This is a genomic window from Nocardioides abyssi (assembly GCF_030412915.1).
Lineage (GTDB): Bacteria > Actinomycetota > Actinomycetes > Propionibacteriales > Nocardioidaceae > Nocardioides > Nocardioides abyssi.
In genome coordinates, this window is sequence record NZ_JAUHJR010000001.1 from 340,468 (window position 1) to 397,833 (window position 57,366).

The window sequence follows — 57,366 nt, forward strand, 5'->3', positions numbered from 1 at the left end:
TGAGGACCCGCTTGCAGCCGAGCGCGAAGTGCGGCGTCACCCGCTCGCGCAGGTCCGGGTCGCTGATGCCCCGGGCGATGTTGGCCTCGGCCAGCTTGCGCGCCGGGAACGCGATGCCCGGCGCGAAGGTGAACGCCGGCACGTAGGTCTCGCGGGCCCAGTAGACCCCCGTGCGGTAGGCGCGCTGCAGGCCCGGCAGGTGACGCAGGGCCGCGCGCTCGAGGGCGGAGTAGCGGCGGTCGCTGCGCGGGATGACCCACGGCGCGGTGCGCTGGTGCACGTCGAGCCGTGCGGCGACCTTCTGCACCTCCGGGACGATCTGGATCGCCGAGGCGCCGGTGCCGATGACCGCGACCCGCTTGCCGGTCAGGTCGACGTCGTGGTCCCACCGGGCGGAGTGGAACAGGTGGCCCGCGAACGAGCCGATCCCCTCGATGTCGGGCAGCCGCGGCTCCGACAGGCCGCCGGCGCCGACGACGAGCGTGCGGGCGGACCAGGTCTCGCTCGCCCCGTCCCGGGTCGCGCGGACCGTCCAGCGGGCGGCCTCGTCGTCCCAGGTGGCGTCCTCGACGCGTGTCCCGAAGCGGAACCGGTCGAGCGTCCCGGACTCGCGGGCCACCCGGCGCAGGTAGGCCTGGATCTCCGGCTGCGGGGAGAACGACGAGGTCCAGTCGGGGTTGGGCGCGAAGGAGAACGAGTAGAGCTGGCTCGGCACGTCGCAGGCGGCGCCGGGGTAGGTGTTGTCGCGCCAGGTGCCGCCGACGTCGTCGCCCTTCTCCAGGACCACGAAGTCGTGCTCGCCGTCCTCGGCCAGCTTGATCGCGGTGCACAGCCCGGCGAACCCGGCGCCGACGACCAGGTGGTCGATCTCGCGCACGGTCGGCTCGGCGGGGGAGGGGCGGCCGGCGGCGACCTCGTCCAGGGTCTGGCTCATGGGCGGTCACGCTATTGCCACTATTGAACGAGCGTCAATAGAATGGTGCTCGTGACGGCACCCACACGCACCCGCCTCGCGCCCGAGCAGCGTCGCACGCAGCTGCTCGACCTCGGCGTGCGGCTGCTCGCCACGCGCTCGCTCGACGAGCTGTCGATCGACGTGCTCGCCGAGGAGGCCGGGATCAGCCGCGGCCTGCTCTACCACTACTTCGGGGGCAAGCAGGCCTTCCACGAGGCCGTCGTCCGGCACGCCGCCGACGACCTCATCGCCCAGACCGCCCCGCCGGAGGGCGGCGAGCCGGTGGAGCGGCTGCTGACGTCGGTGACGGCGTACGTCGACTACGTGGTCGCCAACCACGCCGGCTACCAGTCGCTGGTCAAGGCGGCCGCGAGCGGCAACGACGTCCTGCGCGAGATCTACGAGGACGCCCGCTCCGCGCTCACCGGCCGGATCTTCACCGAGGACCCCTGGGGCGACCTGATCCCCGACACCCCGGTCAACCGGCTGCTCGTCCGCGGCTGGTCGGCGATGGTCGAGGAGCTGGTCCTCGCCTGGGTCGCCGACCCCGGCGACGTCCCCCGCGAGCGGCTGCTCGAGCTCGCCGCCGCCTCGCTGCCCGCGCTGGTGGAGTCCGCCGGGGCCTGACCCCGGCTCAGCCGGCGAGCGGCCCGGAGGAGACGACGTCGGCGAGCTGGTCGAGGCCCCACTCGAGGTCCTCGCGGCTGACGACGAGCGGCGGGGCGAGGCGGATCGTCGAGCCGTGGGTGTCCTTGGCGAGCACCCCGCGGGCCATCAGCGCCTCGCAGACCTCGCGGCCGGTGCCGACGGTCGGGTCGATGTCGACGCCGGCCCACAGCCCCCGGACGCGTACGCCGACGACGCCCCGCCCGAGGAGCGACTCGAGCCGCTCGCGGAGCACGACGCCGAGCTCGGTGGCACGTGCCTGGTGCTCACCGGTGGCGAGCATCTCGACGACGGCGTGCCCGACGGCGCAGGCCAGCGGGTTGCCGCCGAAGGTGGAGCCGTGCTGGCCGGGGCGGAGCACGCCGAGGACCTCGCGGTCCGCGACGACGGCCGAGACGGGGACGATGCCGCCGCCGAGCGCCTTGCCGAGGACGTAGATGTCCGGCACGACGTCCTCGTGGTCGCAGGCGAAGGTGCGGCCGGTGCGGCCGAGGCCGGCCTGGATCTCGTCGGCGGCCATCAGCACGTTGGTGCGGGTGCACAGCTCGCGCAGCCCGCTGAGGAACCCGTCGGGCGGCAGCACGACGCCGCCCTCGCCCTGGATCGGCTCGACGAGCACCGCGACGGTGTCGTCGTCGATGGCGGCCTCGACGGCCGCGAGGTCGCCGTAGGGGACCGCGACGAAGCCGGGGGTGAACGGTCCGAAGCCGTCGTGGGCCTCGGGGTCGTCGGAGAAGCCGACGATCGTGGTGGTTCGGCCGTGGAAGTTGCCGGTGAAGACGATCATCTTGGCCCGGCCGGGGGTGACGCCCTTGACCTCGTAGCCCCACTTGCGGGCGACCTTGATCGCGGTCTCCACGGCCTCGGCGCCGGTGTTCATCGGCAGCACGAGCTCCTTGCCGCACAGGTCGCCGAGCGCGGCGCAGAAGTCGGCGAACCGGTCGTGCACGAACGCGCGGCTGGTGAGGGTGAGCCGGTCGAGCTGTTCGTGGGCGACCCGGAGCAGGTCGGGGTGGGCGTGCCCGAAGTTCAGCGCGGAGTAGCCGGCCAGCAGGTCGAGGAACCGGTTGCCCTCCACGTCGGTCATCCACGCGCCCTCGGCGTGCTCGACGACCACCGGCAGCGGGTGGTAGTTGTGCGCGGTCCGCTCCTCCGCGCGCTGGAAGGGCGTGCGGGCGGTCTCGGCAGCGGCGCTGTCGGCGAGTGTGGTCATCGTGCCTCCTTCGGGTCGCTCCCAGATTGTCAGACAATCTGACGAACGTCCGCATCGGCGGGAGATTTCGTGTCGCTCGATCGTGCGCGGACGTCAACGAGTGGCCAAACCGGCGCGGGGCGGACTCCTACGGGGATGGCGCCCCGACCGCCCGGGTATCGGGCGCCCATGAGCAAGCCACGTCCCGGGGACGTCGTCGTCATCACCGGAGCCTCCAGCGGGATCGGCCGCGCGACCGCGCTCGCCGCCGCGCCGGAGGGCGTCCACCTCGTCCTCGCCGCCCGGGGGGTCGGCTCGCTGGACCTCGTCGCCGCCGAGTGCGACGACGCCGGGGCCGCCTCGACGATGGTCGTGCCGACCGACGTCGGCGACGACCGGGCGGTCGAGGCGCTGGTCGACGCGGTGCTCGCGCGCCACGGCCGGATCGACGTCTTCGTCAGCGCCGCCGGCGTCGTCGCCTACGGCCGCACCGAGGAGGTGCCCCAGGAGGTTTTCGACGGCGTCCTGCGCACCAACCTGCTCGGCAACGCCAACGTCGCGCGCCACGTCGTACCCGTCCTCCGCGGGCAGGACTCCGGCACGCTCACCATCGTCGGCTCGGTCATCGGCCACATCGCGGTGCCGGGCATGACGGCGTACGCCGTGAGCAAGTGGGGCGTCCGCTCGCTCGCGCGCCAGCTCAAGCTGGAGAACGCCGACAAGAAGGGCGTCACGATCTCCTACGTCGCGCCTGGCGGCGTGGACACCCCGATCTACCAGCAGGCGGCCAACTACGACGGCTTCGAGGGCCGCCCGCCGCCGCCCACCGCGAGCCCCGAGCGGGTCGCCGAGCAGGTCCTGTCCCGGATCGGCCGCGAGGGCGCACGGCCCCAGCTGCTGCTGACCAACGAGGTCATCCGGTTCGGGTTCAGCGCGCTGCCGTTCGTGTACGACGCGATCATCGGCCCGTTCTTCCGGCACGGCGCGATCGACCGGCTCCGGCCCGTCGAGCCGCACCCCGGCAACGTGCTGGCCCCTAAGCAGAGCGGCAACAAGCTGCACGGCGACCAGGGCAACGCGGTCATCGGCATCGCCCGCAACGTCCTGACCCACCTGCGCGGGTGACGCGGGGGTGAGCGAGACCTACGACGCCGTCGTGGTCGGCGCCGGCCCCAACGGGCTGGTCGCCGCCAACCACCTGCTCGACCAGGGCTGGTCGGTCCTCGTGCTCGAGGCCCAGCCCGACGTCGGGGGCGCGGTCCGCAGCGACCGCGAGGTGCACCCGGACTACGTCCACGACACCTTCAGCGCGTTCTACCCGCTGGCGGCCGGCTCGCCGACGATCCGGTCCTTCGGGCTGGAGGACCACGGGCTGCGCTGGTCGCACAGCCCGGCGGTCCTCGGCCACTGCCTGCCGTCGGGGGAGTGGGCGACGCTGCACCGCGACCGCACCGTCACCGCTGCGCTCATGGACGCCCAGCACCCCGGCGACGGCGACGCCTGGCTGCGGCTGTGCGAGACGTGGGACCGGATCGGCGACCAGGTCGTCGCCGCGCTGCTGACGCCCTTCCCGCCGGTGCGACCCGCGCTCGGCGCGCTCGCCCGGCTGCCGCGGGTCGGGGGGCTCGAGTTCGTCCGCGACCTGCTCATGCCGGTCGTCGACCTCGGTCGCCACCGCTTCGGCGGCTTCGCCCCGCGGATCCTCCTCGCCGGCAACGCCGGCCACTCCGACATCCCCCTCGGCGCCCCCGGCTCGGGCCTGATGGGCCTGCTGCTGACCATGCTCGGCCAGACCGTCGGCTACCCAGTGCCGGAGGGCGGCGCCGGGATGCTCACCCAGGCGATGGCCTCCCGCGTCCGGTCGCTCGGCGGCACGATCCGCTGCGACGCCGAGGTGACGCGCGTCGAGGTCGAGCGCGGCCGGGCCGTCGGCGTACGCACCCGCGACGGTGAGCGGTACGCCGTGCGGCACGCCGTCGTCGCCGACGTCGCCGCGCCCCACCTCTACGGCGGGATCGTCGCCGCCGACGACCTGCCCGCCAGCACCATGCGCAAGATGGAGTCCTTCGAGCTGGACCCCGGCACCGTCAAGGTCGACTGGGCGCTCGACGGGCCGGTGCCGTGGAAGGTCGAGCCGCCGCACGCGCCCGGCACCTTCCACGTCGCCGACTCGGTCGAGCAGATGGCCGAGGCGCTGCACCACGTCAACGCGCGGACGGTGCCTGCCAAGCCGTTCATGCTCGCCGGCCAGATGACGACCGCCGACCCGACCCGGTCCCCGGCCGGCACCGAGTCGTTGTGGGCCTACACCCACGTCCCGCAGGACGTCGCCCGCGACCTCGGCGACGACCCGGTCACCGGCCGGTGGGACGAGGGGGAGTGCGAGCGGTTCGCCGACCGGATGCAGGCGCGCCTCGAGGAGCTCGCCCCCGGCTTCGGGTCGAAGGTGGTCTCCCGCCGCGTGCTCGGCCCGCACGAGATGCAGGCCCGCGACGCCAACCTCATCGGCGGCGCGCTCAACGGCGGCACCTCCCAGCTGCACCAGGAGCTCGTCTTCCGACCGGTCCCGGGCCTCGGACGCTCCGAGACGCCGGTCAAGGGGCTCTACCTCGGCTCGGCCTCGGCCCACCCCGGCGGCGGGGTCCACGGCGCCTGCGGCATGAATGCCGCCCGCGCGGCCGTCGCCCACCGGCGCGTCCGCCGGATCGTGCGCGGTCGCTGACGGCGTACGCCGCCCGGCCGCCCTCGCTCCGGGGACCCCCCCGCCCGCGACGCAGCAACGGGGTCGTGTGCCTGAGGACGCGCCATGACGCGTCCTCAGGCACACGACCCCGTCATCGCGCGCGGTCGGGACCCCAGTCGGGACCCCAGTCGAGGCCCCAGCCGGGCTCAGCCCTGGGAGAGGCCGGTCTCCTCGCCGGAGCCGGCCTCGGCGCCGAGGCCGTCCTCGTCGGACCTCGCGTCGAGCTCGTCCTGGACGTCGGCGATCTCCTGCTGCTCCTCGTTGCGCTCGGTCCCGGCCTGGTCGTCGTGCTCGGGCGTCTGCTCGCTCATCGGTCCTCCTGGGACGTGTCGGTCGCTGGGTGGTGCGGACGTACGAAGCGGCGGTACCCCGTGGGGCACCGCCGCTCTCGTGGAGGTGGGTCGGGGGATCAGCCCTGGACGTCGGAGCGGACGTTGTCCGCCGACGACCGGCCCTCCTCCTTGACGCGCTGGGCCGACTCGGTCGCCGACTCCTTGACGTCCTGGGCGACCTGGGTGGCCTGCTCCTTGACGTCCTGGGCGAGCGACTGGCCGGCGTCGCGGGCCTCGTCGAGCAGCGGCTGACCCTTCTCCTTGGCCGTCTCGATCGTCGAGTGCGCGAGGTCGGCCTCGGCCTTCGTCGACGGGATCAGCGAGGAGATCACCAGGCCGGCGCCGAAGGCGACCAGCCCGGCTGCGAGCGGCGAGCCCTGCACCTGGTTCTGGGCGCTGCCGACGGCCGAGGAGGCCGCGCCGCGCACGTCGGGGGTCGACATGTCCGAGGTGCTCGGCACCGCGCCGGAGACGCTGCTGCCGGCGCTGCTCGCCTTGTCCGCGACGGTGTCGCGCACGTCGGAGGCCGTGCCCATGATCTTGTCCCGCACCCCGGCGACGCGGCCGCGCGCGGCCGCCTTGCGCCGCTCGACGATCGCCGAGGGGCTCACCCGGTCCTGCAGGGCGTCGAGGTCGCCGGCCATCCGGGCCCGGGTGTCCTCGATCTGGCTGTTCAGCTCTTCTGCGCTCTGGCCCATTGGGCGTCCTCCTTGAGGGTCTGCTGCGTCTTCGGCAGCTGCGGGTTGCTCTCCTTGAGGGCCTTGCGGCCGGTGAGTGCGAGGACGCCGGCGACGATCGCCCACACCGCGGTCGCGATGAGCGCTGCCACCTCGAGCGGCATCCAGTTGTCGAGCAGGAACATGAGCGTCAGCGTCAGGAAGAGCAGGGTGAAGTAGCCGGCCAGGCCGGCGCCGCCGAGGAGGCCGGCGCCCTTGCCAGCCTTGGCGAACTCCTCCTTCATCTCGACCTTGGCCAGGTCCATCTCCTGCTTGATCAGCGTCGTCAGGTCGTTGGTGACGTCGCCGACGATCTCGCCGAGGCTGCGCTCGTCCGAGGCGCCCGGCGGCACGGGACCGGTCGGCTGCCCCTTCGGCTGGGCGTCGGGGTCGTGCACCGGCTGGTGCGTCGGCTGGGTCACGGCCGGTCCTCCGAGCTCAGGCCGCCACCGCTGTAGCCGGTCTCGTTGCCGGACAGCTCCTCGCGCGACGGCTGGGTCGGCTGGCCCGGGGACGCGCTCGGCATCGGCGGGTTGGTCGTCGGCGCGCCGGTGGGCGGCGTCACGTCGTCGGCGCCGGCGGGGACCACCGGCTGCGCGGTCGTCGTGGTGCCGGTGCCGGTCGAGGTGCCCGTCGAGGTGCTCGTCGAGAGGCCGGGCGTGGTCGGCGTCGTGGGCGGCGTGGGCACGGCCGGCGTGCTGGGCGCGGCGGTCGCGCCGGCGATGCCGTCACCCGCCCCGCGGAGCAGGCGGCCGGCGACCACGCCGGCGGCGAGCGCGCCGAGCAGGAAGGTGCCGGGGCGCTGGCGGGCGAAGCGGCGTACGTCGTCGAGCAGCTCGCCCGGCTCGCGGCCGTCGAGGCGGCTGCTGAGCGAGCGGACCTGCTCGGCCGCCTGGCGGGTGAGGTCGGTGGCCAGGCCGGCGGGCGCCTGCTGGGCCATCCCGTCGAGGTCGTCGCCGAGGCTGCCGAGGGTGCCGACGAGCTTGTCGCGCTGCGTGCGCGCTTGCTCGTGGGCCTGGCCGGTGGCCTGGCCGAGGGCGTCGTTGAGAACGTTCCTGGCCTGCTGGGCCGCCTCGCCGGCGACCTGCTTGGCCTCGTCGGCGGCGGTGCCGGCGACGTGGCGCCCTTCGTCCGCGGCGGTCGACGCGGCCTGCTGCGCGCGGTCGGCCGCGCTGGTGTCGGTCGTCATCTGGTTCCTCCCGGATCGGGTCGATGTACCCGCTCCGGTAGCCCCTGTCCAGACCACTCATCCTCACCCCTGGGAAGGGGGATGAGGCCGGCCGATCGGGGCACCCGACCCGGTCAGGTGCCGGACGGCCCGGTCAGCCCAGCCGCCGCAGCTCCGGCCACCGGGCGGACCACCCGCCGACGGGGTCGCGGCAGACGAACACCGGCCGGCCCTGCTCGTCGTTGTCGAGGTCCACGCCGTTGTCGACCCGGGTCACCTCGACCAGCGAGCCGCACCACGCCTCGAGGTCGGCCTCGGGGTAGCCGAGGACGACCGCCGGGGCGTCGTCGACCGCGGGCGGGCCGAGGTCCCACAGGGAGTTGTGCCCGGAGTGGAGGGGCGTGTCGGGGAGCCAGCGCGCGACGGCGCCGGCCTGCCCGTAGTTGCCCGTCACGACGACCGCGCCCGGCCCGGCCTCGGCCAGGCCGGCCTCGACCGCGTCGACGAGCGCGGGCCACCCGACGGTCTCGCCGGCGTCGTAGTTGACGTCGACGACCGGCGTGGCGTGCAGCTGCGCGGCCGGCACCACCGGCAGGAACAGCACGGCACCGACGACCGCGCCGACGACGAGCCCGGCGCCGAGCACCGAGCGGCGCACCCGGGCCGCCCCGCGGCCGGCCCAGGCGACGACGTCGATCGCGCCGGCGGCGAGCAGCGGCACGTAGGCGGGCGCCAGGTAGTAGGGCTTGCCGCCCGTGGCGGTCACGACGACGGCGAGCACGACCCAGGTGACCAGGAGCCACCGCTGCCCGGGCGAGCGGGCCAGCCGGACCGCGCCGACCACCGCGAGCACCACGCCGACCGGTGGGCCGACCAGCCCCGGCTGGGTCGCCCACAGCTCGACCAGGCCCGTGCTGGTGCCCGAGCCGCCCGCGGCGATCGCCTCGGCGAGCTCGAGCTGGGGCCAGCCGTGCGCCTGCTGCCACAGCAGGTTCGGCGCCCACAGGAGCGCGGCGAGCAGCCCGGCGGCGTACAGGTGGGGCGAGCGGAACGGGTGCCGCGGCCCGGCCACGAGCAGCGCGACCACGACCGCCCCCGCGAGCAGGACCGGCAACGTCTTGACCTGCAGCCCGACGCCGAGGAGCAACCCGGCGGCCCACCACCAGCGCGGGGCCTCCAGCGCGCGCAGCACGAGGAGAAGGAGACCCACCTGGACGAGCAGGTCGTACGTCGAGGTGGAGACCAGGTGCCCGACGGCGAGGGTGACCGGGGCCAGGCCGACGACCACGGCGGCCAGCACCTGCGCGGCCGCACCGGCCCCGAGGCGACGCGCGACGAGACCGGCCAGCCAGGCGGTCGCACCCGCGGCGAGCGCCGACGGCAGCCGGAAGAGCCACAGGTGGCCGCCCGTCACGCCGTCCCACAGGTGGGCCAGCACCGGCACGAGCGGCGGCTGGTCGACGTACCCCCACGCCGGGTGGCCGCCCACCAGCACGAAGTAGAGCTCGTCGCGGTGCGGCCCGTAGCCGCCCGCCGCGACCAGCAGGAGCGCGGCGACGCCGGCCGCGACGAGCGCGAGCCGACGGGTGGCGGGTGCGGGCACGGCGTGACCCTAGAGCGGCTCAGCCGTCGAGCAGGTCCCGCACCGCCAGCGACGCGAACACCATCGCCGAGCCCAGCGGCGCGCCCGGCCCGGGGTAGACGCCGCCGAAGAGCGACGCGGCCGCGTTGCCGGTGGCGTAGAGGCCGACCATCGGGGTGCCGTCGATGCGCAGCACCCGGCCGGCGGCGTCGGTGACCAGCCCGCCCTTGGTGCCCAGGTCGGAGAGGACGAAGCGGGCGGCGTGGTAGGGCGGCTGGTCGCACGGGGTGAGGGCCTTGTTGGGTCCCTGGCCGCCGGCGAAGAACGTGTCGTACTCGTCCTCGCCGCGGCCGAAGTCCTCGTCCACCCCGCTCGCGCAGAAGCCGTTGAACCGCTCGACGCTCGCCGTCAGGGCGTCGGCGGGCAGCCCGGTGGCCTCGGCCAGCTCGGCGAGCGTGTCGGCGCGCACCCATGTGCCGGCCGCGAGGTGGGCGTCGTGGTCGCCTTCGGGGATCGCGATCGCCGGCAGCCGGCCGCCCTCGCGGGAGTCGAAGACGAACCACGACGGGATCCGCTCGGGCGCCTGCGCCATCACCCGCCCGAAGCGGTCGTAGGGCAGGCACTCGTTGCCGTAGCGCCGACCCGTCTGGTCGACCATCAGACCGCTGCGGAAGCCGAGGGTGAACGCGCCCGCGCCGTCGGGCTGCTCGAGCCCGGGGCAGAACCAGCCGAGGCCGGAGTAGTCGCTCGCCGCACCGATCGCCTCGGCCGCCGTGATCGGCTCGCCGAGGTTGGTGCCCTCCGGCGCCATCGTCCACGCCGCCGACCCCGGTACGCCGTGCTCCTCGCGCGCCGCGTCGTTGCGCTCGAAGCCGCCCGACCCCAGGAGCACCCCGCGCCGGGCGCGGACCTGCACCGGCCCCTCGGCGCTCATCCCGACCACGCCGACGACCCGCGTCGACCCGTCGGGGCCCTCCTCGCGGAGCAGGCCGGTGACCGGCAGGCCGGTGCTGACCGTGCCGCCGTCGCGGACCAGCATCGCAGCGAGCCGGGCCACGAGCGCCTGGCCGCCGGTCAGCGTGCGCCGGCCGGGCTCGCCGACCCGGTCGCGCTCCACCGGCGGACGGACCCAGGCGGCCACCTGCTCCGGGAGGTCGTCGCGGCGCACCGCGGACGGCTGGATCGACCGGCCGCCGGGGACGCGGCCGGGGGCGTCGTAGTACTCCGCGAACGGCACCCACTCGAAGTCCATCAGCTCGTCGGACTCCAGCTCGGCGACCAGCTCGGGGGCGTGGGCGAGGAACGCCTCGACCTTCGCGGGGTCCGGGTCCTCCAGGATCGCGCCGAGGTAGCTGCGCGCGCCCTCGGTCGAGTCCGGCAGGCCGGCGCGCTGCTGCACCGCGCTGCCGGGCAGCCAGCAGGCACCGCCGGAGTAGGCGGACGTGCCGCCGAGGAGGCCGGTCCGCTCGAGCACGACGACCGAGAGACCGGCCCGCGCCGCGAGGACCGCCCCGGTCAGGGCGCCACCCCCGGACCCGACCACCACGACGTCGTACTCCTGGCTGTCCTGCCCGGTGCTGTCCCAGCTGTCCTGCCCGGTGCTGTCCTCAGGGGTGCCGATCACCGGGGGATCGTGTCGGGTAGAACGTGTTCTACGCAACCGGTCGTCCCGATCTGGGGTGCGCCGGCGACCAGGCGGCTGGGATGATGGGGCGGTTGTGGAGATCACCTACCCGCCGGAGCTGCCGGTCACCCAGCGCCGCGACGACATCGCGGCCGCGATCCGGGACCACCAAGTCGTCATCGTCGCCGGCGAGACCGGCTCGGGGAAGACGACCCAGCTGCCGAAGATCTGCCTCGAGCTCGGCCGCGGCGCGGGGCGCGCCGGCGGCGGCGGGCTGATCGGGCACACCCAGCCCCGGCGGATCGCGGCGCGCTCGGTCGCGGAGCGGATCGCGAGCGAGCTCGGCACCGAGCTCGGCGGCCCGGAGAGCCCCGTGGGCTACCAGGTGCGCTTCACCGACCGCACGTCGAAGGCGACCCGGGTCAAGCTGATGACCGACGGCATCCTGCTCGCGGAGCTGCAGCGCGACCGGATGCTCAAGAAGTACGACACGATCATCATCGACGAGGCGCACGAGCGCAGCCTCAACATCGACTTCCTGCTCGGCTACCTGCGGCGGCTGCTGCCCAAGCGGCCCGACCTCAAGCTGGTCATCACCTCCGCGACCATCGACCCCGAGCGGTTCGCCGAGCACTTCGCCGACCGCCGCGGGAAGCCGGCGCCGATCATCGAGGTCAGCGGACGCACCTTCCCGGTCGAGGTCCGCTACCGGCCGCTGCTGGAGCTGCCGGAGAACGACGACGAGGGCGAGCCGATCGTCCGCGACCAGACCGAGGCGATCGTCGACGCGGTCAAGGAGCTCTCCGCCGAGGGGCCCGGCGACGTGCTCGTCTTCCTGCCCGGCGAGCGGGAGATCCGCGACACCGCCGACGCCCTCGCCGAGCTCACCACCTCCACCCGCGGCGGCGGACTCGAGGTCGTGCCGCTCTACAGCCGGCTCTCGGCCGCCGAGCAGCACAAGGTCTTCGCGCCGCACACCGGGCGCCGGGTCGTGCTGGCCACCAACGTCGCGGAGACCTCGCTGACCGTGCCGGGCATCCGGTACGTCGTCGACACCGGCGTCGCGCGCATCTCGCGCTACTCCCTGCGCACCAAGGTGCAGCGGCTGCCGATCGAGCCGGTCAGCCAGGCCTCGGCCAACCAGCGCTCGGGCCGGTGCGGCCGCGTGGCGGCCGGCATCGCGATCCGGCTCTACTCCGAGGAGGACTTCGAGGGGCGCCCGGAGTTCACCGACCCCGAGATCCTGCGCACCAACCTGGCCAGCGTCATCCTGCAGATGGCCAGCCTCGGCCTCGGCGACCTCGGGCGGTTCCCGTTCGTCGAGCCGCCGGACCGGCGCAACGTCACGGCCGGCGTGCAGCTGCTCGAGGAGCTCGGCGCGCTGACGCCCGAGCAGCCCGGTGACCAGCAGGGTGGGTCGGACAAGCAGGGCGGGTCGGACAAGCAGGACCCGCGCCGCCGTGGCCCGCGGCTGACGAAGCTGGGCAGTCGGCTGGCCCGGCTGCCGATCGACCCGCGCCTGGGCCGGATGGTGCTGGAGGCCGAGCGGCTCGGCTGCGTCCGCGAGGTCGTCGTCATCGCCGCGGCGCTGTCGCTGCAGGACCCGCGCGAGCGCCCGGGTCCGGACCACCCCGCCGAGCAGGCGCGCGCCGACCAGCTGCACGCGCGCTTCAAGGTCGAGGGCAGCGACTTCCTCACCTGGCTGGAGCTGTGGCGCTACCTCAAGGCCCAGCAGCGGGAGCTCAGCAGCAGCGCGTTCCGCCGGATGTGCCGTGCCGAGCACCTCAACTACCTGCGGGTGCGGGAGTGGCAGGACTTCGAGTCCCAGCTGCGGCAGGTCTGCAAGGAGATGGGCATCGACGTCGGCCACCCCGCCGACACCCCCGACGCCGACGGCATCCACCAGGCGCTGCTCTCGGGCCTGCTCTCCCACATCGGGGCGCTCGAGGAGCGCGACAAGAAGGAGAAGGCCGGCGAGCGACGCCGCGGCCCGCGGGAGTACCTCGGTGCCCGCGGCGCCCGCTTCGCGGTGTTCCCCGGCAGCGTCGTGGCGCGCAAGAACCCGGCGTACCTCATGGCCGGCGAGCTCGTCGAGACCAGCCGCCTGTGGGCCCGGCAGAACGCCGCGATCAAGCCGGAGTGGGCCGAGCGGCTCGGCGGCGACCTGGTCAAGCGCACCTACAGCGAGCCGCACTGGAGCCGCAAGCGCGCCGCGGTGATGGCCTACGAGCGCGCGACGTTGTACGGCGTGCCGCTGGTCGCCGACCGGCTCGTGTCCTACGGCAAGGTCGACCCGGTCGTCTCGCGCGAGCTGTTCATCCGCCACGCGCTGGTCCAGGGCGAGTGGCACACGAGGCACCCGTTCGCCGCCGAGAACAAGCGGCTGCTCGAGGAGGCCGAGGAGCTCGAGCACCGCGCCCGACGCCGCGACATCGTCGTCGACGAGGAGACGCTCTTCGACTTCTACGACGCACGCGTGGGGCCCGACGTCGTCAGCGGTGCGCACTTCGACCAGTGGTGGAAGCAGGAGCGCCGCCGCCGGCCCGACCTGCTGACCTTCGACCCCGCGATGCTCACCCACGGCACCGCCGAGGAGGTCGACGAGGCGGCCTACCCCCAGGAGTGGCAGGCCGAGGGGCTGACGTTCTCGATCAGCTACCACTTCGAGCCCGGCGCGGCCGAGGACGGCCTGACCATCGACGTGCCGGTGGCGACCCTCAACCGGGTCGGCGCCGAGGACTTCTCCTGGAACGTCCCCGGCCTGCGCGAGGAACTGGTCACCGAGCTCATCCGCAGCCTGCCGAAGAACCTGCGCGTCAGCTTCGTGCCGGCCCCCAACAAGGCCCGGGAGTTCCTCGCCGCCGTCCCGCCGGGGGAGGAGCCGCTGCTCGACGCGCTCGAGCGGTGGTGCCGGGCGACCACCGGCGTGGTCGTGCCGCGCGAGGCGTGGGACTGGGCGAAGGTCCCCGAGCACCTGCGGCCCACCTACCGCGTCGTCGACGACGCCGGCCGCGAGCAGGCGCGCGGCAAGGACCTCGAGGCGCTCAAGGCCCCGCTGCGGCCCCGCTTCCGCCAGGCGCTGGAGGAGGTCGCCACCGACAGCGGCCTGACCCGCTCCGGGGAGACCACCTGGGTCTTCGGCACCATCGACCCCTCCTTCACCCAGAAGCGCGCCGGGCACGAGGTCAAGGCCTACCCCGCGCTCGTCGACGAGGGCTCGACGGTCGGGCTGCAGGTCCACGGCTCCGCCGACGAGCAGGAGGCCCGCCACCGGCTCGCCGTCGTCCGGCTGCTCCTGCTCGGCACGCCCTCGCCGGTCAAGGCCGTGCTCGACGGCCTCACCAACCACGAGAAGCTCGCGCTCGCCGGCACGCCGTACCCCTCGGTCGCCGCGCTCCTGGAGGACTGCCGCCGCGCGGTCGTGCTCGACGTCGTCGACGCCCGGCCCGCCGCGCGCGACCAGGCGGCGTACGACGCCCTGCGCGCGGTCGCCGCGCACGACCAGGAGGCGCGCGTGCGCGCGGTGGTGCACGACGTGATCCGGGTGCTCGACCTGTGGCGGCAGGCCGACAAGGCGCTGTCGGGTCGGGCCGAGATGACGATGCTGCCGGCGCTCTCGGACCTCAAGGCCCAGCTCGCGCGCCTGGTGCACCCCGGATTCGTCGGCGAGGCCGGCGTGGCGCAGCTGCGGTCCTACCCGCGCTACCTGCAGGCGATGCTGCAGCGCCGCGCCCGTCTGGACGAGGGGTACGCCGCCGTCGACCGCGACCGCCGGCTCATGGACCAGGTGGCCGACCTGCAGGACGCGTGGTTGCACGCGACCGCGGCGCTGCCCGAGGGGCGGCCGCCAGGCGCCGCGCTGCGGCAGGTGCGGTGGCTGCTCGAGGAGTACCGCGTCTCGCTGTGGGCCCAGCAGCTCGGCACCCCCGTGCCGGTCAGCGACCAGCGGATCCGCAAGGTGCTCGCGGCCGCGAGCGGCACCGGCCAGGGAGCTGGGGCCCGGGCGTAGCCTCGGGCGGGTGAGCCGCCAGCACCACCGCCCGATGACCCCGGGCGCGGGCTTCTTCGCCGAGATCGTCGGCGGGGCCGACCCCGCGCTCGTGACCGAGGCAGCCGACCGTGCCGCCGTCCTGCTCGTGCGGGGTGCACGACAGAGCGAGGACTCCGCGGTCGCGGGCCGGCTGCTGCGGCTGGCCGAGGACGAGGGCATCGAGACCATCGCCGAGGTGTGGTCGGGCGCGCCGGCCGACTCCATCGCCGGCTGCCTGTGGCGGCTCTTCCTGCTGCGCTCGTGGGTGCACGCCGAGCCGGTCGCCGTCGCGCGGGAGTACGACGCAGGGCGGGCCCGCGCCCAGGTCGCCCGGGTCGTCGCCGGCGTCGCCGACCCGCCGGGCCCCGAGCAGCTCAAGGCGATGGTCGACGAGGTGCTGGCCGGCATCGCGACCAGCGACTTCGCCGACGTCCTGCTGCGGGCCGCGGCTTTCGCGCGCGTGGTCGCCACCGGACGGGCCCACCTGCCCCACGTCGAGGAGGCGGCCGTGCGCCGGATGCTCGTCATGGCCGAGCAGCTGGAGGCCGCCGGTCACCTCGAGCTGGCCTCGCGGCTCCAGTAGGTCGTTACAATGGACATCGAGCACGTCGGACCGTGGCAGCCCCGGGTCCCAAAATTAGCCGCTACGAGCGGCCACGCGCCGTGAGGCGCTCCCGGTCCGGCGTGCTCTCCACCCTCCGGGGCGTCGCCCGTCGGCTGCCCGCCCGGGTGACCGCCCGCGTCCCTGCCCGGGTGCCGCTGCCGCGGTTCGTCCACGCGCCGCGCGCCGACGGCCGCGCCGACCCGGGCGAGGTCGTGTGGGCCTGGGTGCCCTACGAGGAGGACGCGAGCCGCGGCAAGGACCGCCCGGTGCTGGTGCTCGCCCGCACCGGCTCGGGCCCCGACGAGCGGCTGCTCGCGCTGATGCTGACCAGCAAGGACCACGACCGCGACGCGGCCGACGAGGCCCGCTGGGGCCGGTACTGGATGGACGTCGGCACCGGCGGCTGGGACCGGCAGGGCCGGCCCAGCGAGGTGCGGCTCGACCGGCTGCTGGTGCTCGACCCGTCGGCGGTGCGCCGCGAGGGCGCGGCGCTGGCCCGCGGCACGTTCGACGCGGTCGTCGCCGCGGCCACGCCCTACCTGGCCGCCGACTTGTCCGGCGACCCGTCGGGGCTCAGGACGCCCGGAACGTCGCAGCGATCCGGCGGACCGCCTGGCGGGCGGGGTTCCGGCCGGCCGGCCAGCGGCGCTCGTCGGTGGCGACCTCGACGACGCTGACCCAGCTGCCCTTGCGGACCACGCCCAGCGCCGTGGCGCGCGGGCCGTCGGCCGACCGCGCGCCGTACGTCGCGGCGTACACGGTCCCGAAGCCGGTGCGCACCGGCACGTCGACGGCGTCGCCGACCTTCGCGCTGGGCCGGGGGAGCCGCTCGGCGCAGTCCGCGCGCCAGGCCATCAGCACCTCGGCGGCACGGTAGGCCGACGAGCGGTCCGCGAACTTCCCGAGCACCTGCACGGCCGTCGCCGACCCGTCGGCGGTGGTGAACCGGCGCTCGGTCGTGCGCACCGCGCCGATGTCGAACAGCGACGCCTTCTGGCAGGCGCCGACGGGCTCGGAGCCGTCGCCCCTCGCCGCGCTGGTCCACGGCAGGTCGTCGGCGACCGTCGGCATCCGGGTGGCGTCGAGCAGGTGGGTGCGCGCGGGGCGGCCCAGCAGCGGCTGGGGCGGCAGCGGCACGAGCGTGCGCTCCGGCCGGGCGGTGCGGCTCGGCTCCCCGTCGTCCCCGTCGTCCGCGGTGGGGCTGCTCGCGGGCGGCGAGGCGGTCCCGGTCGCGCTCGCGACGGCGTCCGGGCTCGCGGGTGTCCCGGCCGCGTCCGGTCCGCCGTCGTCACCGCCGCTGCAGGCGGAGAGGACCAGGGTGAGGGCGAGGACGGTGGGTGCGAGGGCGGGCAGGAAGGCCTGCCGGGGTGCTCGGGGAAGGCGGGGCACGCTGCATCGTAGGCAGCCGGGACGGTCGGTAGGGTGACGGCGCGCCCCGGGACGCCGGGGCGTGTTGCTGTGACGTGGGCCGCCCGGCGGCCGGAGCGAGGAGGCGTGCCGTGCGGCTGCGACGGGGACGGCGGAGCACCCGGGCCGGGGTGGCCACCCTGGTGGTGCTGGCGCTCGGGCTGGGCCTGGGCGCGTGCACCGAGGACGGCGACCCGCCCGCTCCCGAGCCGACCCGTGCCGCCCCGCCCGTGCGCCTGCTGTTCGGTGTGTGGGGCGCCGACGAGGAGGTCACGGCGTACCAGGCGATGGTCGACACCTACAACGACCGCTCCGAGGACAGCCAGGTCGAGCTGCGCTCCTGGGACGACCGCGAGGACCTCGCGGACGCGCTGCGGGCCGGCGGCAAGGTGCCCGACGTCTTCCTGACCTCGCGCCGCGACCTGCGCTGGCTGGTCGAGGAGGGGCTGACCCAGCCCGTCGACGAGCTGCTCGACGAGCGCGGCACCGAGTTCGGCGACAACTACTCCCGCGACGCGCTGCGGGCGTTCTCGGCCGACACCCGGCTGCAGTGCATGCCGTACGGCGTCTCGCCCACCGTCGTCTTCTACAACACCCGGCTCGTCGACTTCGAGAAGATGCGCAACCGCGAGCTGCCCGCGCCGAGCGACCCCGACGACACGCGCTGGTCGTTCGAGGAGTTCGTCACCGCGGCCGACTTCGCCACCCGCCCCCGCAAGAAGGTTCGCGGGGTGCACGTCGAGCCGACGCTCACCGGGCTGGCGCCCTTCGTGGAGAGCGGCGGCGGCTCGGTCTTCAACGACGAGACCGACCCCACCTCGACGGCGTTCTCCAGCGACGGCAGCCGCGAGGCGCTGACCCGTGCGCTGGAGCTGCTGCGCAACCCGCAGCTGACCCTCACCGACAGCCAGCTGCAGCGCGCCACCCCGCAGGAGTGGTTCGAGCGCGGCCGGCTCGCGATGATGACCGGCGACCGCTCGCTGGTGCCGCAGCTGCGCCAGGTGCCGGGGCTGCAGTTCGACGTGATGCCGATCCCGACGCTGGGCTCCTACGCCACCGTCGGCGACATCACCGGCCTGTGCCTGTCCAAGGCCGCGGCCAGCACCGCCGAGGGCGCCGACTTCCTCGTCCACGCCACCTCGACCGAGGCCGTCGCCCGCGTCGTCCGCGCCGGCTACCTCGTCCCGGCCAACCTCGAGGTCGCCTACTCCGACGTCTTCAACCAGCCCAGCCGGCTGCCCGCGCACGCCTCGGTGTTCACCGACTCCATCCGCGCGCTGCGCGTCCCGCCGCTGCTCTCGACGTGGGACGAGCTCGAGACCGCCGTCCGCGACGACATCCGCTCGCTCGTGACCTCCGCCCCCGCGCTCGACCTCGAGGCCGTCACCGAGCAGATCGACCTGGACTCCCAGCGGGTGCTCGACCCGGACTTCGAGGAACCGACCGAGTCGCCCTCGCCCACCGACGAGGAGTCGGAGGAGTCCGAGGAGTAGGTCCGGACCTCGCGATCGGGTCATCGGGCGGTGAGGTTCATCGGCTGGCCGATGAACCTCACGGTGGGACGATGAAATTTCAGCGGCCTACCGACAGCTTCATCGGCTGGCCGATGAAACATCTGCCGCGCCGCTGCTCCTTCAGCCCTGAGGTCAGTCCTGCGGGGCGGCCGCGCGGGCGTCGGCGTCGAGGATCGCGCGGGTGAGGACAGGCGCGGCGAGGGCGACCTGCCAGGAGCGGGCGCCGTACCCCTGCAGCACGCCGGCGACGGCGTCGAGCAGGTCGCCGGGCTCGCGGGTGGTGGGCGGGGTCCACAGGGTGCGGCGGAGGTAGTCGGGGGTCAGCAGGTTCTCCACCGGCAGCCCGTGCTCCTCGGCGAGCGCGGACATCGCCTCGCGGGCCAGCTGCAGGCGGTCGGCGGCGACGGGGTCCTTCTCGGCCCACGCGCGCGGCAGCGGCGGGCCGTCGCCGCGCGGGGCGCGGGTCGGCAGGTCGGCCTCGTCCATCTCGGAGACCTCGCGGAGCGCGGTGATCCAGCGGTTGGCGTACCGCTCCGCGCCGCGGCCGTGGAAGCCCTTGGTCGACAGCAGCGCCGCGCGGTCGGTCGGCATCGCGGTGGCCGCGGCGATGATCGCGGCGTCGGGGATGATCCGCCCGGGCGTCACGTCGCGCTGCTCGGCGATCTGGTCGCGCAGCTCCCACAGCGCGCGGACGGCGCCGAGCGCGCGGCGTCCGCGGACGCGGTGCAGGCCCGACGTACGCCGCCAGGCATCGACCCGCGTGGGCTGCTCGAAGCCGCGCAGGTGGTCGAACTCCTGCTGCGCCCACTCGTCCTTGCCCTGGGTGACCAGCTCGGCGGCGATCGCGTCGCGCAGCTCGACGAGCACCTCGACGTCGAGCGCGGCGTACTCCAGCCAGGGCTCGGGCAGCGGGCGGGTCGACCAGTCGACCGCGGAGTGCTCCTTCTTCATCGAGAAGCCGAGCACGGTCTCCACCAGCGTCGCCAGCCCGACCCGCGGGTAGCCGAGCAGGCGCCCGGCCAGCTCGGTGTCGAACAGCGCGGTCGGGGCCAGCCCGACCTCGGCCAGGCAGGGGAGGTCCTGGGTGGCGGCGTGCAGGATCCACTCGGTGCCCTCGAGCGCGTCCTGCAGCGGGCGGAGGTCGTCGAAGGCGATGGGGTCGACGAGCGCGGTGCCGGCGCCGTCGCGGCGCAGCTGCACGAGGTAGGCGCGGCTGGAGTAGCGGTAGCCCGACGCCCGCTCGGCGTCGATCGCGACCGGCCCGGTGCCGGCGGCGATCCTGGCGCATACCTCGGCGAGCGCCTCCGCGGTGTCGACCACCGGCGGCAGGCCGTCGCGGAGGGTCAGCAGCGGCGAGGGGGGTGCCTCGTCCTGCGCGGTCTCCTCGACCTGCCCGGCGCCATCGGTCTCGACGGCTTCGACGGTCTCGGCGGTCTGGTCAGCGGCCTGCTCGGGCCCTCCGACCGTCACCGGCCCGGGCCGCGCTGACCGCGGCGGCTCGGCATCACGCTGACACCCTCGGGGACGGGCGGCAGCCCGACCGCGGTGCACAGCAGCTCGCCCCAGGCCTCGACGTGCGGGCCGACGTCGAGCGGCGTGCCCGGCACGGCACCGTCCGGCACGCAGGGGGTCCACGACGCGCGGACCTCGAGCTGGGCGGTCCCGCCCTCGTCGGACATCCCGCCGAAGCTCTCCGTCGCCACGCGGGTCACGGTGCCGGAGGCCATGGCGTACGTCGCCCCGTGGGCGTCGAGCGCCTCGGTCAGCCACGACCAGCCGACCTCGGCGAGCATCGGGTCGCTGACCATGTCGACCTCGATCTCGGCCCGCGCGTAGGCCACGCACCGGAAGGTGCCGTCCCACGCGTCGTTGCCGTCGGGGTCGTGGAGCAGGATGATCCGGCCGGTGCCCACGTCGACGCCGTCGACGGTCACGTCGGCGCTCAGGGCGGCGGCGTACGGCGCGATCCGCTGGGGTGCCGGCATCTCCTCGCAGAAGACCTCCGGGCGCAGCCGCGCGGTGCGCATGCTCGCCACGGCGTCCCGGAACTCCGCGGGGCTCACCGCACCCGTGCCCGGGTGCGTCTCCTGACGCACGACCATGGGGCCACAGTAGGTCGCCGCCGTCGAACCGATGTGCGAACACGCCGGAGCGGATGGGAGGCTTGTAGCGTGAGCAGCGCCGCCCGCACCCCCGACCGCCACCCCGGACTGCACGACAGCGCCTTCCTCAAGGCCGCCCGCGGGGAGGCCGTACCGCACACGCCGGTCTGGTACATGCGGCAGGCGGGCCGCTCGCTGCCGGAGTACCTCCGCGTCCGCGAGGGCATCGGCATGCTCGAGTCCTGCATGGATGCCGACCTCGTCACCGAGATCACGCTGCAGCCCGTGCGGCGGTACGGCGTCGACGCGGCCATCTTCTTCTCCGACATCGTCCTGCCGCTCAAGGCCGTCGGGGTCGACCTCGACATCAAGCCCGGCATCGGGCCGGTCGTCGCCTCGCCGGTGCGGACCCTCGCCGACGTCGAGGCCATCCCCGACCTCACGGCCGAGCACGTCCCGTTCATCACCGCGGCCGTCCGTGCCCTGGTCGGTGAGCTCGGCGCGACGCCGCTCATCGGCTTCGCCGGCGCGCCCTTCACCGTCGCCTCCTACCTGGTCGAGGGCGGTCCGTCGAAGGAGCACGCCAAGACCAAGGCGATGATGTTCGGGGCCCCCGACGTGTGGGACGCCCTGATGCGCAAGATCGCCGGCATCGCCGCGGCGTACCTCACCGTCCAGGTCGAGGCCGGCGCCTCCGCCGTCCAGCTCTTCGACTCCTGGGCGGGCGCGCTCACCCCGGCCGACTACCGCCAGCACGTCATGCCGCACTCCACCCGCGTGCTCGCCGCCGCCGGTGAGCTCGGCGTGCCGCGCATCCACTTCGGCGTCGGCACCTCGAACCTGCTCCCGCTCATGGGCGAGGCGGGTGCGGACGTCGTCGGCGTCGACTGGCGCACCCCGCTCGACTCCGCGATCCCGCTCGTCGGGGACCGCGGTGTCCAGGGCAACCTCGACCCCACGCTGGTCTTCGCGCCCACCGACGTGATGACCGCCCGCGCCGCGGAGGTCATCGAGGCCGGCCGCGCCGCGAAGGGCCACATCTTCAACCTCGGCCACGGGGTCATCCCCTCCACCGACCCCGCCCAGCTCGAGCGGCTCACCGAGTTCGTGCAGTCCTACCCGCTGGACTGACCCGGCTGGACCGGCTGCCCACGGGCATGCCGCTGGTTGAGGAGGTTGCGCTGGCAACCGTCTCGGCACCCGGTGACCGTGGTCGCTGCCCTGCACCGCTCGCCGGGTTTCGACACGGTCGGCGCTGGGGCGCCTCCCGGCTCAACCAGCGGGGCGCTCGACGCCCAGGCCGGGTCACCCCACCCCGGCTCAACCGGCGGAAGCGGTGCGGCGGCGGAGCCGCCTGAGCAGCGCCACGCCGGGGACGCCGAGGACGAGGCCGACCAGGGCGAAGGGGAGGACCGCGCCGAGGACGGTCGCGGCGGCGACGAGGGTGGTGACCAGACCGTCCCAGCCGGCGGAGAGGCCGGCGAGGAAGCCAGCGTCGTCGGTGGCGGGCTCGGCGGCCTCCTCGGCGGTGCGGCCGATCGAGACGGTGAGGGTGGACTGCGCGGTCTGGTCGGCGAGGTAGGCCTGCTGCTTCTCCAGCGAGGCGAGGGCGGCCTGGCGGCGGGAGAGCTGGGCCTCGATGCTGACGATGTCGCGGATCGACTGGGCGCGGTCGAGGAGCTGCTCGATCCGCTCGATGCTGCGTCGCTGGACCCGCACCCGGATGTCGACGTCGAGGACCTTGGTGGTGACGTCCTCGCTGGCGGTGCTGGCGTCGACGAGCTCGGCCACGCCCTTCAGGGCGTCCACGGCTTCGGTGAACCGGTCCGAGGGGACGCGCAGCACCAGCCGCGCGCGCTTCACCTCGCCGTCGTCGTCGGTCGCGGTCTGCTCCTCGGCCACCTCGCCGCGGAACCGGTCGACGACCTCCTGCACCTCCAGCCGCGCCTCCGCGACGTCGTCCGCGCGCAGGGCGACGGTGCCGGTCGAGATCACCTGGCGCTCCTCCTGGGGTGCCTCGACGTCGCTGACGGCGTCGGCGGCCTGGAAGCCGTTGGGGGCAGCCGCCTCGGCGAGGGCGCGGCCGCCGCCCTCCGCGGACGAGGCGGCGACGTCGGAGGACGCCCCGGCGTCGCCGTCCGAGCCGCTCCCGGAGCACGCGGTGGCGAGCGCCAGGACGGCGAGGACGGGGAGCGCGGCGAGGCGGGTGCGGCGGGTCATGCCGTCTGGGACGGCACGACCTCCATCACGGTTCCCGTCGGAGCCGGCGTACGCCGCCCGCGGGCCACCTCGACGAGCGCGGCGCGCAGGTCGCGGACCCGCCCGGGCAGCTGGCCCTCGCGGTGGCGCAGCACCAGGGCCACGGCGGTCTCGTCGCCCGCGATGGGGCGGCACGCGAGCAGGCCGCTGCGCTCGAGCGGGTCGCCGACGACGCTGTAGTCGGGCAGCACGGTGACGCCGAGACCCTCCGCCACCATCAGCTTGCCCATCTCGGCCCCGTCGGTGGTGTGGCAGCGGCCGGGCATGCGCCCCTCGAAGAGCCGGTGGGCGAAGCGGTGCATGAGGTAGCCCGCCCGCATCGCGACGAACCGTTCCTCCCGCAGCTGGTCGATGCTCACCGACGGCTGGGCGGTGAGCGGGTGGTCGGCGGGCAGGACGACGACGGGCCGGCCGTGGACGAGCGCGGTGCCGGCGAGGTCCGGCGGCGCGTCGTCGCCGGCGAGCACGTTGACCAGGCCGAGGTCGAGGGAGCCCTCGGCGAGCCCCTGGTGGATCTCGGTCTGCTGGGCGTCGAGCACCTCCACGGTGGCGCCGGGGTGGCGGTCCTGGAAGAGCCGGAGCGCGGGCACGAGCAGGGTCGAGGTGGCTGCGTTGACGGTCCCGACCCGCAGCAGCCGGGTCGCGGTGCTCTGGTCGCCGGCCGCCTGGCGCAACCGGTCGACCGCCTCGAGGACGTCGACCATGTTCTGCAGCAGGTCGCGCCCCTGGCGGCTGATGCGTGCCCCGGACCGGCGGCGGTCCAGCAGCGTCACCCCCAGCTCGCGCTCCAGCTTGGTCAGCGCCTCCGACAGCGCGGGCTGGGAGATGTGGAGCCGCTCGCTCGCGCGGCGCAGGGAGCCGTGCTGGGTGACGGCGGCGAGGTACTCCAGCTGTTCTATCCGCACGGGTGGACCTCCAGGCGTCGGCGGCAGGTGACGAGCAAAGTCAAGTGACAATATCGACTTCAAGGCATCCGTGCGCCGCGGCGCACCGCCCGTTCGGACCGGCGGCTGCTGCGGGTCCTGCGAGCGGGGTGAAAGGTGCTGCCTTCCACCCGCCCGCCGCTTCCTCGCGTGTCGTGGGTCGCGTCGGCTTGCACTTGCTTTGTATTTCGACCAATCTGATCGACATAGCCCACAGGAAGGTGCAACCGTGTCGACGTTCCTCACGTCCGATGCCGCGGAGACCGGGTCGTTCGCGGTGATCGGTGCCGGCCGCGTGCCGGTGCTCGACGCCGACGCGGCCGTCGAGGTCGCCACCAAGATCAGCCGGCGCCTCGCCGACGGCGCCGCCGACCGCGACGCCGAGCGGGTGCTGCCGGCCGAGGAGGTCGACCTGGTCTCCTCCTCGGGCCTGCTCGCCATCACCGTCCCGGCCGAGCACGGCGGTGCGGACCTGCCCACCGCGGTCGTCGCCGAGGTGTTCCGCCTCCTCGCCACGGGCGACCCGAGCATCGCGCAGGTCCCGCACAGTCATTTCGTCTACGTCAACGCCCTGCGCCACCAGGGCACGCCCGCCCAGCAGGCGTTCTTCTTCGCCGAGGTGATGGCCGGCAAGCGGTTCGGCAACGCCCAGTCCGAGGTCGGCACCAAGCACGTGCGCGACCACCGCACCACGCTCCGTCCGGCGCCGGGCGGCGGGTGGCTGCTCGACGGCGAGAAGGGCTACAGCACCGGCGCGCTCTTCGCCGACTGGATCCCCGTGCTCGCCCACCTCGACGTCGACGGACCGATGCACGTCGCCTGGGTCGAGCGGAGCGCGCCCGGCGTCAGCGTCGCCGACGACTGGGACGGCATGGGCCAGCGCACCACCGCCAGCGGCACGGTGCGCCTCGAGGGTGTCCGGGTCGACGACGCCCGGATCACGCCGTACCACCTGACCTTCGAGGGCCCGCAGACGTACGGCGCGTTCGCTCAGGTGCTCCACGCCGCGATCGACGCCGGCATCGCCCGCGCCGCGCTCGCCGAGGCGGCGGCGTTCGTCACCACCAGGTCCCGGCCCTACCCCGACGCCGGGGTCGATCGCCACGCCGACGACCCGCTGGTGGTGCACGCGTTCGGCGAGATGGAGGTGCAGGTGCGCGCCTGCGAGGCGCTCCTCGCCGAGGCCGCCCGCGCGGTCGACCGCGCGGACGCCGACCTGACCGAGCAGACCGCCGGCGACGCCAGCCTCGCCGTCGCCGCCGCCCGCGCCGCGACGACCCGGGCGTCGGTGGAGGTCTCCAGCCGCCTCTTCGAGGTCGGCGGCACGCGGTCCGCGCTCGACGGGCTCAACCTGCACCGCCACTGGCGCAACGCCCGCACCCACACGCTGCACGACCCGGCCGCCTGGAAGGTCCAGCACCTCGGCCGGTACGCCATCGACGGCACGTACCCGCCCGCCCACGGCCAGATCTGACCGCCCACCGCACGCACAGGAGTGACGAGATGTCCCTGAAGTTCCACTGGTTCCTGCCCACCAACGGCGGCGACGGCCGCCACGTCGTCGGCGGTGGCCACGGCGTCTCGGCCGGTGCCGCCGGTCGGCCCGCGACCGTGCCGTACCTCGGCCAGATCGCGCGCAGCGCCGAGCAGCTCGGCTTCGAGGCGGCGCTGACCCCGACCGGCGCGTGGTGCGAGGACGCGTGGGTCTCCACGGCGATGCTCAGCAGCCTCTCGGAGCGGCTGAAGTTCCTCGTCGCCTTCCGGCCGGGCCTCACCGCGCCGTTCCTCGCCGCGCAGATGGCCGGCACCTTCCAGAACCTCTCCGGCGGCCGCCTGCTGCTCAACGTCGTCACCGGCGGGGAGAGCCACGAGCAGCGGATGTTCGGCGACTTCCTGGACAAGGACGGCCGCTACGAGCGCGCCGACGAGTTCCTCCACATCGTCCGGGCCCTGTGGCGCGGGGAGACCGTGACGTTCTCGGGCAAGCACCACTCGGTCGAGGACGCCCACCTCGCCCAGCGCCCCGACCCGCTCCCCGAGATCTACTTCGGCGGTTCCTCGCCGGCCGCCGGCAAGGTCGCGGCCAAGCACGCCGACGTCTACCTCACCTGGGGCGAGCCGCCGGCCGCGGTCGCGGAGAAGATCGACTGGATCAAGGGCCTGGCCAAGGAGGAGGGCCGCGAGCTGCGGTTCGGCATCCGCCTGCACACCATCGCCCGGGACACGTCCGAGGCCGCCTGGGCCGAGGCCGACCGCCTGCTCGCCGGCATCGACGACGAGCAGATCCGCAAGGTCCAGGAGGGCCTCAAGCGCAGCGAGTCCGTGGGCCAGCAGAAGATGCTGGAGCTCAACGGCGGCAGCAAGGAGGGGCTGGAGATCCACCCCAACCTCTGGGCCGGGGTGGGCCTGGTCCGCGGGGGCGCCGGCACCGCGATGGTCGGCAGCCACAGCGAGATCGCCGACCTCGTCGAGCAGTACGTCGCGGTCGGCATCGAGGAGTTCGTCCTCTCCGGCTACCCGCACCTGGAGGAGTCCTACTGGTTCGGCGAGGGCGTCCTGCCCGAGCTGACCCGCCGCGGCCTCTGGCAGCACCCCGCCCCGCAGGTCGCGACCTCCGCCGCCGTGCCCTTCGGCGCGGCCGGCGGCAGCAGGGCCGCCTCGTGACGGTCGCCGTCGTCGTCGGCAACCCCCGGCCCGGCTCGCGCACGCTCGCCGCCGCGACGTACGTCGCCCGCGAGCTGTCCGGCGCGGAGCCCGACCTGGTGGTCGACCTCGCGGTCCTCGGGCCGGCGCTCCTGGACTGGTCGGACCCCGAGGTCCGCGGGCTGGTCGAGGAGGTCGGGGCCGCCGACCTGGTGGTGGTCGCGAGCCCGACGTTCAAGGCGACGTACTCCGGTCTGCTCAAGCTGTTCCTCGACCGCTTCTCGACCACGGGAATCCGTGGCGTGGCCGTCCCGTTGATGCTCGGTGCCGGGCCGGCCCACGCGCTCGCCCCCGAGGTGTCGCTGCGGCCGCTGCTGACCGAGATCGGCGCGACCGTCCCGACCCGTGCGCTCTACGTGGTCGACGACGCCCACGACGACCCCGCGGCGTACGCCGAGTGGTTGGCCGAGGCCCGGCCCCGCGTCGCCGCCGCCCTCTCCCCGACAGGAGTCCCCGCATGACCGCCACGCCCGACCCGCTGGCCACCGTGACCACGCTGACCACCAACCAGGACCTCGACCCCCAGCGCCTCCGCGAGGCGTTCGGGATCTTCCCGACCGGGGTCGTGGCCGTCGCCGCCGAGGTCGACGGCGAGCCGGTCGGCCTGGCCGCCAGCTCCTTCACCTCGGTCAGCCTCGACCCGCCGCTGGTGTCCTTCTCGGTCGCGAACACCTCCAAGACCTGGCCGACGCTGCGCCGCGCGGCCCACCTCGGGGTGACGATCCTCGCCTCGCACCAGGGCACGATCTGCCGCCAGCTCGCCGGGCCCGTCGAGGAGCGGTTCGCCGGCATCGGCCTGCACACGACCGAGGACGGCGCCGTGCTCCTCGACGAGGGGCTGGCGCGCTTCGACTGCTCGATCCACGACGAAGTCGTTGCCGGCGACCACACGCTGGTGCTGCTGCGCCTGCACTCCGTCGAGAACGCCGACACCTCGCTGCCCCTGGTCTTCCACCGCTCCGGCTTCGGCCGGCTGGAGGCCACGGCCTGAACGCTGGGCCTGACCTGGGCCTGACCGCTGGGCCGGGGGTGGGAGGCTGGTCGGGTGACCGACCAGCAGCGCCGCCGGACCGTCGTGGTGGGGGCCGGCATCGCCGGCCTGACCGCTGCACTCGACCTCGTCGCCGCCGGTGACGAGGTCGTCGTGCTCGAGGGGTCCGCCCACGTCGGCGGCAAGATCCGCCGGCACGAGGTCGCCGGTGTCGCGGTCGACGTCGGGGCCGAGGCGATGCTCAACCGCCGTCCCGAGGGGGTCGACCTGGCCCGGGCGGCCGGCATCGAGGTCGAGCACCCCGCGCTGACCTCCTCGCGCATCTGGACCCGCGGCGAGCTCCGCCCGCTGCCGCGCTCGATCATGGGGGTCCCGCTCGACCTCGACCAGCTCGCGGCCTCCGGCGTGCTCAGCGAGGAGGGCCTCGCCCGCGTGCGCACCGAGCCGTCGCTCGGCCCGGAGTCGCCCGAGGCGCTCGAGGGTGACGTGTCCGTCGGCGACCTCGTCGACCGCCGGTTCGGCCCCGAGGTCACCGACCGGCTCGTCGAGCCGCTCCTGGGTGGGGTCTACGCCGGTCGCGCGCGGCAGATCTCGGCCCGCGCCGCCGTCCCGCAGCTGGTGGTGTACGCCGCCCGCGGCTCGCTCCTCGAGCAGGCCGCCGCGCTGCCCACGACCTACGACTCGCCCGTCTTCGCCGGCATCCCCGGCGGCATGGGCCGGCTCCCCGAGACGCTCGCGGCCGACCTGCCGGTGCGGCTCGGGATGACCGTCCGCGCGCTCGCGCGGCGACCGGGTGGCGGCTTCGCGCTGACCTGCGGGGCGACGACCGACCCCGAGCTGGTCGAGGCGGACGCGGTGGTGCTCGCCACCCCGGCCGCTCCGACCGCTCGGCTGCTCGCCAACGTGTCCCCGGCCGCCGCCGCCGAGCTCGCCGGCGTGGAGACCGCGTCGGTGGTCGTCGTGACCCTCGCCTACCGCGTCGCGGACGCCGGCCCGGTCGTCGGCGCCGGCTCGTCCGGCTTCCTCGTGCCCCCGGTGGAGGGTCGGCGGGTGAAGGCCTCGACGTTCTCCTTCGCCAAGTGGGACTGGGTCCGCGCCGCCGGCGCCGAGCACGACGTCGTCCACCTGCGCACCTCGCTGGGCCGGCACGGCGACGAGGTCGCGCTGCAGGCCACCGACGAGGAGCTGGTCGCCTGGTCGCTGGCCGACCTCGCCGCCGCCACCGGGCTCGCCGCCCGGCCGGTGGACGTGCACGTGCAGCGGTGGGGCGGGGGACTGCCGCAGTACGCGCTGGGCCACCTCGACCGGGTCGCCCGCGTGCGCTCGGCCCTCGACGCGGTCCCCGGGCTGGCGGTCTGCGGGGCGACGTACGACGGCGTCGGCATCCCCGCGGTCGTCGCCTCCGCCCACCGGGCGGTCCGCGAGCTGGGCTGAGTCCCCGCACAGACCTGGTGCCGGACGGCCGCAGGTCGGGACCAGGTCTGCCCGGTTGTCCCTGGGCCGCGGGACACCCGGCCCGCGAACCTCCTGCCATGACCACCACCGTCACCCACCCGGCCCGCACCGACCTCCCCCGGGAGCACTCGGGCGAGGGCCGCACCCCCGACCGCAGCACCCACGACGGCGCCCCCGGTGCCCGTCCCTCTCGCCACTGGGCCCTCGCCGGCGTCGGCGCCGGCCTCGCCGGCATCGGCGCGATCCTCGCGTCCGGCATCGTCGACGCCGTCTACGACCCCGCGATCCAGGGCGACGCCACCGCGATCGCCGACAAGCTCGCCACCCAGACCGAGGCCGCCTTCGTCTTCCACACCCTCGCCCTGGTCAGCGCCGTGCTGCTCGTGGTCTTCGCCGCGGGCCTCCTGCGCCGGCTGCGCCACCGCCTCGGCGGCGACAGCCTGCTGCCGATGGCGGCCTTCGCCGGCCTCGCCGGCACGGCCGTCGTGCAGGTGATCGGCACCAGCCTCGACACCGAGTTCCTCTTCGGGCTGCCGCACCAGGACGTGCTCGTCGACAGCAACGTCGTGATGTACGGCCACTTCATCGGCACCGTCCCGTGGTGCTGGGTCCTCGCCGGGCTCGCGGGCCTCGCGCTGCACCTGGCCGGTCGCGCCCGGGCCGTCCCGCGCTGGGTCGGCCGCGTCGGGCTGGTGCTCGGCGGGCTCACGCTGCTCGCCGGCATCTCGCCGCTGCAGTACGTCGCCGGCATGATCGGCCCGGTGTGGCTCCTCGTCACCGCGCTCGGCTTCGCGCTGGGCGACAAGGCGTACCGGACCGCGTGACCACCCCCGACGCTGCCGGTTCGGCCCCACGCGGGCCGGACCGGCAGCACACTGTCCCCGTGGACCAGGACCAGCCTGCGGACCAGCGTGCGGGTCGGCGTGCGCTCGACCTCCCGGTGCTGGCCCTGCCAGTGCTCTGCGCGGCCGGCTTCGGGCTGGCCGTCTGGCTGGAGTCGCGGCTGCCCGCGCACATCCCCGGCGACGGCCTCGCGCCCGGCCCGGGCTGGAGCACCGGCCTGACCGGCCTGGTGCTGGCCGCCCTGGCCGCGGTGGTGCTCACCTCCGACCGGCGCCAGGGCCTCGGCTGGGCCCTCGCCTGGTCAGGGGTCTTCTGGACCCTCGACGGGGTCTCGGAGTCGTGGTTCCGCACCGGCCTGGACAGCGCCGAGCCGCTGCCGCTGATGACGACCACGGCGTGGTTCCTGCTGCGCTTCACCTCGCTGCTGCCGGTGACCGTGGCGCTGGTGGCGCTGCTCTTCCCGACCGGCCGCTTCCTGCCGGGCCGCTGGGGCACGGCCGGCAAGGTCGCCCTCGGCGTCATGCTCCTGTCGTCGCTGGCCTACGTCGTGGCCCCGTCCGACGGCTTCGACGACGTCGGCCGGCTCCCGATCGGCGCCGACCCCGACCCCACGACGCTCGGCGCGGTCGAGCCCGTCGCCGGGCCGCTGCTCGCGCTGGCCGGGACCGCCTCGCTGCTGGCCCTGCTCGTGCCGGTCGCCACCGTCGTGGTCCGCCACCGCCGGGCGACCGGCCTCGAGCGCGACCGGCTGCGCTGGCTGCTGTGGGGCGTCGTGGCGGTCGTGCTCCTCGTGCTCGCGACGCTGCTGCTCGACGTCGGCGCCGCCGAGCCCTTCGTCTTCTTTGTCGTCGTGTGCCTGCTGCCGGCCGCGATGACGGTGGCCGTGGTCGCCCCGCGGGTCGTCGACGTCGACGCGCTGCTCGGCCGCACGCTCGCCTACGGCGGCCTGTGGACGGCGCTGCTCGCCGTCGACCTGCTGGCGGTCACCCTGCTCACCCGATTCCTCGGCGACGCGCTCGCCCAGCGCGAGGTCGTCGCCGTCGTGCTGCTGCTGACCGTCCTGCTCTACGGGCCGCTGCGCCTGCGGCTCCAGTCGCTCGCGCGACGGCTGGTGCTGGGCCGGCGCGACGACCCGTACGACGTCGTGGCCGGCCTCGCCTCGACCCTCGAGACCGCCGACGAGGGCCCCGAGCAGCTCGCCGCGGTCGCACAGGCGGTGGCCCGGGCGTTCGGCGTGCGGCACGTCAGCGTCGAGGTCGACCGCCCCGGCGGCGAGAGGGTCGTGGCGGCGTACGGCCCCCTCCCCGAGGAGACCCGCACGCTGCCGATCACCTACCGCGACGCCGAGGTCGGCCGGCTCGTGCTCCCGGCCCGGGGGCTGCGCAGCCGGCTCACCCGCCGCGACGAGCAGCTGCTCGGCGACCTGGTCCGCCAGGCCGCCACCGCCGCGCGGACCGGCCGGCTGGCCGAGGAGCTGCAGGAGAGCCGCGAGCGGCTCGTCGTTGCGAGGGAGGAGGAGCGCCGGCGGATCCGCCGCGACCTCCACGACGGCCTCGGCCCGTCGTTGAGCGGCGTCGTCTTCCGCCTCGAGTCCGCCCGGCTGTCGGTCGAGCGCGACCCCGACGGCGCGCGCGACCAGATCGCCGCCACGAGCGCGCTCGTCCAGGACGTCGTCGCCGACGTGCGCCGGCTGGTGCACGACCTGCGCCCGCCCGCGCTCGACGACCGCGGCCTCGTCGGTGCGCTCCGGCAGCAGGCCGACGCCGCACCGGTGGCGACCGAGGTCCGGACCGAGGTGCTGGACCAACCGCTGGGTGGGCAGTCGGACGAGCCGGGCGGCGGGCTGGGACCGTTGCCCGCCGCGGTCGAGGTCGCGGCGTACCGCATCGCCGGCGAGGCCCTGACCAACGTCGTGCGCCACGCCCGGGCGTCGCGCTGCTGCGTCCGCCTCGTGCGCACCGACCGCGAACTGATCATCGAGGTCGCCGACGACGGCGTCGGGGTGCCGCCCGACGTGCAGTCCGGCGTCGGCCTGGTCTCGCTTCGCGAGCGGGCGGCCGAGCTCGGCGGCACCAGCGAGATCACCTGCCCACCCGGTGGCGGCACCGTCGTCCGGGCCACCCTGCCCCTGAGGAGCACCCCATGAGCGGTCCCAGCGCCCCGTCGGCCATCCGGGTCGTGGTCGTCGACGACCACCAGATCGTGCGCGACGGCCTGGTCGCGCTGCTCCACGCGCTCGACGGGATCGAGGTCGTCGGGTCGGCCGCCGACGGGCGTGAGGCGCTGCACGTCGTGGGGGAGGCCGCCCCCGACGTGGTGGTCATGGACATCCAGATGCCCGAGCTCGACGGGATCGAGGCGACCCGGTTCATCACCGGCCGCCAGCCCGGCACGCGGGTGGTGATGCTGACGATGAACGAGGACGACGAGACGGTCCTCGCCGCGATCCGGGCCGGCGCGAGCGGCTACCTGCTCAAGGGGTCGGGCGCGGAGGAGGTGCACAACGCCGTGCGTGCCGCGGCCGCCGGCGGGATGGTCTTCGGGGCCACCCTCGCCGGCCGCGTGGCGTCGTACTTCGCCGGCGCCGCGGCCCCGGCCACCCCGGCCGGGCGCGGGGCCGACGACCCGTTCCCCGACCTCACCGACCGGGAGCGCACCGTGCTGGACATGCTCGCCGCCGGCCGCTCCAACGACGCGATCGCCGCCGAGCTCTACGTCTCGAGCAAGACCGTGCGCAACACCGTCTCCACGATCTACGCCAAGCTGCACGCCGCCGGGCGGGCCGAGGCGATCGTCAAGGCGCGGGAGGCCGGCTACGGGAGGGGCTGAGCGCGCCGGCCCGGGGCCTCAGGCCGGCTCGACCGGAGCCACAGCTCGACGTGGCGGTCGAGAAGTCCGCCGCCCGGTCGAGGACGGCGACGACCTCGGGGCCGGGCCGCTGCGGTCGGGGTGACCGGGTCGACAGCCGCGGCGCGGTCGCCGCCCGGCACAATGGAGGCATGAGCGAGACCGCCCCTGGCACGAGCACGGAGACCAAGTCGAACGCCGCCCGCGTCCGCGAGATCAACGACTCGATCCGCTACACGATGTGGTCGGTCTTCCGGCTGCGCGACGTGCTCGGGCCGGTCGACGGCGGGGCGGACCGTGCCGCCGAGGGCGCCGAGGTCGAGCGGCTCTTCGCCGAGCTCGCCGAGGCCGACGTGGTCGTCCGCGGGGTCTACGACGTGAGCGGCCTGCGCGCCGACGCCGACGTGATGGTCTGGTGGCACGCGACCGACTCCGAGGAGCTCCAGGCGGCGTACCACCGCTTCCGCCGGACCGCCTTCGGCTCCCGCCTCGAGCCCGTGTGGAGCCAGATGGCGCTGCACCGCCCGGCGGAGTTCAACAAGAGCCACGTGCCGGCGTTCCTCAACGACGAGGCGCCCAAGCGGCACATCTGCGTCTACCCGTTCGTGCGGTCCTACGAGTGGTACCTCCTCGACGACGGCGAGCGTCGCCGGATGCTCGCCGAGCACGGCAAGATGGCGCGCGACTACGTCGACGTGCGGGCCAACACCGTGGCCAGCTTCGCGCTGGGCGACTACGAGTGGATGCTCGCCTTCGAGGCCGACGAGCTCTACCGCATCGTCGACCTGATGCGGCACCTGCGTGCCTCCGACGCCCGCCGGCACGTGCGCGAGGAGGTGCCGTTCTACACCGGCGCGCTCGTTCCCGTCGCCGAGCTGGTCCAGCGCCTGCCCTGACCGGTCCGGACCAGGCGCGACCACGCGGGAACCGCTCCGGCGCACCCGGCGTCGGAGCGACATGAGGACCACGTTCGCGCTGCTGCTCGCCACTCCCCTGCTCGTGCTGGCCGCCTGCGGCTCCGACGACGCCCCCACGACCGCCGCCGACCCGGCGGCCACGACCCCGGCCGCGGCCTCCACGCCGCGCCCCGAGGCCGTCCCGGCGGCCGACGGGCGGGTCCGGACCGTCGACCTGGCCACCGTCATGGACACCGGCGAGGGCGCCCCCGAGCTCTGCCTGGGCCCGGTCGCGGAGTCCTGGCCCCCGCAGTGCGGCGGCCCGGCGCTGGTCGACTGGGACTGGCGCGCGGTCCAGGGCGTCTTCGAGCGCTCCGGGACGACGCGGTGGGGGATGTTCTCGGTCACCGGCACCTGGGACGGCACCTCGCTGACGGTGGCCGAGGCGGTCCCCGCCGCGCTCTTCGACCCGATGGTGGCCGAGCCCGCGCCGGCGCTCCCCGCTCCGTCCCGCGAGCTCACCGAGGCGGAGCTGGCGTCGGTGCAGACCGACGTGCAGGACCTGCCCGGCGGGCAGGGGGCGTACGTCGCCGAGGGCCGGGTCCACGTCGACGTGACCTACGACGACGGCTCGCTGCAGGCCTGGGCCGACGAGGCCCACGGCGCCGGCGTGGTGGTCGTCCGCTCGCTGCTCGTCCCCGCCTGACCGCCGTCCGCCTCGTGCTGCTGAGCGTGCGCCGGAGCGCTCGCTGGGCAGCACGAGGCGGGGCCGGCGGCCCGGCCGGTGTCGCTCAGACCTCGTGGTTCGCGCGGAACACCCCGTCGGGGTCGACGAGGGCGCGGACGGCGCGGAGCCGGTCGAGGACGCCGGGCTCGTACGCCGTCGCCGGGTCGGCGGGCCGACCTCATCGCCAGCTCACCGAGCGCCAGCGACCCGCTCACACCGGTCTCGGCGCTGGTGGGCGCCGCCCGCCGCTACGCCCGCGGGGACATCGCCTCGCCGCCGCGGTCGCGGGTGCGCGCGGCCAGCGGGATGTGGCTGGTGCTGCACGCCTCGCCGCTCACCTCGTTCGGCGACCGGGCCGGCGACGTCGTGGTCACCATCGAGGAGGCCCGACCGCCGGAGATCGTCGCGCTCGTCGTGGCGGCGTTCGGGTTGACCCAGCGCGAGCGGGACGTCACCCAGCTGGTGCTGCAGGGGGTCGACACCAAGGAGATCGCGGCGACTCTGCACGTGTCGACATACACCGTCCAGGACCACCTGAAGTCGGTCTTCGACAAGGCCGACGTGCGCTCGCGGCGTGAGCTGATCGCCCGGATCTACTTCGACCAGTACGTCCCGCGGATGGGCTCCGAGCTCGGGCCGTCGGGGTGGTTCAGCAGCTGATCGGGGCGTCCCTCGCCGGGACATCTCAGGGGAGTCCTGCACATATCGGGGCAGATCTGCCCCGATATGTGCAGGGGTCACCGGTTAACCGGTGACTCCTGCAGCCGGTCCGCGCAGCTTCCGCGGCGGCCGCGGTCAGGCCTGCTCGGCGGGCTGCTGGGCCGGCTCGAGGGTGAGGCTGATCGAGTTGATGCAGTACCGGTCGCCGGTGGGGGTGCCGTAGCCGTCGGGGAAGACGTGCCCGAGGTGGGAGCCGCAGCTGGCGCAGCGGACCTCGACGCGCTTCATCCCGTGCGATGTGTCCTCGATGTACTCGATCGTGTCGCTCATCGGCTGGTAGAACGACGGCCAGCCACAGCCGGAGTGGAACTTCGTGTCGGACTCGAAGAGCGCCGCCTGGCAGGCGCGACAGCGGTAGACGCCGGTCGTCTCGGTGTCGTTGTACTCACCGGTGAACGCCCGCTCGGTGCCCGCCTGTCGGAGCACGGCGTACTCCTCGGGGGAGAGCTGCTCGCGCCACTCGGCGTCCGACTTCTCGACGTGGTAACCCATGCCTCCAGCGTACGGCGGCACCCCAGCGCGCCCCGGCCCGTGGACGCCCGGTTGACCGGTCTAGAGAACATGTGTTCACTGGGGAGTGGGACGGACGTCACGAGGGTATGGGGGCCGGCATGGCAGGCACGATCCCGTGGGAGCGGGTCCGCAAGGCGGGCCACACGCTCACGACACCGCTCGACCCGGACGACTACCTCCGGTTCCTCAACCCGTTGTGGACCGCCCGCGAGCTGCGCGGCCGCGTCGAGAAGGTGATCCCCGAGACCGAGGACGCCGCCACGCTGGTGATCCGTCCCGGCTGGGGCTGGCGCTACCGCCACCGGCCCGGTCAGTACGTCGGCATCGGCATCCAGGTCGACGGCAAGTTCCAGTGGCGGTCGTACTCGGTCTCCTCCGAGCCGCGGCGCAGGGGCCGCACCATCGCGATCACCGTGCGGGCGATGCCCGAGGGGAAGCTCTCCTCGCACCTGGTCAACGGTCTCGAGCCGGGCACGATCCTGCGGCTGGCGCTGCCCGAGGGCGACTTCACGCTGCCGGACCCGCCGCCGCCGCGGATGCTGTTCCTCGTCGCCGGCAGCGGCGTCACGCCGGTCATGTCGATGCTGCGCACCCTGGACCGGCGCGGGGCGCTCAGTGGCGACGACGCCCCCGACGTGGTCATGCACTACTCCTCGCCCACCCCGGACCGGATGATCTTCCGCGACGAGCTCGAGGCGCTCGCCGAGAAGCACGACCGGCTGACGCTCCACCAGCTGCACACCGACACCGACGGCATGCTCGAGCTCGAGCACCCCGAGAAGGGGCTCGACGGCATCTGCCCGGACTGGCGCGAGCGCGAGACCTGGGCCTGCGGGCCGGGGCCGATGCTCGACGCGATCAGCGAGCACTTCGAGAAGGAGGGGCTCGAGGACCAGCTCCACCTCGAGCGCTTCCAGCTCAAGCTCGGCGACCAGGGTGGCGAGGGCGGCACGATCACCTTCCGCAACTCCGGCAAGTCCATCGAGGTCGACGGCGCCACGACGGTCCTCGAGGCCGGCGAGGAGGCCGGCGTCGGCATGCCCTACGGCTGCCGGATGGGCATCTGCCACACCTGCACGCTCACCCTCGTCGAGGGCACGGTGCGCGACCTGCGCAACGGCGACGAGTTCGGTCAGCCCAACGAGCCGGTGCAGACCTGCGTCACCGCCGCCGTCGGCGACTGCACGCTCGACATCTGAGCAGGACCCGGCGCCACCCCGCCGGCACCAGCACACCTCGTCCAAGCACACCTGAGACTGGAGGCCCCGTGGCCATCGCGGACGTCAAGGAGTACACCCACCTCTGGGAGGAGGAGGTCGAGCAGATCGGGCGCGAGCTCGACGCGATCCGCCAGGAGATCGAGGAGTCGCGCGGCGCGTCGGACGCGGCGTACATCAACCGCCTCATCAAGATCCAGCGCGGCCTCGCCACCGCCGGGCGCGTCTCGATGCTCGCCGGCACCTGGGGCGGGCGGTGGGCGCCGAGGGCGGAGAAGCCGGCGCTCGTCGCTGGCGCGACCTTCCTCGGCCTGGCCAAGATCCTCGAGAACATGGAGATCGGCCACAACGTCATGCACGGCCAGTGGGACTGGATGAACGACCCTGAGATCCACTCCTCGAACTGGGAGTGGGACACCGCGCAGCCGGCCGAGCAGTGGAAGCACTCGCACAACTACATCCACCACCAGTTCACCAACGTGCTCGGCCACGACAACGACATCGGCTACGGCATCCTGCGGATGGCGCGCGAGCAGCGCTGGCACCCCTACTACCTCGGGCAGCCGGTCTACAACGCCCTGCTCGCGACGCTCTTCCAGTGGGGCGTCGCCCTCCACGACCTCGACCTCGAGCGGATCCGCAAGGGCGAGAAGGACCCGAAGGAGATGAAGCGGCAGCTCAAGCAGATCTTCCGCAAGGGCCGCAACCAGATCCTCAAGGACTACGTCGTCTACCCGGCGCTGTCCGGGCCGCGCTGGAAGCAGGTGGCCGTCGCCAACGCGACCTCCAACCTCACGCGCAACCTGTGGTCCTACGTGATCATCTTCTGCGGGCACTTCCCCGACGGCGCGATGCACTTCACCGAGGAGGAGCTCGAGGACGAGACCCGCGCGGAGTGGTACCTGCGCCAGGTGCTCGGCGCCGCCAACTTCAAGGGCGGCCCGCTGCTGCACGTCCTCAGCGGCAACCTCGGCTTCCAGATCGAGCACCACCTCTTCCCGGACCTGCCGAGCAACCGGTACGCCGAGATCTCGGTCAAGGTGCGCGCGCTCTGCGACAAGTACGACATCCCCTACACGACCGGCCCGCTCCACCGGCAGTACGGCCAGGCGCTGCGCACGATCATCAAGCTCTCGGTGCCGAACAGCTGGACCTCCAGCAACGACCCGGCCCCGCCGGAGCGCCCGGACACCGCCAACGAGCCCGAGCGCGACCGCCGGCGCAAGTCCGACGCCGAGCGGCAGCCGCGCCGCGCCGAGCTCGGTGCCTGGACCCGCTCGCCCCAGGAGAGGAGCCACGACTGATGGACCCCGCTCCCCGGGAGTTCGCCGAGCTGCCGACCGACCCCGAGCTGGGGGTGCCGGTGCCGTTCGCGGCCGGCACCGACGTCGGGTACGGCGACCGGCCGGCCGGCACGCCGGTCTCGGTCCGCCGGCTCGACAAGCGACGGGTCACCCAGTGCGCGCTCAGCCGCGTGTGCGGGGTCTGCGGCGCCAGCCTCGGCCGTCCGTTGGCCTTCCTCGGGTCGCGGTCGGAGGTCGGCCGGCTCGCCTTCCACCTGCCCCCGGCCCACCTGGCCTGCGCGCAGGCGCTCCTGGCGGCGTACTCGTCGGTGGGGGAGACCGTGCTGGACATCGACGCCCCGCCGGCCGAGTGGGTGCTGGCGACGACGGCGAGCTTCGAGTTCGTCCGGGCCGGCCGCGACGACCTCGACAAGCGGCCGACCTTCCAGCCGAGCTCGGCGCTCACCGAGGTCACGCCCGCTCGGCGCTGACCCACCGGGGTCGACCCGGCTAGCGTGTCGCCATGGCGAAGGCAGCGGCCGCGACGGTCGTGGCGGGGGACCGCGAGGTCCGGGTGACGAGCCCCGACCGGGTGATCTACCCGGCCACGGACTCCACGCCCGAGGTCACGAAGCTGATGGTGGCGGAGTACGTCGCGTCGGTCGGCGACGGGCTGATGCGCGCGCTGCGCGACCGGCCCACCGCGCTCGAGCGCTGGCCCGCCGGGGTGCATCCCGGCATCAGGCTCGCGACCGGGCGGCCCGGCGAGAAGGCCGACGCGTTCTACCAGAAGCGGGTGCCGAAGGGCGCGCCCGACTACCTCGAGAGCGTCGAGATCACCTTCCCGTCCGGCCGGACCGCCGAGGAGATTTGCCCGACCGAGATCGCCGTGCCGGTGTGGTGCGCCCAGATGGGCACGCTGACCTTCCACCCGTGGCCGGTGCGGCGCACCGACGACCCGGCCAGCCTCGACCACCCGGACGAGCTGCGCATCGACCTCGACCCGCAGCCGGGGACGTCCTTCGCCGACGCCGTCCGCGTGGCCGGCGTCGCCCGCGAGCTGCTCGAGGAGCTCGGCCTGCGCGGCTACCCGAAGACGTCGGGCAACCGCGGCATCCACGTCTACGTGCGCATCGAGCCGCGGTGGGAGTTCACCGACCTGCGGCACGCCGCGATCGGCCTCGGCCGCGAGCTGGCCCGCCGCGACGACGGGGTCACGGTCGAGTGGTGGAAGGAGGAGCGCGGGGAGCGGATCTTCGTCGACTACAACCAGAACAACCGCGACCGCACCATCGCCTCGGCGTACTCCCTGCGGCCGGTCGCCGGCGCTCCGGTCTCCACCCCGCTCACCTGGTCCGAGCTCGCGGGGCTCACCGACCCGCACGCCTTCAACCTCTTCACCGTCCCCGACCGGCTCGCCGACGGCGACCCGTGGGCCGACATCGACGAGGAGGCCTTCTCGCTCGAGCCGCTGCTGCGGCTGTGGGAGGAGCTGCCCGGCGGTGAGCTGAACTTCCCGCCGGACTATCCCAAGATGCCGGGCGAGCCGCCGCGGGTGCAGCCGAGCAAGAAGGTCGCCGCCCACTGGGACGAGGACGGCAACCGGGTCGAGGACGAGCGGTGAGCGACGCGCGCGACGTGCCGGTGGCCGGCGAGCGGGCGCTGCTGGAGGCGATGGTCGACCGCCAGCGCGCGGCGGTCGCCGGCCTGCTCGACGACCTCACCGACGCCGAGGCCCGCGAGCGGCTGGTGCCGTCGCTGACGACCGTGCTCGGGCTGGTCAAGCACGCCACGTTCGTCGAGCGGGTGTGGTTCCACAGCCGGGTCGCCGGCGTCCCGCGCCGCGAGCTCGGCCTCCCCGACACGGTCGACGAGAGCTTCGTGCTGACCACCGACGACACGGTCGCCTCGGTGCGGGCGGCCCACGCCGAGGCGTGCGACCGGTCGCGCGCGATCGCCGCCGAGCACGACCTCGACGAGACCTACCCGTGGCACCACGGGCCGGTCAGCCTGCGCTACATCCACGCCCACATGGTCGCCGAGCTGGCCCGGCACGCCGGCCACGGCGACATCCTCGTCGAGCAGCTGCGGGCCCGGCGGGCCTGAGGTGCAGGCCGGGCCGCGGGCTCAGACCGACGGCCCCTCGACCAGGCTGAGGGCGTAGCCGACCCCGTCGGGGACCGCGTGGGCGACCTCGCGCCAGCCCTGGTCGGCCAGGCGGCGCACGTAGGAGCGGACGTCGGGCTCCCGGGAGCCGATCAGCAGCAGCCGTCGGCGCTCGCCGCCGGCGGCGTCCTCCACCGGGACGAGCAGGTCGAGCTCGTGGACCACCGGGGTGGCTGTCGCATCCTCGAAGCGAGCGCGCAGCAGCGCTCGGCCGCCGGCGGGCCGCTCGGCCCAGACCCACGCCCGGCCCTCGTGCTGCACGGACCCGGTGGCCGGGGCCACGGGCAGGAAGCCGGCACCCATCGCTCTCACGGTCGCGCAGCCTAGCGACGAGGTCGCGTAGCCTCACCGCCCGTGAGGCTCGTCATCGTCACCGGATCCGGCCGCAGCGGCACCAGCAGCGTCGCCGGCACCCTCAAGCGGCTCGGGCTGCACGTGCCGCAGCCCGAGGTGGAGGCCGACGAGTCCAACCCGCGGGGCTACTACGAGCCGCTGTGGGTCACGGAGTTCCACAAGCGGCTGCTCAACCCGGTGCCGGTGCGCACGATCGACACCCGGCCCACGGCCGCCGAGGTCGCGGCCGCCGCGGTCACCCCCGAGGTCGAGGCCGAGCTGCACGCGTGGCTGGCCGACGTCGTCGCGATCGGTGAGCCGCAGGTCGTGGTCAAGGACCCGCGCGAGTTCTGGGTGCACGACCTGTGGCTGCGGGTCGCGGGCGGGCTGGGCGTCGAGGTGTCGACGCTGACCATGCTGCGCCACCCGACCGAGGTGGTGCGCTCCCGCGACACGGCGTACCTCACCGCGCAGTCGGACTCCTTCCGCCGCCAGCGCGAGACCGCCAACGTCGCCGCCTGGGTCAACGCGGCGTTCCTCACCGAGCAGGCCACGCGCGGGCACCGCCGGGCGTTCGTGCCGTACGCCGACCTCGTCTCCGACTGGCGCGGCGCGATGACCCGCGCAGGGGACCAGCTGGGCGTGGCCTACGACGGGCCGCTGGACGCGCCCCACCCGGTCGACGACTTCGTCGACGTCCGGCTCAACCGCTCGCAGGTCACGTGGGACGACATCACCGTCGCCCCCGCGCTGCGCTCGCTCGCGGACCGGACCTGGGCGGCGATGGGCACCCTGGTCACGAGCCCGCACGACGAGGCGGCGGTGGCGGAGCTGGCGGCGCTGCAGCAGGAGTACCTCGAGATGTACGACGCCGCCGCGGCGATGGCCTCCGACGAGACCCAGGCGCAGGTCGCCGCGGCCCGCCGGCAGCTCAAGGAGCGGCTCGCGGTCAAGAACGAGCGGATCGACAAGCTGCGTGCCGAGCTGAAGGCGCTGCGGGGGAGCTGAGCGGCTACCGCTCCCAGGGCGCCGCGACCGGGTAGTACTCCGCGTAGAAGTCCGCCAGCAGCCGGTCGAGCCGGGCCGCGGGCAGCGCGTGGTCGTGGTGGTCCCCGAGGCAGAAGAAGTCCTGCTCGCGCTCGAGCAGCCGCTGGAGCTGCCACTCGACGTCGCTGTTGCTGACGTTGACGAACGCGTGCTCCGCGCGACCGGCGTACGCCGTCCCGGTCGCGAGCCCGTAGTGCTGGGCCAGCGAGCTCAGCAGCGACACGTCGGTCTCGGAGCGGAACGGCGCCCGGGCGGTGCGGCCGACGTCGTCGGCGAACCGCTCGGCGATCTCGGTGAGCACCGAGACCCGGTGGGGGTGCGGGGTGTGCGCGAGCGTGCTGGTCGTGGTGACGCCGAACGCGTCGCGGAGCAGGCGGCGGTTGTTCCAGGCGGCGCGGAGGTACGCCGGGGCGCCGGGCACCTCGTCGGGGCCGACGGTGGTGGTGGAGAGGAAGACGGCGTTCTGGCCCGCAGGCGTGAACAGCTGCTCGGGGCGCACCGGCCGGCCGAGGAAGACGTCGTCGTTGAGGTAGACCCACTGCTCGCTGAGCCCGGGGATGCGGTGCAGGCCGGTCTCGATCGCGTGCGAGCTGAAGGTCGGCAGCGCGTCCGCGGGCAGCAGCTCGCGGTGGTCGACGACGGTGACCTGCGGGTGGTCGGCCAGCCACGCGGGCCGCTGGCCGGCGGTGACGAGGTAGATGTGGCGCACCCAGGGCGCGAACAGGTGCACGCTGCGCATCGAGTGCCGCAGCTCGTCGCGGTGCACGAAGCGCGCGCGGCCGCTGGCCTCGCGGGTGGTGGCGGTGCCCGTGACCTCCGCGAGGCGGGCGGCGCGGGCGTCGTTCCACGTGGGGTCGTCGCCGTCGACCCAGGTGTAGACGACGTCGACGGGAAAGCGGACCTCGTCGAAGGTCGGCTCGGCCATCAGCGGCAGCGTCCGCACCGGCACGCCGTCGACCTCGTGGTCGACCAGGCCGGCGCCGGGCGGCACGGTCTGCACCCAGCGGTTGCGCCGCGGCGCGACCAGGTCGCCGTCGACCGTGGACTCCCAGAACTGCAGCTCCACGCCGCCGTCGTGCGCGAGCAGCCCGGGCCGGCCGGTGGTGGGGTCGGTCGGCCACGGCTCGAGCGCGACGGACGTGGTCATGCCGCGCCGCAGGTCGCGGGCGAGCTCGGCGACCGGGCCGCGGCGCTCGTGCCAGCCGTGCTGGGCGGGGTCGCGCAGGGAGAGGTACGCCGGGACGCCGGCGGCGGCCAGGTGGTCCAGGAGGTCGCGGCGGGCCGACATCGGCACCACGACGGCCGGCGGGGCGGCCCCGTCGCGCGGCACGACGAACCACGCGTCGCTGGCGGCCCGCGCCGCGTCGACGGCGGCCCGCAGCGCGGCCCGGCGGGCCTCGACGGGGGTGACCCCGGCGACCTCGGCCAGGTCGGTGGCGACCACCCGGGGCCGGCGCGGGGGCGTGGCGAGCGCGCGGGACCCGAGCCGTCCGCGGCCGGCCCGGCGGGCGCGCGCGTCGGCGAAGATGCCGAGCCAGCGCTCGGCGAGCACGTGGGCGTCGTACTGCCGGGCGGCGCGGTGGGCGCCCTCCCCGAGGCGGTGGCGCAGCTCGTCGTCGGTGGCCAGGCGCAGCAGCGCGGCGGCCATGCCGGCGACCGACTCGGGGCCCACGAGGAGGCCGGAGACGTCGTGCTCGATGATCTCGCGCGGCCCGGAGGCGCAGTCGAAGCTGGCGACCGGGACACCGGCGGCCATCGCCTCCTGGACCACCAGCGGGAAGCCCTCGGCGCGCGACGTCAGCGCGCTGATCGACGCCTTGGCCCACTCCCCGCGCATGTCGGGGACGGCGCCGGGCAGCTCGACCCGGTCCCACAGCCCGTCCTTGCGGACCTGGCGCATGATCTCGGCGCGCTGCGGGCCCTCGCCGCAGATCCGCAGCCGCCAGCCCGGCATCCGGTCGGCGACCTGGCCGAAGGCGGCGACGAGCTTGGGGACCTGCTTCTCCTGGACCAGCCGGCCCGCCGCGACGACGACCTTGCGGTCCAGCCGGGAGCGGGGGACGAAGCCGATCGGCAGCGGGTTGGGGACGACGACGGTCTCGGGGGCGACGTCGCCGAGCCGCTCGCGCAGCCAGGTCTCCACGGTGGGGGTGAGCAGGGCGACGACGTCGGCGCGGGGCGCGTAGGTGAGCAGCGGCTCGAGGCCGGAGGTGCGGTCGGAGGAGGAGCGGTGCTCCTGGTGGACGACCGTCACGGCGTCGGGGAGCAGCTGGACCGCGGAGGCGAGCAGCGCGGGGGTGACGGTGACGACCACGTCGACGTCCAGCGCCGGCAGCGCGGCCTCCATCGCGACGTCGGTGAGCGCGGAGAACTGGCCGTCCCACCGGGCCGGGACCAGCACCGACTCCCGGTCGGCGAGCGCGGCGGCGACCCGGGCGGGGACGCCCGGCACCGGGCTGGTCGCCGGGTCGCGGTCCTCGCGGACGTCGACGAGGTAGCGCACGTCGACCCGGTCGTCGATGTCGTAGTGCGGGCGGTCCGCGCTGCGCGTGACGCTCAGCAGCGTCACGTCGTGGTCGGGGGCCATCGCGTTGGCCTGGGTGATGGCCGACCGCGACGTGCCGCCCATCCCGTCGAGGTTGAGGACGAGCCAGGCGATCCTCACGAGTCGTCCTCCTGCTGGTCCTGGTCGCGCGGGGGGACGCGGACCCCCAGCGTGCGGTCGGGGGTCCACACCAGCCGCCACAACGGCCGGTCGGCGTCGTCGAGGTAGACGTGCGGCAGCAGCGTGGCCGGGTTGGCCTCGCGCAGGTCGTTGCCGTCGCGGGCGACCGGGCGGGCCGCGGTGGCGGTGCCGGCGGTCACCGCGAGCCTGCGGCCGCGGTCCAGCGGCACGACGTCGCGGTGCAGGCGCGCGCGGCCGTCGAGGATCTCCACCGTCGCGACCACCTCGCCGCCGGGCCCGCCGGAGCGCAGGTGCAGCTCGCCGCCCATCGCCCCGGCCACGTGCAGCTCGACGGCGTCGCCCTCGGGGGTCGTCGTGACCGAGACCAGGCGCGGCAGCGGCTCCGCGACGACGGTGCGCACCAGCCGCAGCGTGCCGTCGTCGGCCCGCTCCAGCGCGAAGCGGCGCGAGCCGTCGCGGCTGGTCGGCACCAGCGTCGGGCCGTCGGGCGCCGCGCCGGGCGTGAGGGCCAGCGGCGGCGTCCAGACCGGCTTGGGGGAGCGGCCGCCGGGCCCGAGCAGCACGACGTCGTACGACGCGTCGTCGGCGCCGGGCAGGGCCAGCAGGTCGGCGCGGACCGAGCGGAAGGCCGGCGTGTCCTCGTGGTCGCCGACCAGCGGCACCACCTCGTCGCCGCCGTCGACGCGCAGCGCGAGGGTGCCGGGGGCGGCCTCGACGGCGAGCCAGAGGTGCTCGCCGTCGAGCACGGCGGCGTACGCCGCGGTCGGGCGCCCGCGCGGCGGCGTGGGCCGCGGGACGCGCTCGAGCGTGGTGGCGGGAGCAGGCTCGTCGGGGAGGTCGGCCGGGGCCGACCGACGGAGGGGGAGTCGCACCTCAGACGCCCGTGACGCCCTCGCCGCCGCCGGCGGACTGCTCGTCGATGTTCTCGTGCTCGAGCAGGTGCAGCACCGGGACGCCGATCTTGCGGCGGGCCTGGGAGGTCCAGTCGACGTGGAAGAACTCCGCCACGACGTGCGGGCGGGTCAGGATGATCGCCTCGCGGCCGTCGACGGCCTGCACCTTCTCGGCGAGCGCGTGGATCGGCGGGTCGGTGACGACCTCGCCCACGGCGGTCGCGCCGGCCCCGCGCAGCGCCTCCAGCGTGCGGGCCAGGTCGGAGCCCGAGCGCTCCTCGCAGTCGTGGCGCACGGCCTCGAGGTCGACCTCGGACATCGCCATCGCGGGGGAGGCGAGCAGCTCGCCGCCAGACAGCGACCCCATCGCGGCCTCGATGCGCGCCGCGGCGTCCTCCATGGGGAGCAGCACGTGGTAGGTGACCTGCTCCTCGATGCCCTCGTGCAGCGATCGGACCTGGGCGGCGTCGGCGGGCGTGAGCGCCTGCTCGACGAGGAGCACTACGTCGTAGTCGGCCATGCCGCCAGCCTAGTCACCGACTAGCCCCCGGGGTGCTCCTCGGTGGGCGCGGCGCTGAGCACCTCGGCCAGGTCGTAGCGCACCGGCTCGTCGAGCTGGTCGTAGCCGCACGACGTCGGGTCGCGGTCGGGGCGCCACCGCTTGAAGTGTGCGGTGTGCCGGAAGCGGCGGCCCTCCATGTGGTCGTACTTCACCTCCAGCACCCGCTCGGGCCGCAGCGGGGTGAACGACAGGTCCTTGCCGACGCTCCACCGGCTCTGCGTGCCGGGCACCCGGTCGGGGTTGGCGATCAGGTCGCTCCACGCGCCCCAGGGGTGCTCCTCGGGCGGGCAGACCAGCGGCTGCAGCTCCTCGAGCAGCTCGGCGCGGCGCTTCTCGGTGAAGCTCGCGCTCACGCCGATGTGCTGGAGCGAGCCGTCGGCGTCGTACAGGCCCAGCAGCAGGCTGCCCAGCAGCGGCCGCTCCGGCGTGCTCGTCTTGTGCTCGCGGTAGCCGGCCACGACGACGTCCGCGGTCCGCTCGTGCTTGACCTTCATCATCGTCCGGCCGTTCTGGACGTACGACGCGTCGAGGGGCTTGGCCACCACGCCGTCCAGCCCCGCGCCCTCGAACCGGGTGAACCAGCCCTCCGCCTCGGCCGGGTCGGTGGTGGCCCGCGTGAGGTGGCACGGCCCGCGCCGGCCGACCAGGTGCGCGAGCGCCTCCTCCAGCGCAGCCCGGCGCTCCGCGAACGGCCGCTCGGCGTACGACTCCTCGCCCAGCGCCAGCAGGTCGAACGCCACGAACCCCGCCGGGGTCGTCTCGCTCAGCATCTTCACCCGCGAGGCAGCCGGGTGGATCCGCTCCTGCAGCACCTCGAACTCCAGCCGGTCGCCCACCGCCACGAACAGCTCGCCGTCGAGCACGCACCGCTCCGGCAGCTGGGCCTTCACCGCCTCGACGACCTCGGGGAAGTAGCGCGTCAGCGGCTTGGTGTTGCGGCTGGTCAGCTCCACCTCGTCCCCGTCGCGGAAGACCAGGCAGCGGAACCCGTCCCACTTCGGCTCGTAGAGCAGCCCGCTCCCGTGCTTCGTCGGGTCGGGCACCCCCGCCACGGACTTGGCGAGCATCGGCTGGACGGGCGGCATCACGGGCAGGTCCACCCTCCCGAACCTAGCGACCAGCCCCCGCCCCCGCCGGTCGAGCACGGAGGGCCGCCGATCCGCTGGTCGAGCAGGGAGGGCCGCCGATCCGCTGGTCGAGCAGGGAGGGCCGCCAGGCCCGACCGGCGACGAGACCCGGTGACGTCCCCACAACCGCGACCACGCACGGTCCTCCACAGGCCGCCGTACCGCCCGCTTCGCTCCGCCGACGCCGGGCAGGACCGCCGCATGCCCTGGACCTACATCCTCGAGTGCGCCGACGGCAGCTTGTACGTCGGCAGCACGTTCGACCTCGAACGCCGTCTCAGCGAGCACGACCTCGGACTCGGCGCCGCCTACACGCGACCGCGGAGGCGACGACCGGTGCGGCTCGCGTGGTGCGAGGAGTTCTCGCGCGTCGAGGACGCGTGCGCCGTGGAGAAGCGGCTGCAGGGCTGGGGGCGCGCGAAGCGGCTGGCTCTGGTCGAGGGTCGCGTGGCCGACCTGCCCGCCCTGGCACGTGGCCGGTCGCGGCGCCCGCGGTCGGAGCGGGACGACCGTGGTTGAGGCCCTGCCCGGGTGCGGGGGTCTCGTCGACGCTCGCTGGCGCTCGCTGCTCGACCAGCGGGGTGCCTCGCTGCTCAACCGGTGGGGTGCTGGCGCGCGCTGCTCGACCAGCGGTGGGGCCTTAGGCTGACCCGGTCCTCCGGTCCGCCGGGGGGCGTTCCCCGGTTGGTCTGCCGGCAGGGCCCGCCTGACTTTGAATCAGGACTAGCGACGTAGGTTCGACTCCTACCCGGGGAGCGTGACGAACAACCTGACGGTCATCGTGCTCGCGGCCGGTGGCGGGACCCGGATGCGCTCCAAGACACCGAAGGTGCTGCACCCCGTGTGCGGGCGCAGCATGCTCGGGCACGTGCTGCACGCGGTGCGGGCGACCGAGCCGCGGCGGGTGGTCGCGGTGGTCGGGCACCAGCGCGAGCTGGTGGCGCCGCACGTGCACGAGCACGTGCCGGACGCGGTGCTGGCGGTCCAGGAGGACCAGCTCGGCACCGGCCACGCCGTCCGCGTGGCGGTCGAGGCGGCAGGCGGGCTGGACGGCGGCACGGTCCTGGTGGCGTACGGCGACACCCCGCTGCTCGAGGGCGGGTCGCTGCGGGCCTTCGTGGCCGAGCACGAGGCGGCCGAGCGGGCGGTCAGCATCCTCAGCGGGATCGTGCCGACGCCGTTCGGCTACGGCCGGGTCGTCCGCGACGCCGACGGCGACGTGGTGGCGATCGTGGAGGAGAAGGACGCGACGCCGGACCAGCGCGACATCCGCGAGATCAATTCGGGGATCCTGGCCTTCGACGCGGGGTTCCTCGCTGAGGCGCTGCCGCGGATCGGCAACGACAACGCCAAGGGCGAGTACTACCTGACCGACACCGTCCAGCTGGCCCGCGACGCCGGGCTGACCGTCGGCGCGCACCCGCTGGACGACGTGCTGCAGACCGAGGGCGCCAACGACCGCGCGCAGCTGGCCGAGCTCGGCCGCGAGATGAACCGCCGCATCGTCACCCGGTGGATGCGGGCGGGCGTCACGGTGATGGACCCGGCGACGACGTGGCTCGACGCCGACGTCGAGCTGGCCCAGGACGTCACGATCCTGCCCGGCACCCAGCTGCTCGGCGCCACCGTCGTCGGCGAGGACGCCGTGGTCGGCCCCGACACGACGCTCGAGGACTGCGAGGTCGGCGCGGGCGCCCGGGTCGTGCGCACCCACGGCCAGCTCGCGGTCGTCGGCCCCGACGCGACCGTCGGCCCGTTCGCCTACCTGCGGCCCGGCACCAGGCTGGGCGCGGGCGGCAAGATCGGCACCTTCGTGGAGACCAAGAACGCCGACATCGAGGCCGGCGCCAAGGTCCCGCACCTGTCCTACGTCGGCGACGCCACGATCGGGGAGGGCACCAACATCGGGGCCGGCACGATCTTCGCCAACTACGACGGCGTCGCCAAGCACCGCACGACCATCGGGCGCCACGCGCGGACCGGCTCCAACAACACCTTCGTCGCACCGGTCACCATCGGCGACGGGGCGGGCACCGGCGCCGGGACCGTCGTACGCCGTGACGTCCCCGCGGGTGCGCTGGCCGTCAGCGCCGGCCCCCAGCGCGACCTCGAGGGGTGGACGCTGCGCAAGCGACCCGGCACCGCGCAGGCGGCCGCGGCCGAGGCCGCGACGGGTGCTGCGGGAGACACCGCTCACACCGAGCACGGTGCGGACGTGGACGGAGTTGGGGGCTGCTCCTCCGGAGGGGCAGAATCCTGAAGCACCCACCTCCGGCGACTCAGGGAGCTCCATCATGACCGGGATGAAGAAGACCACCGAGAAGAACCTCATGGTCTTCAGCGGTCGGGCCCACCCCGAGCTGGCCGAGGAGGTGGCCGGGATCCTCGGCACCGACCTCGTGCCGACCTCGGCCTACGAGTTCGCGAACTCCGAGATCTACGTCCGCTACGAGGAGTCGGTCCGCGGCTGCGACGCGTTCGTGCTGCAGAGCCACACCGCTCCGATCAACGAGTGGATCATGGAGCACCTGATCATGGTCGACGCGCTGAAGCGCGCGAGCGCCAAGCGGATCACCGTGGTCATGCCGTTCTACGGCTACGCCCGCCAGGACAAGAAGCACCGCGGCCGCGAGCCGATCTCCGCGCGGCTGATGGCCGACCTGTTCAAGACCGCCGGCGCCGACCGCCTCATCTCGGTCGACCTGCACGCCGACCAGATCCAGGGCTACTTCGACGGCCCCGTCGACCACCTGATGGCGTTGCCGATCCTGACCCAGTACGTCAAGGAGAAGTACGGCGACCAGGAGCTGTGCGTCGTCTCCCCGGACGCCGGCCGGATCAAGGTCGCGGAGCGCTGGTCGGCCAAGCTCGGCGGCGCCCCGCTGGCGTTCATCCACAAGACGCGGCGCACCGACCGGCCCAACGAGACCGTCGCCAACCGCGTCGTCGGCGAGGTCGCGGGCAAGATGTGCATCCTCACCGACGACATGATCGACACCGGTGGCACGATCGTGAAGGCCGCCGAGGCCCTCATGAAGGACGGCGCCGCGGGCGTCATCATCGCCGCCACCCACGCGATCCTCTCCGACCCCGCGGTCGACCGGCTCAAGAACTGCTCGGCCGTCGAGGTCATCGTGACCAACACGCTGCCGATCGCCCCGGAGCGGGAGTTCGACAAGCTCACGATCCTCTCGATCGCGCCGCTGGTCGCCCGGGCCATCCGCGAGGTCTTCGAGGACGGCTCGGTCACCTCGATGTTCGACGGGCACGCCTGACCCACCGCCTCGACGGCGACGAGGCCGCCGGCGCCGTCCGCCGGCGCCGTCCCGAATTGGCCTCGCGCGACCCGCGTCCCTAGACTGCTGCGGTTGCCTCGGCGAGGGAGTGTCCGGCCGCACCGGCTGTGGACGGCTCCGTGATCGACAGGGCTGGTCGTGCCTCCGGGTGTGCCGCGCCGTCGAGCCGAGGCCCCGAGCCGCACGAACCAGACCCACGTACGAGGAGGGCCACGATGGCCAGCGAGAAGATCACCGCCGAGAAGCGCACCGAGTTCGGCAAGGGCGCCGCCCGCCGCATCCGCCGCGAGAACAAGGTCCCCGCCGTCATCTACGGCCACGGCAACGACCCCGTCCACGTCACCCTGCCGGGCCACGCCACCATGCTCGCGCTCAAGCACGGCGGCGCCAACGCGCTGCTCGAGCTCGACATCGAGGGTGACACCCAGCTCGCGCTGACCAAGCAGGTCCAGATCGACCCGATCAAGCGCCACCTCGAGCACGTCGACTTCGTCGCCGTCGTCCGCGGCGAGAAGGTCACCGTCGACATCCCCGTCCTCGTGACCGGCGAGGCCGCCCGCGAGACGCTCGTCGTCACCGAGAACTCCACCGTGTCCATCGAGGCCGAGGCCACCCACATCCCCGAGTCCATCGAGGTCTCGGTCGAGGGCCTCGAGGCCGGCACCCAGATCCTCGCCTCGCAGCTCGAGCTGCCCTCCGGCTCGACCCTGCTGGTCGACGGCGACACCCTCGTCGTCAACATCACCGAGCAGGTCTCCGCCGAGGCCCTCGAGGCCGAGCTGGCCGACGCCGAGGCCGACGCCGGCATCGAGCGCGACGAGTCCGACGACGAGGCCGCCGCCGGTGCCGCCGAGGGCGACTCCGCGGACGCCTCCGCCGACTCCGAGTAAGCCACCCCCGCGCAGGGCACGACGTACGACGTGCGCCTGTTCGGAACCAGGAAGGGCCGGGACCCCGTGACCGACACCGCTACCCCCGTGTGGCTCGTCGTCGGCCTCGGGAATCCCGGCCCGACCTATGCCGGCCACCGGCACAACATCGGCTACCTCGTCGCCGACGAGCTGGCCACCCGGATGGGCTCGTCGTTCCGCGCCCACAAGACCGGCCGCGCCGACGTCGTCGAGGGCCGGTTCGGCGCCCCCGGCTCCGACCAGGCCCGGGTCGTCCTGGCCCGTCCGCGGTCCTACATGAACGAGCTCGGCGGGCCCGTCAAGGCGCTCGCGACCTTCTACAAGGTGCCGCCGGAGCGGGTCGTCGCCATCCACGACGAGCTCGACATCCCCTTCGACACGATGCGCGCCAAGCTCGGCGGCGGCGACAACGGCCACAACGGCCTGAAGTCGATCCGCTCCTCCCTCGGCACCGGCGACTTCCACCGCGTGCGGGTCGGCATCGGTCGCCCGCCGGGCCGCCAGGAGGTCGCCGACTTCGTGCTGTCGAGCTACTCCGCGGCCGAGCGCAAGGTGCTGCCCTTCCAGGTCGACACGGCCGCCGACGCCGTCGAGTGCCTCGTGCTGGAGGGGCTCGAGCGGACGCAGCAGAAGTTCAACTCGTGATCCGGGCCGTCCTCGTCGACGCCGACGGCGTCCTGCAGGTCAACCCGGCCGGGTGGCTGGAGTCGCTGCGGGCCCTCGTGCCGCACGGGTCGGGCGAGCAGTTCAGCGACCACCTCTTCGAGGCCGAGCAGGCCGCGATGACCGGCGAGCGCGCCTTCCGCGACGTCGTCGCCGAGGTGCTCGACCACTGGGGCGTCCCCGAGCGCGCCGACGACCTCGTCGAGCACTACCACCGGATCGAGGTCGTCAGCGACACCGCCGAGGTCGTCCGCGACCTCCGCGAGGCCGGGGTCCCGGTCCACCTCGCGACCAACCAGCACGACCTCCGCACGGCGTACATGCGCGAGGAGCTGGGGTACGGCGACCTCCTCGACTCGACCTTCTCCTCCTGCGAGCTCGGCCTGACCAAGGACGACCCCGCCTTCTTCGGCCGGATCGTCGAGCAGCTCGGCCTGGAGCCCGGCGACGTGCTGCTGGTCGACGACAAGGACCGCTTCGTCGACGCCGCCCGCGACGCCGGCCTGCACGGCGTCGTCTGGACCGTCGACGACGGCCCCGCCGCTCTCCGCGCCCGCCTGCGCGAGCACGGCCTCCCGCTCTGACCGCTGCGGTTGGTCGAGGAAGGCGCGCAGCGCCTGTCTCGAGACCCGGTGACGTGCTCGCCGCCCTGCGCCGCTCACCGGGTCTCGACGACGCTCAGGCCGCCAGACGGCCTTCGCTGCTCGACCAGCGGTCTCGCGTGCCACCTGGCGTCACTGGCGCGGGCGGGTCCTAGGCTGGCGCCCGTGACCTTCGACGCCGGTTCCCCGCCCGAGTCCGCTGCCCACGACGACCACGTCCTCGCGACGTGGTTGGCCACGGTGGCCGGCGAGCGCCTGCTCGAGGTGCGCGCCGAGGGCCTGGAGGGCAAGGAGCTCAAGGACGCCGGCGACCGGGCGGCCCACGAGCTGCTGATGGGCCTGATCGCCGAGCACCGGCCCGACGACGCCGTGCTGTCGGAGGAGGGCAAGGACGACAAGGTCCGCCTGCAGAAGAGCCGCGTCTGGATCGTCGACCCGCTCGACGGCACCCGCGAGTTCTCCGAGGTGCCGCGCGACGACTGGGCCGTCCATGTCGCGCTGTGGCAGGACGGCGACCTGGTCGCGGGTGCGGTCGCGCAGCCCGCGCTGGGGGAGACGTTCAACACCGGCCAGCCCCCGGTCGTCCCGCCGCGCACCAGCGAGCGGCCGCGGATCGCGGTCTCGCGCAGTCGCCCGCCGGAGTTCGTCCACGCGCTGGCGCAGGAGATCGACGCCGAGCTGGTCCCGATGGGGTCGGCGGGCGTGAAGGTCATCAGCGTCGCGCGCGATGTCACCGACGCCTACGTGCACGCGGGCGGCCAGTACGAGTGGGACTCCGCGGCCCCGGTCGCCGTCGCCCGCGCGGCCGGCCTGTTCACCAGCCGCGTCGACGGCACCCCGCTGGAGTACAACCAGGAGGACGTCTACCTCCCCGACCTGATCGTGTGCCGGCCCGAGCTGGCCGAGCAGATCGTGGAGTTCGTGAAGCGGTACGGCGTCGCCTGACCGGCCCGCGTGACCGGCCCGCGTGACCGGCCTGCTTGACCGGCCCGGGCGCACACTGGCGAGGTGGAGCAGCCCGAGGTCCTCGAGCAGCCCGGCCGCGCGCCGGTGCGACGGCGTACGCACCTGCTCCTCGCCGCGGCAGCGGTGCTGGCGGTGGCCGGCTGGGCCGCCGACCACGACCTGCGCGAGCAGGAGGAGCGGGCGGTCGCGGGCTGCCGCGAGGCGGCGACCGCGGCGACGGCCCGCACCGACGCATCGATGGCGATGATCCGGGCCTACGTGCAGCCGGCGCTGCTGTCGGTGCCGGAGGGCAGCAGCCAGGACGGCTTCTTCGCGCTCGTCGCCGACGAGGCACTCGAGGTCGCGCCGCGGATGGACGAGGCGCTGGTCCGGTGCCGCGACGTCGACGTGCTCCCGGTCCACCGCGCCCTCCAGCGCCAGCGGGACGCGTACGTCGACCACCTGGCCGCCCGCGCCGACTGGCTCGCGGAGATCGCCGCGGACGGGCGCGCCTACTACCGCGACCGCCCGGAGCTCAACCGGCTGCGGGAGGCCGCGTTCCCGGACCGGTCGTAGGATCGGGTACCGCCCCCGGTGTCCCCCCGACCCGGGGCGTTCGTGCTGCGCAGCCGCGGCACCGACCTCCACGACCACCTCTTGGGAGCACCGTGAGCCTCACCGGCCTGGCCGACGTCGTCCTCGCCGACCCCACCCTCGCCGCCGCGGTGGAGGACGCCCGCGGCGGGACCGTCCGCGCGCTCGACCTCACCGGGCCGGAGGCGCTGCGGCCCTTCCTGGTCACCGGCCTGGTCCGCGCGGGCCGCACCGTGCTGGCGGTCACCGCGACCTCCCGCGAGGCCGAGGACCTGGTCGACGCGCTCGGCTGCTTCCTCGACCCGAGCACGATCGCCTACTACCCGAGCTGGGAGACGCTGCCCCACGAGCGGCTCAGCCCCCGCAGCGACACCGTGGGCCGTCGGCTGGCCGTGCTGCGCCGGCTGGCCCACCCCGGCGACGACGCGACCAACGGCCCGCTGCAGGTCGTGGTCGCGCCGGTGCGCAGCGTGCTCCAGCCGCAGGTCAAGGGCCTGGCCGACCTCGAGCCGGTCGAGCTGGTGCCCGGCGACACCGCCCCGCTGGAGGACGTCGTCCGGCGCCTGGCGGACGCGGCGTACACCCGCGTGGACCTGGTGGAGAAGCGCGGCGAGTTCGCGGTGCGCGGCGGGATCGTCGACGTCTTCCCGCCGACCGAGGAGCACCCGCTCCGCGTGGAGATGTGGGGCGACGACGTCGAGGAGATCCGGACCTTCTCCGTCGCCGACCAGCGCACGCTTGACAAGGCCACGCGGCTCTGGGCGCCGCCGTGCCGCGAGCTGCTGCTGACCGACGAGGTGCGCGAGCGCGCCGCCGAGCTCGGCCGCCAGCACCCGACGCTGGTGGAGCTGACCGACAAGATCGCCGCCGGCATCGCCGTGGACGGCATGGAGTCGCTCGCGCCGGTGCTCGTCGACGAGATGGAGCTGCTCGTCGACCTGATGCCCGTCGACACCCACGTGCTCGTGCTCGACCCCGAGCGGGCGCGCAGCCGCGCCCACGACCTGGTCGCGACGAGCGAGGAGTTCCTCGGCGCGAGCTGGGCGGCGGCCGCCAGCGGCGGGACCGCCCCGATCGACCTGGGCGCGGCGTCGTACCGCTCGCTCTCCGACGTCCGCGAGCACTCGCTGGACCAGCACAAGCCGTGGTGGACCATGAGCCCCTTCGGCATCGCCGACGAGGGCGCCGGGCCGGTCACCGACGTCGACGCGATCGACGGCGCGGTGCCGACCCGGGCTCTGCCGATGCACCCGGTCGACGCCTACCGCGGCGACCTCGAGCGCGCGGTCAAGGACATCGGCACCTGGCTCGCCGAGGGCTACCGCACCGTCGTCGCCCACCCCGGCCACGGTCCCGCCAACCGCATGGTCGAGGTGCTCGCCGAGCACGACGTCCCCGCGCGCCTCGTCGAGGACCTCTCCGAGCCGCCCGCGACGGACGTCGTCACCGTCACCTGCGCCTCGGCCGCGCACGGCTTCGTCGACGAGCAGGGCCGCACGGTGCTGCTCACCGGCGAGGACCTGACCGGCCAGAAGTCCTCGACGCGCGACATGCGCAAGATGCCCGCGCGCCGCAAGAAGCAGATCGACCCGCTCGAGCTCAAGGCCGGCGACCACGTCGTCCACGAGCAGCACGGCGTCGGCCGGTTCGTGGAGATGAAGCAGCGCGAGGTCGGAGGCGCGGTCCGTGAGTACCTCGTGCTGGAGTACGGCGCCTCCAAGCGCGGCGGCCCCGCCGACCGGCTCTACGTCCCGGCCGACGCGCTCGACCAGGTAACGCGCTACGTCGGCGGCGAGCAGCCGAGCCTGGACCGCCTCGGCGGCGGCGACTGGGCCAAGCGCAAGGGCCGGGCCCGCAAGGCGGTGCGCGAGATCGCCGCCGAGCTGATCAAGCTGTACGCCGCGCGGCAGGCCACCCAGGGCTACGCCTTCGGGCCGGACACCCCGTGGCAGCGCGAGCTCGAGGACGCGTTCCCGTTCCAGGAGACCCCCGACCAGCTGAGCACGGTCGACGAGGTCAAGGAGGACATGCGCAAGACGATGCCGATGGACCGCCTGGTCTGCGGCGACGTCGGCTACGGCAAGACCGAGATCGCCGTGCGCGCGGCGTTCAAGGCGGTGCAGGACGGCAAGCAGGTCGCCGTGCTCGTGCCGACCACGCTGCTCGTGACCCAGCACCTCTCGACGTTCGCGGAGCGGATGGCGGGCTTCCCGGTCGTGCTCAAGGCGCTCTCGCGCTTCCAGAGCGACAAGGAGGCCGCCGAGGTGATGAAGGGGGCCGCCGAGGGCAGCATCGACATCGTGGTGGGCACCCACCGGCTGCTCAACCCCGACATCCGGTTCAAGGACCTCGGGCTGATCATCGTCGACGAGGAGCAGCGCTTCGGCGTCGAGCACAAGGAGCAGATGAAGCGGCTGCGCACGTCGGTCGACGTGCTGTCGATGTCGGCGACGCCGATCCCGCGCACGCTGGAGATGGCGATCACCGGCATCCGCGAGATGTCGACGATCACCACGCCGCCGGAGGAGCGGCACCCGGTGCTGACCTACGTGGGCGCCTACGAGGACCGCCAGGTGGTCGCCGCCGTGCGCCGCGAGCTGCTGCGCGAGGGCCAGGTCTTCTACATCCACAACCGGGTCAACTCGATCGAGAAGGCCGCCGCGAAGATCCGCGAGCTCGTCCCCGAGGCGAGGGTGGCCACCGCCCACGGCCAGATGGGCGAGAAGCAGCTCGAGCAGGTGATGCTCGACTTCTGGGAGAAGCGCTTCGACGTGCTGGTCTGCACGACGCTGGTCGAGTCCGGCCTGGACGTCTCCAACGCCAACACGATGATCATCGAGCGCGCCGACACCCTCGGCCTCTCCCAGCTCCACCAGCTGCGCGGCCGCGTCGGCCGCTCCCGCGAGCGGGCCTACGCCTACTTCCTCTACCCGGCGGAGAAGCCGCTGACCGAGACCGCCCACGAGCGGCTCGCGACGCTGGCCCAGCACTCCGACCTCGGCGGCGGCATGGCGATCGCGATGAAGGACCTCGAGATCCGCGGCGCCGGCAACCTGCTCGGCGGCGAGCAGTCCGGCCACATCGCCGACGTCGGCTTCGACCTCTACGTCCGCCTCGTCGGCGAGGCCGTCACCGAGTTCAAGGGCGAGGCCGAGCCGGAGCTCAACGAGGTCCGCATCGAGCTGCCCGTCGACGCCCACCTGCCGCACGACTACATCCCCAGCGAGCGGCTGCGGCTGGAGGTCTACAAGCGGCTGGCCGAGGTGCGCAGCGACGAGGACGTCGACCAGGTGCACGAGGAGCTCGTCGACCGGTACGGCGAGCCGCCGGAGGTCGTCGCCTCGCTGCTGCTCGTCGCGCGGTTCCGCGCCCGGGCCCGCAAGGCCGGCATCGGCGAGGTCACCGTCGCGGGCAAGAACGTCCGGTTCGCGCCGGTCAGCCTGCCGGAGTCGCGGGTGGTGCGGCTCAACCGGATGTACCCGAAGTCGATCGTCAAGCCGGCTCTCGACACGATCCTCGTGCCGCGCCC

General features: G+C 74.4%; 53 protein-coding genes, 1 tRNA gene and 1 pseudogene (2 of these 55 cut by a window edge). 35 read left to right on the plus strand and 20 right to left on the minus strand.

What is annotated here, in order from left to right; translation table 11 throughout:
- Nucleotides 1–934, minus strand: partial view of a flavin-containing monooxygenase gene (locus QWY29_RS01645; protein ID WP_300958913.1) — the 5' portion only. Its footprint begins 650 nt before the window's first position; 934 of the gene's 1,584 nt are visible here — the first part of the coding sequence; the start codon lies at nt 932–934; its stop codon lies off the left edge, out of view.
- A gap of 42 nt (nt 935–976) precedes the next feature.
- On the opposite strand from QWY29_RS01645, the gene QWY29_RS01650 reads away from it, so the two are divergent.
- Nucleotides 977–1,582, plus strand: a complete 606-nt coding sequence (locus QWY29_RS01650; protein WP_439117375.1) for a TetR/AcrR family transcriptional regulator — start codon at nt 977–979, stop codon at nt 1,580–1,582.
- Nucleotides 1,583–1,589: 7 nt separating this feature from the next.
- Here QWY29_RS01650 and rocD read toward each other — a convergent pair whose 3' ends face one another.
- Entirely contained in the window at nt 1,590–2,834 is a 1,245-nt protein-coding gene (gene rocD / locus QWY29_RS01655) for an ornithine--oxo-acid transaminase (protein WP_300958915.1), read from the minus strand.
- A gap of 168 nt (nt 2,835–3,002) precedes the next feature.
- Between rocD and QWY29_RS01660 the strand changes: the two genes are divergently transcribed.
- Nucleotides 3,003–3,938, plus strand: coding sequence for an SDR family NAD(P)-dependent oxidoreductase (locus QWY29_RS01660; RefSeq protein ID WP_300958916.1), 936 nt, complete (start codon nt 3,003–3,005; stop codon nt 3,936–3,938).
- A gap of 7 nt (nt 3,939–3,945) precedes the next feature.
- Nucleotides 3,946–5,535: a phytoene desaturase family protein gene (locus QWY29_RS01665; protein WP_300958917.1), complete on the plus strand. Its 1,590-nt coding sequence runs from the start codon at nt 3,946–3,948 to the stop codon at nt 5,533–5,535.
- Between the two features lie 167 nt (nt 5,536–5,702).
- Here the strand turns inward: QWY29_RS01665 and QWY29_RS01670 are convergent, their stop codons facing one another.
- The 6 genes from QWY29_RS01670 to QWY29_RS01695 form a co-directional block, all read right to left on the minus strand.
- Nucleotides 5,703–5,867: a hypothetical protein gene (locus QWY29_RS01670; RefSeq protein WP_300958918.1), complete on the minus strand. Its 165-nt coding sequence runs from the start codon at nt 5,865–5,867 to the stop codon at nt 5,703–5,705.
- Between the two features lie 98 nt (nt 5,868–5,965).
- On the minus strand, nt 5,966–6,586 hold the full coding sequence (locus QWY29_RS01675; protein ID WP_300958919.1) for a DUF3618 domain-containing protein: 621 nt from the start codon (nt 6,584–6,586) through the stop codon (nt 5,966–5,968).
- Entirely contained in the window at nt 6,562–7,026 is a 465-nt protein-coding gene (locus QWY29_RS01680) for a phage holin family protein (RefSeq protein WP_300958920.1), read from the minus strand. Before QWY29_RS01680 ends, QWY29_RS01675 begins: the two co-directional genes overlap by 25 nt.
- On the minus strand, nt 7,023–7,793 hold the full coding sequence (locus QWY29_RS01685) for a hypothetical protein (RefSeq protein ID WP_300958921.1): 771 nt from the start codon (nt 7,791–7,793) through the stop codon (nt 7,023–7,025). The genes QWY29_RS01680 and QWY29_RS01685 overlap by 4 nt, the downstream gene beginning before the upstream one ends.
- Before the next feature lie 133 nt (nt 7,794–7,926).
- Nucleotides 7,927–9,375, minus strand: a complete 1,449-nt coding sequence (locus QWY29_RS01690) for a glycosyltransferase family 39 protein (RefSeq protein WP_300958922.1) — start codon at nt 9,373–9,375, stop codon at nt 7,927–7,929.
- A gap of 19 nt (nt 9,376–9,394) precedes the next feature.
- Nucleotides 9,395–10,978 (minus strand): FAD-dependent oxidoreductase, encoded by a 1,584-nt coding sequence (locus tag QWY29_RS01695; protein ID WP_300958923.1) that lies wholly within the window; start codon nt 10,976–10,978, stop codon nt 9,395–9,397.
- A 94-nt stretch (nt 10,979–11,072) separates the two neighbouring features.
- Between QWY29_RS01695 and hrpA the strand changes: the two genes are divergently transcribed.
- From hrpA to QWY29_RS01710, 3 genes are all read left to right on the plus strand, one after another.
- Complete coding sequence (gene hrpA, locus QWY29_RS01700) at nt 11,073–14,987, plus strand: ATP-dependent RNA helicase HrpA (protein ID WP_300958924.1); 3,915 nt, start codon at nt 11,073–11,075, stop codon at nt 14,985–14,987.
- Between the two features lie 10 nt (nt 14,988–14,997).
- Entirely contained in the window at nt 14,998–15,591 is a 594-nt protein-coding gene (locus tag QWY29_RS01705; protein WP_300958925.1) for a hypothetical protein, read from the plus strand.
- 80 nt (nt 15,592–15,671) lie between these two features.
- A complete protein-coding gene (locus QWY29_RS01710; protein WP_300958926.1) occupies nt 15,672–16,289 on the plus strand; it encodes a type II toxin-antitoxin system PemK/MazF family toxin in 618 nt (205 codons plus the stop codon).
- On the opposite strand, the gene QWY29_RS01715 is transcribed toward QWY29_RS01710, so the two are convergent.
- Nucleotides 16,186–17,001, minus strand: coding sequence for a hypothetical protein (locus QWY29_RS01715; protein ID WP_300958927.1), 816 nt, complete (start codon nt 16,999–17,001; stop codon nt 16,186–16,188). The genes QWY29_RS01710 and QWY29_RS01715 overlap by 104 nt on opposite strands.
- Nucleotides 17,002–17,111: 110 nt before the next feature.
- Between QWY29_RS01715 and QWY29_RS01720 the strand changes: the two genes are divergently transcribed.
- Entirely contained in the window at nt 17,112–18,512 is a 1,401-nt protein-coding gene (locus QWY29_RS01720) for an extracellular solute-binding protein (RefSeq protein ID WP_300958928.1), read from the plus strand.
- Between the two features lie 153 nt (nt 18,513–18,665).
- Here the strand turns inward: QWY29_RS01720 and QWY29_RS01725 are convergent, their stop codons facing one another.
- Both QWY29_RS01725 and QWY29_RS01730 read right to left on the minus strand, forming a co-directional pair.
- A complete protein-coding gene (locus QWY29_RS01725) occupies nt 18,666–20,003 on the minus strand; it encodes an HRDC domain-containing protein (RefSeq protein ID WP_439117376.1) in 1,338 nt (445 codons plus the stop codon).
- Nucleotides 20,000–20,635 carry a DUF3000 domain-containing protein gene (locus tag QWY29_RS01730; protein ID WP_300958929.1) on the minus strand — a complete coding sequence of 212 codons (636 nt, stop codon included), beginning with the start codon at nt 20,633–20,635 and terminating at the stop codon, nt 20,000–20,002. The genes QWY29_RS01725 and QWY29_RS01730 overlap by 4 nt, the downstream gene beginning before the upstream one ends.
- 69 nt (nt 20,636–20,704) lie before the next feature.
- Here QWY29_RS01730 and hemE point away from each other — a divergent pair, with 69 nt between their 5' ends.
- Nucleotides 20,705–21,766 carry a uroporphyrinogen decarboxylase gene (hemE, locus tag QWY29_RS01735; RefSeq protein WP_439117377.1) on the plus strand — a complete coding sequence of 354 codons (1,062 nt, stop codon included), beginning with the start codon at nt 20,705–20,707 and terminating at the stop codon, nt 21,764–21,766.
- A 189-nt stretch (nt 21,767–21,955) separates the two neighbouring features.
- Here the strand turns inward: hemE and QWY29_RS01740 are convergent, their stop codons facing one another.
- Nucleotides 21,956–22,855, minus strand: a complete 900-nt coding sequence (locus tag QWY29_RS01740; RefSeq protein WP_300958930.1) for a DUF4349 domain-containing protein — start codon at nt 22,853–22,855, stop codon at nt 21,956–21,958.
- The gene (locus QWY29_RS01745) at nt 22,852–23,799 is read right to left on the minus strand and encodes a LysR family transcriptional regulator (RefSeq protein ID WP_300958931.1); all 948 of its coding nucleotides are present in this window, start codon (nt 23,797–23,799) and stop codon (nt 22,852–22,854) included. The genes QWY29_RS01740 and QWY29_RS01745 overlap by 4 nt, the downstream gene beginning before the upstream one ends.
- Before the next feature lie 247 nt (nt 23,800–24,046).
- On the opposite strand from QWY29_RS01745, the gene QWY29_RS01750 reads away from it, so the two are divergent.
- From QWY29_RS01750 to QWY29_RS01795, 10 genes are all read left to right on the plus strand, one after another.
- A complete protein-coding gene (locus QWY29_RS01750) occupies nt 24,047–25,291 on the plus strand; it encodes an SfnB family sulfur acquisition oxidoreductase (protein ID WP_300958932.1) in 1,245 nt (414 codons plus the stop codon).
- Nucleotides 25,292–25,320: 29 nt separating this feature from the next.
- Nucleotides 25,321–26,481: an LLM class flavin-dependent oxidoreductase gene (locus tag QWY29_RS01755; protein WP_300958933.1), complete on the plus strand. Its 1,161-nt coding sequence runs from the start codon at nt 25,321–25,323 to the stop codon at nt 26,479–26,481.
- Nucleotides 26,478–26,981 carry an NADPH-dependent FMN reductase gene (locus QWY29_RS01760; protein WP_300958934.1) on the plus strand — a complete coding sequence of 168 codons (504 nt, stop codon included), beginning with the start codon at nt 26,478–26,480 and terminating at the stop codon, nt 26,979–26,981. The genes QWY29_RS01755 and QWY29_RS01760 overlap by 4 nt, the downstream gene beginning before the upstream one ends.
- Complete coding sequence (locus tag QWY29_RS01765) at nt 26,978–27,511, plus strand: flavin reductase family protein (protein WP_300958935.1); 534 nt, start codon at nt 26,978–26,980, stop codon at nt 27,509–27,511. Before QWY29_RS01760 ends, QWY29_RS01765 begins: the two co-directional genes overlap by 4 nt.
- Before the next feature lie 54 nt (nt 27,512–27,565).
- Nucleotides 27,566–28,945 carry a protoporphyrinogen oxidase gene (hemG, locus tag QWY29_RS01770; RefSeq protein ID WP_300958936.1) on the plus strand — a complete coding sequence of 460 codons (1,380 nt, stop codon included), beginning with the start codon at nt 27,566–27,568 and terminating at the stop codon, nt 28,943–28,945.
- 98 nt (nt 28,946–29,043) lie between these two features.
- Nucleotides 29,044–29,790: a hypothetical protein gene (locus QWY29_RS01775; protein ID WP_300958937.1), complete on the plus strand. Its 747-nt coding sequence runs from the start codon at nt 29,044–29,046 to the stop codon at nt 29,788–29,790.
- Between the two features lie 59 nt (nt 29,791–29,849).
- A complete protein-coding gene (locus QWY29_RS01780) occupies nt 29,850–31,955 on the plus strand; it encodes a sensor histidine kinase (protein WP_300958938.1) in 2,106 nt (701 codons plus the stop codon).
- Nucleotides 31,952–32,638: a response regulator transcription factor gene (locus QWY29_RS01785; RefSeq protein WP_300958939.1), complete on the plus strand. Its 687-nt coding sequence runs from the start codon at nt 31,952–31,954 to the stop codon at nt 32,636–32,638. Before QWY29_RS01780 ends, QWY29_RS01785 begins: the two co-directional genes overlap by 4 nt.
- A 170-nt stretch (nt 32,639–32,808) precedes the next feature.
- The gene (hemQ, locus tag QWY29_RS01790) at nt 32,809–33,552 is read left to right on the plus strand and encodes a hydrogen peroxide-dependent heme synthase (RefSeq protein WP_300958940.1); all 744 of its coding nucleotides are present in this window, start codon (nt 32,809–32,811) and stop codon (nt 33,550–33,552) included.
- A 61-nt stretch (nt 33,553–33,613) separates the two neighbouring features.
- Nucleotides 33,614–34,258, plus strand: a complete 645-nt coding sequence (locus tag QWY29_RS01795; RefSeq protein WP_300958941.1) for a hypothetical protein — start codon at nt 33,614–33,616, stop codon at nt 34,256–34,258.
- An 85-nt stretch (nt 34,259–34,343) separates the two neighbouring features.
- Here QWY29_RS01795 and QWY29_RS21050 read toward each other — a convergent pair.
- Nucleotides 34,344–34,412 (minus strand): annotated as a pseudogene (locus QWY29_RS21050) (BBE domain-containing protein); the annotation flags it as partial.
- Between the two features lie 98 nt (nt 34,413–34,510).
- Here QWY29_RS21050 and QWY29_RS01800 point away from each other — a divergent pair.
- Nucleotides 34,511–34,939 (plus strand): response regulator transcription factor, encoded by a 429-nt coding sequence (locus QWY29_RS01800; RefSeq protein WP_300958942.1) that lies wholly within the window; start codon nt 34,511–34,513, stop codon nt 34,937–34,939.
- Between the two features lie 135 nt (nt 34,940–35,074).
- Here QWY29_RS01800 and msrB read toward each other — a convergent pair whose 3' ends face one another.
- Complete coding sequence (msrB, locus tag QWY29_RS01805) at nt 35,075–35,491, minus strand: peptide-methionine (R)-S-oxide reductase MsrB (protein WP_300958943.1); 417 nt, start codon at nt 35,489–35,491, stop codon at nt 35,075–35,077.
- A 119-nt stretch (nt 35,492–35,610) separates the two neighbouring features.
- On the opposite strand from msrB, the gene QWY29_RS01810 reads away from it, so the two are divergent.
- The 5 genes from QWY29_RS01810 to QWY29_RS01830 all read left to right on the plus strand — a co-directional run bounded on the left by QWY29_RS01810 (nt 35,611) and on the right by QWY29_RS01830 (nt 40,118).
- Nucleotides 35,611–36,711, plus strand: a complete 1,101-nt coding sequence (locus QWY29_RS01810) for a ferredoxin reductase (RefSeq protein WP_300958944.1) — start codon at nt 35,611–35,613, stop codon at nt 36,709–36,711.
- A gap of 68 nt (nt 36,712–36,779) precedes the next feature.
- The gene (locus QWY29_RS01815) at nt 36,780–38,033 is read left to right on the plus strand and encodes a fatty acid desaturase family protein (protein WP_300958945.1); all 1,254 of its coding nucleotides are present in this window, start codon (nt 36,780–36,782) and stop codon (nt 38,031–38,033) included.
- Nucleotides 38,033–38,503 (plus strand): hypothetical protein, encoded by a 471-nt coding sequence (locus tag QWY29_RS01820; RefSeq protein WP_300958946.1) that lies wholly within the window; start codon nt 38,033–38,035, stop codon nt 38,501–38,503. Before QWY29_RS01815 ends, QWY29_RS01820 begins: the two co-directional genes overlap by 1 nt.
- A 32-nt stretch (nt 38,504–38,535) precedes the next feature.
- Nucleotides 38,536–39,636 carry a DNA polymerase domain-containing protein gene (locus tag QWY29_RS01825; RefSeq protein ID WP_300958947.1) on the plus strand — a complete coding sequence of 367 codons (1,101 nt, stop codon included), beginning with the start codon at nt 38,536–38,538 and terminating at the stop codon, nt 39,634–39,636.
- Nucleotides 39,633–40,118 (plus strand): DinB family protein, encoded by a 486-nt coding sequence (locus tag QWY29_RS01830; protein WP_300958948.1) that lies wholly within the window; start codon nt 39,633–39,635, stop codon nt 40,116–40,118. Before QWY29_RS01825 ends, QWY29_RS01830 begins: the two co-directional genes overlap by 4 nt.
- A 21-nt stretch (nt 40,119–40,139) precedes the next feature.
- Here the strand turns inward: QWY29_RS01830 and QWY29_RS01835 are convergent, their stop codons facing one another.
- Nucleotides 40,140–40,490, minus strand: coding sequence for a hypothetical protein (locus tag QWY29_RS01835; protein ID WP_300958949.1), 351 nt, complete (start codon nt 40,488–40,490; stop codon nt 40,140–40,142).
- Between the two features lie 42 nt (nt 40,491–40,532).
- Between QWY29_RS01835 and QWY29_RS01840 the strand changes: the two genes are divergently transcribed.
- Nucleotides 40,533–41,519: a sulfotransferase family protein gene (locus QWY29_RS01840; RefSeq protein WP_300958950.1), complete on the plus strand. Its 987-nt coding sequence runs from the start codon at nt 40,533–40,535 to the stop codon at nt 41,517–41,519.
- Nucleotides 41,520–41,523: 4 nt separating this feature from the next.
- On the opposite strand, the gene QWY29_RS01845 is transcribed toward QWY29_RS01840, so the two are convergent.
- From QWY29_RS01845 to QWY29_RS01860, 4 genes are read right to left on the minus strand one after another with little or no spacing between them, the layout of a single operon-like run.
- Nucleotides 41,524–44,223 carry a stealth family protein gene (locus QWY29_RS01845; protein WP_300958951.1) on the minus strand — a complete coding sequence of 900 codons (2,700 nt, stop codon included), beginning with the start codon at nt 44,221–44,223 and terminating at the stop codon, nt 41,524–41,526.
- Nucleotides 44,220–45,116: a hypothetical protein gene (locus tag QWY29_RS01850; protein WP_300958952.1), complete on the minus strand. Its 897-nt coding sequence runs from the start codon at nt 45,114–45,116 to the stop codon at nt 44,220–44,222. Before QWY29_RS01850 ends, QWY29_RS01845 begins: the two co-directional genes overlap by 4 nt.
- Nucleotide 45,117: 1 nt before the next feature.
- Nucleotides 45,118–45,657: a hypothetical protein gene (locus QWY29_RS01855; RefSeq protein ID WP_300958953.1), complete on the minus strand. Its 540-nt coding sequence runs from the start codon at nt 45,655–45,657 to the stop codon at nt 45,118–45,120.
- A gap of 20 nt (nt 45,658–45,677) precedes the next feature.
- Nucleotides 45,678–46,799, minus strand: coding sequence for an ATP-dependent DNA ligase (locus QWY29_RS01860; RefSeq protein WP_300958954.1), 1,122 nt, complete (start codon nt 46,797–46,799; stop codon nt 45,678–45,680).
- 228 nt (nt 46,800–47,027) lie between these two features.
- Between QWY29_RS01860 and QWY29_RS01865 the strand changes: the two genes are divergently transcribed.
- The 10 genes from QWY29_RS01865 to mfd all read left to right on the plus strand — a co-directional run.
- Entirely contained in the window at nt 47,028–47,345 is a 318-nt protein-coding gene (locus QWY29_RS01865) for a GIY-YIG nuclease family protein (RefSeq protein ID WP_300958955.1), read from the plus strand.
- Nucleotides 47,346–47,503: 158 nt separating this feature from the next.
- Nucleotides 47,504–47,582 (plus strand) — tRNA-Gln (locus QWY29_RS01870).
- A 1-nt stretch (nt 47,583) separates the two neighbouring features.
- Nucleotides 47,584–49,086: a bifunctional UDP-N-acetylglucosamine diphosphorylase/glucosamine-1-phosphate N-acetyltransferase GlmU gene (gene glmU / locus QWY29_RS01875; protein WP_300958956.1), complete on the plus strand. Its 1,503-nt coding sequence runs from the start codon at nt 47,584–47,586 to the stop codon at nt 49,084–49,086.
- A 34-nt stretch (nt 49,087–49,120) separates the two neighbouring features.
- Nucleotides 49,121–50,101, plus strand: a complete 981-nt coding sequence (locus QWY29_RS01880) for a ribose-phosphate diphosphokinase (RefSeq protein ID WP_300958957.1) — start codon at nt 49,121–49,123, stop codon at nt 50,099–50,101.
- Between the two features lie 236 nt (nt 50,102–50,337).
- A complete protein-coding gene (locus QWY29_RS01885; RefSeq protein ID WP_300958958.1) occupies nt 50,338–51,012 on the plus strand; it encodes a 50S ribosomal protein L25/general stress protein Ctc in 675 nt (224 codons plus the stop codon).
- A 66-nt stretch (nt 51,013–51,078) separates the two neighbouring features.
- Nucleotides 51,079–51,678 carry an aminoacyl-tRNA hydrolase gene (pth, locus tag QWY29_RS01890; RefSeq protein ID WP_300958959.1) on the plus strand — a complete coding sequence of 200 codons (600 nt, stop codon included), beginning with the start codon at nt 51,079–51,081 and terminating at the stop codon, nt 51,676–51,678.
- Nucleotides 51,675–52,280, plus strand: coding sequence for an HAD family hydrolase (locus QWY29_RS01895; protein ID WP_300958960.1), 606 nt, complete (start codon nt 51,675–51,677; stop codon nt 52,278–52,280). The genes pth and QWY29_RS01895 overlap by 4 nt, the downstream gene beginning before the upstream one ends.
- A 183-nt stretch (nt 52,281–52,463) precedes the next feature.
- Nucleotides 52,464–53,243, plus strand: a complete 780-nt coding sequence (locus QWY29_RS01900; RefSeq protein WP_300958961.1) for a 3'(2'),5'-bisphosphate nucleotidase CysQ — start codon at nt 52,464–52,466, stop codon at nt 53,241–53,243.
- Between the two features lie 63 nt (nt 53,244–53,306).
- A complete protein-coding gene (locus QWY29_RS01905) occupies nt 53,307–53,819 on the plus strand; it encodes a hypothetical protein (protein WP_300958962.1) in 513 nt (170 codons plus the stop codon).
- Between the two features lie 92 nt (nt 53,820–53,911).
- Nucleotides 53,912–57,366, plus strand: the 5' portion of a protein-coding gene (mfd, locus tag QWY29_RS01910; RefSeq protein WP_300958963.1) for a transcription-repair coupling factor. Its footprint extends 106 nt past the window's final position; the window shows 3,455 of its 3,561 coding nt (coding positions 1–3,455); its start codon is at nt 53,912–53,914; the stop codon falls past the right edge of the window.

Bases quoted from the DNA above. Each gene is read 5' to 3' on its own strand.
- QWY29_RS01650 (WP_439117375.1), top strand. From the start codon at position 977: ATGGTGCTCGTGACGGCACCCACACGCACCCGCCTCGCGCCCGAGCAG.
- rocD (WP_300958915.1), bottom strand. From the start codon at position 2,834: ATGACCACACTCGCCGACAGCGCCGCTGCCGAGACCGCCCGCACGCCC.
- QWY29_RS01660 (WP_300958916.1), top strand. From the start codon at position 3,003: ATGAGCAAGCCACGTCCCGGGGACGTCGTCGTCATCACCGGAGCCTCC.
- QWY29_RS01670 (WP_300958918.1), bottom strand. From the start codon at position 5,867: ATGAGCGAGCAGACGCCCGAGCACGACGACCAGGCCGGGACCGAGCGC.
- QWY29_RS01675 (WP_300958919.1), bottom strand. From the start codon at position 6,586: ATGGGCCAGAGCGCAGAAGAGCTGAACAGCCAGATCGAGGACACCCGG.
- QWY29_RS01685 (WP_300958921.1), bottom strand. From the start codon at position 7,793: ATGACGACCGACACCAGCGCGGCCGACCGCGCGCAGCAGGCCGCGTCG.
- QWY29_RS01730 (WP_300958929.1), bottom strand. From the start codon at position 20,635: ATGGTCGTGCGTCAGGAGACGCACCCGGGCACGGGTGCGGTGAGCCCC.
- QWY29_RS01740 (WP_300958930.1), bottom strand. From the start codon at position 22,855: ATGACCCGCCGCACCCGCCTCGCCGCGCTCCCCGTCCTCGCCGTCCTG.
- QWY29_RS01755 (WP_300958933.1), top strand. From the start codon at position 25,321: ATGTCCCTGAAGTTCCACTGGTTCCTGCCCACCAACGGCGGCGACGGC.
- QWY29_RS01765 (WP_300958935.1), top strand. From the start codon at position 26,978: ATGACCGCCACGCCCGACCCGCTGGCCACCGTGACCACGCTGACCACC.
- QWY29_RS01775 (WP_300958937.1), top strand. From the start codon at position 29,044: ATGACCACCACCGTCACCCACCCGGCCCGCACCGACCTCCCCCGGGAG.
- QWY29_RS01785 (WP_300958939.1), top strand. From the start codon at position 31,952: ATGAGCGGTCCCAGCGCCCCGTCGGCCATCCGGGTCGTGGTCGTCGAC.
- hemQ (WP_300958940.1), top strand. From the start codon at position 32,809: ATGAGCGAGACCGCCCCTGGCACGAGCACGGAGACCAAGTCGAACGCC.
- QWY29_RS01795 (WP_300958941.1), top strand. From the start codon at position 33,614: ATGAGGACCACGTTCGCGCTGCTGCTCGCCACTCCCCTGCTCGTGCTG.
- msrB (WP_300958943.1), bottom strand. From the start codon at position 35,491: ATGGGTTACCACGTCGAGAAGTCGGACGCCGAGTGGCGCGAGCAGCTC.
- QWY29_RS01810 (WP_300958944.1), top strand. From the start codon at position 35,611: ATGGCAGGCACGATCCCGTGGGAGCGGGTCCGCAAGGCGGGCCACACG.
- QWY29_RS01820 (WP_300958946.1), top strand. From the start codon at position 38,033: ATGGACCCCGCTCCCCGGGAGTTCGCCGAGCTGCCGACCGACCCCGAG.
- QWY29_RS01825 (WP_300958947.1), top strand. From the start codon at position 38,536: ATGGCGAAGGCAGCGGCCGCGACGGTCGTGGCGGGGGACCGCGAGGTC.
- QWY29_RS01855 (WP_300958953.1), bottom strand. From the start codon at position 45,657: ATGGCCGACTACGACGTAGTGCTCCTCGTCGAGCAGGCGCTCACGCCC.
- QWY29_RS01865 (WP_300958955.1), top strand. From the start codon at position 47,028: ATGCCCTGGACCTACATCCTCGAGTGCGCCGACGGCAGCTTGTACGTC.
- QWY29_RS01880 (WP_300958957.1), top strand. From the start codon at position 49,121: ATGACCGGGATGAAGAAGACCACCGAGAAGAACCTCATGGTCTTCAGC.
- QWY29_RS01885 (WP_300958958.1), top strand. From the start codon at position 50,338: ATGGCCAGCGAGAAGATCACCGCCGAGAAGCGCACCGAGTTCGGCAAG.